This is a genomic window from Saccharothrix sp. ALI-22-I, assembly GCF_001984175.1.
In the GTDB taxonomy this organism is placed as follows: domain Bacteria; phylum Actinomycetota; class Actinomycetes; order Mycobacteriales; family Pseudonocardiaceae; genus Actinosynnema.
Map to the genome: position 1 here is coordinate 113,994 of NZ_MTQP01000059.1, position 56,174 is coordinate 170,167.

At 71.1% G+C, this 56,174-nt stretch carries 60 protein-coding genes (1 of these 60 only partly in view); 40 read left to right on the top strand and 20 right to left on the bottom strand.

Annotated features, from left to right (window positions below; genetic code table 11):
* From truB to ALI22I_RS18925, 11 genes are all read left to right on the top strand, one after another.
* A protein-coding gene (gene truB, locus ALI22I_RS18875) for a tRNA pseudouridine(55) synthase TruB (protein ID WP_077006832.1) crosses the window boundary here: on the top strand, positions 1 to 34 show its final stretch. It extends 881 nt beyond the left edge of the window; only the last 34 of its 915 coding nucleotides appear in the window; its start codon lies off the left edge, out of view; it ends in the stop codon at positions 32 to 34.
* A 17-nt stretch (positions 35 to 51) separates the two neighbouring features.
* Positions 52 to 474, top strand: a complete 423-nt coding sequence (locus ALI22I_RS18880) for a hypothetical protein (protein ID WP_077006833.1) — start codon at positions 52 to 54, stop codon at positions 472 to 474.
* A gap of 10 nt (positions 475 to 484) precedes the next feature.
* Entirely contained in the window at positions 485 to 1,426 is a 942-nt protein-coding gene (locus tag ALI22I_RS18885; RefSeq protein ID WP_077006834.1) for a bifunctional riboflavin kinase/FAD synthetase, read from the top strand.
* Positions 1,427 to 1,517: 91 nt separating this feature from the next.
* Complete coding sequence (locus tag ALI22I_RS18890; RefSeq protein ID WP_077006975.1) at positions 1,518 to 2,003, top strand: helix-turn-helix domain-containing protein; 486 nt, start codon at positions 1,518 to 1,520, stop codon at positions 2,001 to 2,003.
* A 10-nt stretch (positions 2,004 to 2,013) separates the two neighbouring features.
* Positions 2,014 to 2,466 (top strand): 2'-5' RNA ligase family protein, encoded by a 453-nt coding sequence (locus tag ALI22I_RS18895; protein WP_077006835.1) that lies wholly within the window; start codon positions 2,014 to 2,016, stop codon positions 2,464 to 2,466.
* A gap of 122 nt (positions 2,467 to 2,588) precedes the next feature.
* Positions 2,589 to 2,858 (top strand): 30S ribosomal protein S15, encoded by a 270-nt coding sequence (gene rpsO / locus ALI22I_RS18900; RefSeq protein WP_053719941.1) that lies wholly within the window; start codon positions 2,589 to 2,591, stop codon positions 2,856 to 2,858.
* Between the two features lie 227 nt (positions 2,859 to 3,085).
* The gene (locus ALI22I_RS18905; RefSeq protein ID WP_077006836.1) at positions 3,086 to 5,341 is read left to right on the top strand and encodes a polyribonucleotide nucleotidyltransferase; all 2,256 of its coding nucleotides are present in this window, start codon (positions 3,086 to 3,088) and stop codon (positions 5,339 to 5,341) included.
* Between the two features lie 65 nt (positions 5,342 to 5,406).
* Entirely contained in the window at positions 5,407 to 6,744 is a 1,338-nt protein-coding gene (locus ALI22I_RS18910; protein ID WP_443216948.1) for a M16 family metallopeptidase, read from the top strand.
* Complete coding sequence (dapB, locus tag ALI22I_RS18915; protein WP_077006838.1) at positions 6,741 to 7,496, top strand: 4-hydroxy-tetrahydrodipicolinate reductase; 756 nt, start codon at positions 6,741 to 6,743, stop codon at positions 7,494 to 7,496. The genes ALI22I_RS18910 and dapB overlap by 4 nt, the downstream gene beginning before the upstream one ends.
* Before the next feature lie 4 nt (positions 7,497 to 7,500).
* On the top strand, positions 7,501 to 7,938 hold the full coding sequence (locus ALI22I_RS18920) for a tetratricopeptide repeat protein (protein WP_077006839.1): 438 nt from the start codon (positions 7,501 to 7,503) through the stop codon (positions 7,936 to 7,938).
* Positions 7,939 to 8,027: 89 nt separating this feature from the next.
* On the top strand, positions 8,028 to 8,411 hold the full coding sequence (locus tag ALI22I_RS18925) for a PRC-barrel domain-containing protein (RefSeq protein WP_077006840.1): 384 nt from the start codon (positions 8,028 to 8,030) through the stop codon (positions 8,409 to 8,411).
* Here the strand turns inward: ALI22I_RS18925 and ALI22I_RS18930 are convergent.
* Together ALI22I_RS18930 and ALI22I_RS18935 are read right to left on the bottom strand one after the other, a co-directional pair.
* The gene (locus ALI22I_RS18930) at positions 8,359 to 8,859 is read right to left on the bottom strand and encodes a hypothetical protein (RefSeq protein ID WP_077006841.1); all 501 of its coding nucleotides are present in this window, start codon (positions 8,857 to 8,859) and stop codon (positions 8,359 to 8,361) included. The two genes, ALI22I_RS18925 and ALI22I_RS18930, sit on opposite strands and share 53 nt — an antisense overlap.
* A 21-nt stretch (positions 8,860 to 8,880) precedes the next feature.
* Positions 8,881 to 9,432 carry a GNAT family N-acetyltransferase gene (locus ALI22I_RS18935; protein WP_077006842.1) on the bottom strand — a complete coding sequence of 184 codons (552 nt, stop codon included), beginning with the start codon at positions 9,430 to 9,432 and terminating at the stop codon, positions 8,881 to 8,883.
* Positions 9,433 to 9,496: 64 nt separating this feature from the next.
* On the opposite strand from ALI22I_RS18935, the gene ALI22I_RS18940 reads away from it, so the two are divergent.
* From ALI22I_RS18940 to ALI22I_RS18955, 4 genes are all read left to right on the top strand, one after another.
* Positions 9,497 to 10,366 (top strand): EamA family transporter, encoded by an 870-nt coding sequence (locus tag ALI22I_RS18940; RefSeq protein ID WP_077006977.1) that lies wholly within the window; start codon positions 9,497 to 9,499, stop codon positions 10,364 to 10,366.
* Between the two features lie 25 nt (positions 10,367 to 10,391).
* Positions 10,392 to 11,603, top strand: a complete 1,212-nt coding sequence (locus ALI22I_RS18945) for a winged helix-turn-helix domain-containing protein (protein ID WP_077006976.1) — start codon at positions 10,392 to 10,394, stop codon at positions 11,601 to 11,603.
* 64 nt (positions 11,604 to 11,667) lie between these two features.
* Complete coding sequence (locus tag ALI22I_RS18950) at positions 11,668 to 12,681, top strand: aldo/keto reductase (protein WP_077006843.1); 1,014 nt, start codon at positions 11,668 to 11,670, stop codon at positions 12,679 to 12,681.
* A 91-nt stretch (positions 12,682 to 12,772) separates the two neighbouring features.
* Positions 12,773 to 13,384, top strand: a complete 612-nt coding sequence (locus tag ALI22I_RS18955) for a TetR family transcriptional regulator (protein ID WP_077006844.1) — start codon at positions 12,773 to 12,775, stop codon at positions 13,382 to 13,384.
* A 52-nt stretch (positions 13,385 to 13,436) separates the two neighbouring features.
* On the opposite strand, the gene ALI22I_RS18960 is transcribed toward ALI22I_RS18955, so the two are convergent.
* Both ALI22I_RS18960 and ALI22I_RS18965 read right to left on the bottom strand, forming a co-directional pair.
* Positions 13,437 to 14,327 carry a DUF4097 family beta strand repeat-containing protein gene (locus ALI22I_RS18960; protein WP_077006845.1) on the bottom strand — a complete coding sequence of 297 codons (891 nt, stop codon included), beginning with the start codon at positions 14,325 to 14,327 and terminating at the stop codon, positions 13,437 to 13,439.
* A gap of 11 nt (positions 14,328 to 14,338) precedes the next feature.
* The gene (locus ALI22I_RS18965) at positions 14,339 to 14,860 is read right to left on the bottom strand and encodes a toxin-antitoxin system HicB family antitoxin (protein WP_077006846.1); all 522 of its coding nucleotides are present in this window, start codon (positions 14,858 to 14,860) and stop codon (positions 14,339 to 14,341) included.
* A 120-nt stretch (positions 14,861 to 14,980) separates the two neighbouring features.
* Between ALI22I_RS18965 and thyX the strand changes: the two genes are divergently transcribed.
* The 8 genes from thyX to ALI22I_RS19005 all read left to right on the top strand — a co-directional run bounded on the left by thyX (position 14,981) and on the right by ALI22I_RS19005 (position 23,247).
* Complete coding sequence (gene thyX / locus ALI22I_RS18970; RefSeq protein WP_077006847.1) at positions 14,981 to 15,733, top strand: FAD-dependent thymidylate synthase; 753 nt, start codon at positions 14,981 to 14,983, stop codon at positions 15,731 to 15,733.
* 6 nt (positions 15,734 to 15,739) lie between these two features.
* On the top strand, positions 15,740 to 16,129 hold the full coding sequence (locus ALI22I_RS18975; RefSeq protein ID WP_077006848.1) for an ACT domain-containing protein: 390 nt from the start codon (positions 15,740 to 15,742) through the stop codon (positions 16,127 to 16,129).
* A gap of 71 nt (positions 16,130 to 16,200) precedes the next feature.
* On the top strand, positions 16,201 to 17,652 hold the full coding sequence (locus ALI22I_RS18980; protein ID WP_077006978.1) for a serine/threonine-protein kinase: 1,452 nt from the start codon (positions 16,201 to 16,203) through the stop codon (positions 17,650 to 17,652).
* Between the two features lie 9 nt (positions 17,653 to 17,661).
* Positions 17,662 to 18,282 carry a TIGR03085 family metal-binding protein gene (locus ALI22I_RS18985; protein WP_077006849.1) on the top strand — a complete coding sequence of 207 codons (621 nt, stop codon included), beginning with the start codon at positions 17,662 to 17,664 and terminating at the stop codon, positions 18,280 to 18,282.
* Between the two features lie 38 nt (positions 18,283 to 18,320).
* The gene (gene dapA, locus ALI22I_RS18990; protein WP_077006850.1) at positions 18,321 to 19,217 is read left to right on the top strand and encodes a 4-hydroxy-tetrahydrodipicolinate synthase; all 897 of its coding nucleotides are present in this window, start codon (positions 18,321 to 18,323) and stop codon (positions 19,215 to 19,217) included.
* Entirely contained in the window at positions 19,214 to 20,896 is a 1,683-nt protein-coding gene (locus ALI22I_RS18995; RefSeq protein WP_274522981.1) for a ribonuclease J, read from the top strand. Before dapA ends, ALI22I_RS18995 begins: the two co-directional genes overlap by 4 nt.
* 85 nt (positions 20,897 to 20,981) lie before the next feature.
* Positions 20,982 to 21,635: an NADPH-dependent F420 reductase gene (locus ALI22I_RS19000; protein WP_077006851.1), complete on the top strand. Its 654-nt coding sequence runs from the start codon at positions 20,982 to 20,984 to the stop codon at positions 21,633 to 21,635.
* 388 nt (positions 21,636 to 22,023) lie between these two features.
* Positions 22,024 to 23,247 (top strand): MFS transporter, encoded by a 1,224-nt coding sequence (locus ALI22I_RS19005; protein WP_077006852.1) that lies wholly within the window; start codon positions 22,024 to 22,026, stop codon positions 23,245 to 23,247.
* A 196-nt stretch (positions 23,248 to 23,443) separates the two neighbouring features.
* On the opposite strand, the gene ALI22I_RS19010 is transcribed toward ALI22I_RS19005, so the two are convergent.
* Positions 23,444 to 24,217, bottom strand: a complete 774-nt coding sequence (locus ALI22I_RS19010; RefSeq protein ID WP_083751831.1) for a lysophospholipid acyltransferase family protein — start codon at positions 24,215 to 24,217, stop codon at positions 23,444 to 23,446.
* A 129-nt stretch (positions 24,218 to 24,346) separates the two neighbouring features.
* Here ALI22I_RS19010 and ALI22I_RS19015 point away from each other — a divergent pair, with 129 nt between their 5' ends.
* On the top strand, positions 24,347 to 26,794 hold the full coding sequence (locus ALI22I_RS19015) for a DNA translocase FtsK (RefSeq protein WP_077006854.1): 2,448 nt from the start codon (positions 24,347 to 24,349) through the stop codon (positions 26,792 to 26,794).
* A gap of 131 nt (positions 26,795 to 26,925) precedes the next feature.
* Here the strand turns inward: ALI22I_RS19015 and ALI22I_RS19020 are convergent, their stop codons facing one another.
* From ALI22I_RS19020 to ALI22I_RS19055, 8 genes are all read right to left on the bottom strand, one after another.
* On the bottom strand, positions 26,926 to 27,363 hold the full coding sequence (locus tag ALI22I_RS19020) for a phospholipase (RefSeq protein ID WP_077006855.1): 438 nt from the start codon (positions 27,361 to 27,363) through the stop codon (positions 26,926 to 26,928).
* 84 nt (positions 27,364 to 27,447) lie between these two features.
* Positions 27,448 to 28,152, bottom strand: coding sequence for a nitroreductase family protein (locus ALI22I_RS19025; protein WP_077006856.1), 705 nt, complete (start codon positions 28,150 to 28,152; stop codon positions 27,448 to 27,450).
* 2 nt (positions 28,153 to 28,154) lie between these two features.
* A complete protein-coding gene (locus ALI22I_RS19030; RefSeq protein WP_179118274.1) occupies positions 28,155 to 29,321 on the bottom strand; it encodes a YcaO-like family protein in 1,167 nt (388 codons plus the stop codon).
* Positions 29,318 to 29,575 carry a hypothetical protein gene (locus ALI22I_RS50955; RefSeq protein WP_077006858.1) on the bottom strand — a complete coding sequence of 86 codons (258 nt, stop codon included), beginning with the start codon at positions 29,573 to 29,575 and terminating at the stop codon, positions 29,318 to 29,320. The genes ALI22I_RS19030 and ALI22I_RS50955 overlap by 4 nt, the downstream gene beginning before the upstream one ends.
* Positions 29,572 to 30,102 (bottom strand): hypothetical protein, encoded by a 531-nt coding sequence (locus ALI22I_RS19040; protein ID WP_143532289.1) that lies wholly within the window; start codon positions 30,100 to 30,102, stop codon positions 29,572 to 29,574. Before ALI22I_RS19040 ends, ALI22I_RS50955 begins: the two co-directional genes overlap by 4 nt.
* A complete protein-coding gene (locus ALI22I_RS19045; protein ID WP_077006860.1) occupies positions 30,077 to 30,865 on the bottom strand; it encodes a hypothetical protein in 789 nt (262 codons plus the stop codon). The genes ALI22I_RS19040 and ALI22I_RS19045 overlap by 26 nt, the downstream gene beginning before the upstream one ends.
* Entirely contained in the window at positions 30,862 to 31,740 is an 879-nt protein-coding gene (locus tag ALI22I_RS19050; RefSeq protein WP_077006861.1) for a MerR family transcriptional regulator, read from the bottom strand. Before ALI22I_RS19050 ends, ALI22I_RS19045 begins: the two co-directional genes overlap by 4 nt.
* A 63-nt stretch (positions 31,741 to 31,803) precedes the next feature.
* Positions 31,804 to 32,304, bottom strand: a complete 501-nt coding sequence (locus tag ALI22I_RS19055) for an amino-acid N-acetyltransferase (RefSeq protein ID WP_143532290.1) — start codon at positions 32,302 to 32,304, stop codon at positions 31,804 to 31,806.
* A gap of 165 nt (positions 32,305 to 32,469) precedes the next feature.
* On the opposite strand from ALI22I_RS19055, the gene rimO reads away from it, so the two are divergent.
* From rimO to ALI22I_RS19090, 7 genes are all read left to right on the top strand, one after another.
* Positions 32,470 to 33,846: a 30S ribosomal protein S12 methylthiotransferase RimO gene (rimO, locus tag ALI22I_RS19060; RefSeq protein ID WP_077006862.1), complete on the top strand. Its 1,377-nt coding sequence runs from the start codon at positions 32,470 to 32,472 to the stop codon at positions 33,844 to 33,846.
* A 47-nt stretch (positions 33,847 to 33,893) separates the two neighbouring features.
* Complete coding sequence (pgsA, locus tag ALI22I_RS19065) at positions 33,894 to 34,427, top strand: CDP-diacylglycerol--glycerol-3-phosphate 3-phosphatidyltransferase (protein ID WP_238598458.1); 534 nt, start codon at positions 33,894 to 33,896, stop codon at positions 34,425 to 34,427.
* Complete coding sequence (locus ALI22I_RS19070) at positions 34,424 to 34,897, top strand: CinA family protein (protein ID WP_077006864.1); 474 nt, start codon at positions 34,424 to 34,426, stop codon at positions 34,895 to 34,897. The genes pgsA and ALI22I_RS19070 overlap by 4 nt, the downstream gene beginning before the upstream one ends.
* A 156-nt stretch (positions 34,898 to 35,053) precedes the next feature.
* Positions 35,054 to 35,476 (top strand): helix-turn-helix domain-containing protein, encoded by a 423-nt coding sequence (locus ALI22I_RS19075; RefSeq protein ID WP_077006865.1) that lies wholly within the window; start codon positions 35,054 to 35,056, stop codon positions 35,474 to 35,476.
* Between the two features lie 311 nt (positions 35,477 to 35,787).
* Positions 35,788 to 36,651, top strand: coding sequence for a PspA/IM30 family protein (locus tag ALI22I_RS19080; RefSeq protein WP_077006866.1), 864 nt, complete (start codon positions 35,788 to 35,790; stop codon positions 36,649 to 36,651).
* A 16-nt stretch (positions 36,652 to 36,667) separates the two neighbouring features.
* Entirely contained in the window at positions 36,668 to 37,447 is a 780-nt protein-coding gene (pspM, locus tag ALI22I_RS19085; RefSeq protein WP_077006867.1) for a phage shock envelope stress response protein PspM, read from the top strand.
* Between the two features lie 247 nt (positions 37,448 to 37,694).
* Positions 37,695 to 38,969 (top strand): uracil-xanthine permease family protein, encoded by a 1,275-nt coding sequence (locus ALI22I_RS19090; protein WP_077006868.1) that lies wholly within the window; start codon positions 37,695 to 37,697, stop codon positions 38,967 to 38,969.
* On the opposite strand, the gene ALI22I_RS19095 is transcribed toward ALI22I_RS19090, so the two are convergent.
* The 3 genes from ALI22I_RS19095 to ALI22I_RS19105 are packed head-to-tail and all read right to left on the bottom strand — an operon-like array spanning position 38,966 to position 41,645.
* Positions 38,966 to 39,988, bottom strand: coding sequence for a quinone-dependent dihydroorotate dehydrogenase (locus ALI22I_RS19095; RefSeq protein WP_077006869.1), 1,023 nt, complete (start codon positions 39,986 to 39,988; stop codon positions 38,966 to 38,968). The two genes, ALI22I_RS19090 and ALI22I_RS19095, sit on opposite strands and share 4 nt — an antisense overlap.
* A 10-nt stretch (positions 39,989 to 39,998) precedes the next feature.
* Positions 39,999 to 40,793, bottom strand: coding sequence for a DNA-formamidopyrimidine glycosylase family protein (locus ALI22I_RS19100; RefSeq protein ID WP_077006870.1), 795 nt, complete (start codon positions 40,791 to 40,793; stop codon positions 39,999 to 40,001).
* Between the two features lie 15 nt (positions 40,794 to 40,808).
* Positions 40,809 to 41,645, bottom strand: a complete 837-nt coding sequence (locus ALI22I_RS19105) for a ParA family protein (RefSeq protein ID WP_077006871.1) — start codon at positions 41,643 to 41,645, stop codon at positions 40,809 to 40,811.
* A 34-nt stretch (positions 41,646 to 41,679) separates the two neighbouring features.
* On the opposite strand from ALI22I_RS19105, the gene ALI22I_RS19110 reads away from it, so the two are divergent.
* The 3 genes from ALI22I_RS19110 to ALI22I_RS19120 all read left to right on the top strand — a co-directional run bounded on the left by ALI22I_RS19110 (position 41,680) and on the right by ALI22I_RS19120 (position 43,891).
* Positions 41,680 to 42,402, top strand: a complete 723-nt coding sequence (locus ALI22I_RS19110) for a class I SAM-dependent methyltransferase (protein ID WP_077006872.1) — start codon at positions 41,680 to 41,682, stop codon at positions 42,400 to 42,402.
* Positions 42,403 to 42,481: 79 nt separating this feature from the next.
* Positions 42,482 to 43,069 (top strand): RNA polymerase sigma factor ShbA, encoded by a 588-nt coding sequence (gene shbA, locus ALI22I_RS19115; RefSeq protein WP_077006873.1) that lies wholly within the window; start codon positions 42,482 to 42,484, stop codon positions 43,067 to 43,069.
* Between the two features lie 210 nt (positions 43,070 to 43,279).
* Positions 43,280 to 43,891: a sigma-70 family RNA polymerase sigma factor gene (locus tag ALI22I_RS19120; RefSeq protein WP_077006874.1), complete on the top strand. Its 612-nt coding sequence runs from the start codon at positions 43,280 to 43,282 to the stop codon at positions 43,889 to 43,891.
* 10 nt (positions 43,892 to 43,901) lie between these two features.
* Here ALI22I_RS19120 and ALI22I_RS19125 read toward each other — a convergent pair whose 3' ends face one another.
* Positions 43,902 to 45,233, bottom strand: coding sequence for a glutamine synthetase family protein (locus ALI22I_RS19125; RefSeq protein WP_077006875.1), 1,332 nt, complete (start codon positions 45,231 to 45,233; stop codon positions 43,902 to 43,904).
* Positions 45,234 to 45,269: 36 nt separating this feature from the next.
* Here ALI22I_RS19125 and ALI22I_RS19130 point away from each other — a divergent pair, with 36 nt between their 5' ends.
* The 6 genes from ALI22I_RS19130 to ALI22I_RS19155 all read left to right on the top strand — a co-directional run bounded on the left by ALI22I_RS19130 (position 45,270) and on the right by ALI22I_RS19155 (position 50,789).
* Positions 45,270 to 46,370: an amidohydrolase family protein gene (locus ALI22I_RS19130; protein ID WP_077006876.1), complete on the top strand. Its 1,101-nt coding sequence runs from the start codon at positions 45,270 to 45,272 to the stop codon at positions 46,368 to 46,370.
* A 53-nt stretch (positions 46,371 to 46,423) separates the two neighbouring features.
* Complete coding sequence (locus tag ALI22I_RS19135; RefSeq protein ID WP_077006981.1) at positions 46,424 to 47,707, top strand: DNA polymerase IV; 1,284 nt, start codon at positions 46,424 to 46,426, stop codon at positions 47,705 to 47,707.
* Positions 47,708 to 47,805: 98 nt separating this feature from the next.
* Positions 47,806 to 48,447: a Crp/Fnr family transcriptional regulator gene (locus ALI22I_RS19140; protein ID WP_083751834.1), complete on the top strand. Its 642-nt coding sequence runs from the start codon at positions 47,806 to 47,808 to the stop codon at positions 48,445 to 48,447.
* An 85-nt stretch (positions 48,448 to 48,532) separates the two neighbouring features.
* A complete protein-coding gene (locus ALI22I_RS19145) occupies positions 48,533 to 48,790 on the top strand; it encodes a hypothetical protein (RefSeq protein ID WP_077006878.1) in 258 nt (85 codons plus the stop codon).
* Between the two features lie 177 nt (positions 48,791 to 48,967).
* Positions 48,968 to 49,924 (top strand): hypothetical protein, encoded by a 957-nt coding sequence (locus ALI22I_RS19150; RefSeq protein ID WP_077006879.1) that lies wholly within the window; start codon positions 48,968 to 48,970, stop codon positions 49,922 to 49,924.
* A 481-nt stretch (positions 49,925 to 50,405) separates the two neighbouring features.
* A complete protein-coding gene (locus tag ALI22I_RS19155) occupies positions 50,406 to 50,789 on the top strand; it encodes a DUF3040 domain-containing protein (RefSeq protein WP_077006880.1) in 384 nt (127 codons plus the stop codon).
* Positions 50,790 to 50,873: 84 nt separating this feature from the next.
* Here ALI22I_RS19155 and ALI22I_RS19160 read toward each other — a convergent pair whose 3' ends face one another.
* From ALI22I_RS19160 to ALI22I_RS19170, 3 genes are read right to left on the bottom strand one after another with little or no spacing between them, the layout of a single operon-like run.
* A complete protein-coding gene (locus ALI22I_RS19160) occupies positions 50,874 to 53,342 on the bottom strand; it encodes a transglutaminase TgpA family protein (protein WP_083751835.1) in 2,469 nt (822 codons plus the stop codon).
* The gene (locus tag ALI22I_RS19165) at positions 53,343 to 54,608 is read right to left on the bottom strand and encodes a DUF58 domain-containing protein (RefSeq protein ID WP_077006881.1); all 1,266 of its coding nucleotides are present in this window, start codon (positions 54,606 to 54,608) and stop codon (positions 53,343 to 53,345) included. It abuts the gene before it with no gap.
* 1 nt (position 54,609) lies between these two features.
* Positions 54,610 to 55,647 (bottom strand): AAA family ATPase, encoded by a 1,038-nt coding sequence (locus ALI22I_RS19170; protein ID WP_443216946.1) that lies wholly within the window; start codon positions 55,645 to 55,647, stop codon positions 54,610 to 54,612.
* Positions 55,648 to 56,174 lie beyond the last annotated feature (527 nt).

A 56,174-nucleotide genomic window follows, 5' to 3' on the forward strand; every position in this document is an offset into this window, starting at 1 on the left:
CAAACCGTTGGTGGTACTCACCCCCGCCGGGTAGGGCCTACCGTGGACGCCATGGGGAAATGGGTGTGGCCGGCCACGGCCGGTGTGGTGACGTCGGGCACCGGGGTGGCGATCAACCTCGCCACGGACGGCAGCGGGAACCCCTGGGCGTGGGTGGCGGTCGTGCTGCTCACCGCGTTGGGAGTGGTCGTCGCCCTGCGCGTGCAGCCCGTGACACCGGAAACCGCGCCGACCCCCGTCGCACCGGCACCGGCCACGACGACGGCACCTGAAGCCACGCCGGAACCCGCGGCGAAGCCGGAGCGGCCGAGGTACGTGTCCAACAAACACTCCGACGCCACCGTGAACGGCATCCTGATCCAGGCCGGCTACATCGACAAGATCAACTCGCCGACCACGATCAACCAGAACGCCGTCGCCCGTGAGGGCGGCACGATCCACCAGGCCGGACGGGACGTCAACCCCAACCCGTAGGCTTGCCCGCGTGCAACGCTGGCGAGGACTGGACCACCTACCGAGCGGCTGGGGCCGCTGCGTCGTGACCATCGGCGTGTTCGACGGGGTGCACCGCGGGCACCAGGCGCTGATCAACCGGGCGGTCGGGCTGGCCGCGGACAAGGGCGTGCCCAGCGTCCTGATCACCTTCGACCCGCACCCGTCCGAAGTGGTCCGACCGGGCAGCCACCCGGCCCAGCTGACCAGCCTGCGCCGACGTGCCGAACTGGTCGAGGACCTGGGCGTGGACGTGTTCTGCGTGATCCCGTTCACCGCCGAGGTGGCCCGCACGCCCGCCGACGAGTTCGCGCACGAGGTGCTGGTCGACCGGCTGCACGTGGCCGCCGTGGTGGTGGGGGAGAACTTCACCTTCGGCAGCAAGGCCGCCGGCAACGTGGAGCTGCTGCGCGCGCTGGGCAAGCGGTTCGGCTTCGTGACCGAGGGAGCGGATCTGGTGACCGACGACGGGGTGACGTACTCGTCGACCTACATCCGCGCGTGCATCGACGCGGGTGACGTGGCCACCGCCGCCCAGGCGCTCGGCCGGCCGCACCGGCTGGAGGGCATCGTGGTGCGCGGCGACGGCCGCGGCAAGGAACTCGGCTTCCCCACGGCGAACCTCTCCACCGCCCGGTTCGCCGCCGTGCCCGCGGACGGCGTGTACGCGTGCTGGTTCGTGCACGGCTCCGGCCGCCGCCTCAAGGCCGCCGTGAGCGTGGGCACCAACCCGACGTTCTCCGGCCGGGAACGGCGGGTGGAGGCGTTCGTGCTCGACGTGGACGAGGACTTCTACGGCCAGCGGGTGGCCCTGGACTTCGTCGACCGGCTGCGGGACATGGAGAAGTTCGACAGCGTCGAGTCGCTGCTGGAGCAGATGCACCGCGACGTGGCCGTGACCCGTGACCTCCTGGTCGTCGCGGACGACGTCTGAGGCGTTGAACCAGGTGGGTGGAACCGCCCGTGTGACACAGGACGACCTGGCAAGATGCCTGTCACGGCCGTCGGTCAGGGGAGAGGCGAAGGTGGAGGACCACAAGATCGTCCAGCGCAATCTCGCGTTGCAGCGGGAGTGGTACGGGGAACCCTTGGGCGACCGGGTGCGCCGGCTTGTGGTCGCGTTCAGCGTCTCGCAGGCGCAGCTCGCGGACGTGCTGGGGATCAGCGCGCCGATGCTGAGCCAGGTGATGAGCGGGCGGCGGGCCAAGATCGGCAACCCGTCCGTGCTGGCCCGGATGATCATGCTGGAGCGCAAGGTCCTCACCCCCGACGTGGCCAGTGGCGCGCCCGAGGCGTTGCAGCGGGCGTTGGAGGACGTGCGCCTGTCGAAGCCCACGGTGAGCCGCGACTCACTGCCCGTGAACGGCGCCGACGACGAGGCCGTGGTGTTCCCGTTCCTGCGCCGGCTGGCCGACCGCCGCGAGTTGTCGCAGGCCGCCGACGTGCTGGGCGAGGACTTCCCGGCGCTGGCCGAGCTGCTGCGCCGCGCGGGCAAGGGCCGCGACGTCTGAGACCGCTGCGGTGAGCCTGTTCTCCGCGATCTTCCCGCCCGACGACGTGGTCGGGGAACTGCACGACGCCCTCCGCCCTCTCCGCGAGGCGCACCCCCGCCTGCGCTGGCAGCACCCGTCCCGTTGGCACGTCACGATCCGGTTCTTCGGTGCGGCCGAGCCCGCCGACCAGCTGGCCGGCCTGGACCGGGTGCCCGCGCCGGTGCTGCGGCTGCACGGCAGCGGCGTGTTCCGGCACGTGCTGTGGATCGGGGTGGACGGCGCGCTGGCCGAACTCGGTGAGGCGGCGGGGGTGCCGCTGGACTGGCGTCCACACCTGACAGTCGCCCGCGGCGCCGCGCTGCCGCTGGTGGAGTTCACCGGTCGCGAGTGGACCGCGACGGAGGTCGTGCTGGTGCGCAGCCACCCGGCGGCCGGCTACACGGTGCTCGACCGAGTGCCCTTGAGCACGCCAAACGCGTAGTCCGCAGGTACTGCTGGTAACCTCGACAGTTGGGTCTGGCTGCGGTCCGTGGCGGCCAGTACCGACTACCCCGCATTCGTGGGGCCGCACGGGACTTAACCAGCACAGGGAGTAATGAGCACGTGGCACTGACCACCGAGCAGAAGAAGACCATCCTCACCGAGTACGGCGTCCACGACACCGACACCGGTTCGGCCGAGGCCCAGGTCGCGCTGCTGAGCAAGCGCATCGCCGACCTGACGGAACACCTCAAGAAGCACAAGCACGACCACCACTCGCGTCGTGGTCTGCTCCTGCTGGTCGGCCGGCGTCGCCGGCTGCTGAACTACCTCCAGAAGGTGGACATCCAGCGCTACCGCGCCCTGATCGGGCGGCTCGGCCTGCGCAGGTGAGACGTGCCGAGGGGGAGTGACCACCAGGGTCACTCCCCCTTGGCGTAACTGAAAACAACAAAGACGAGGGACGCACGCACGCGCGGCGCACGGGACGACAGTTCGCCGGTCCTCGGTAGTGGCCCCCTGGTAGGAAACCCAGGGGACTTCGATCGAAGACCGGCCTCGTCCGAACCGCGATCCCGCGCCCGAGCGCGACGCGACCCGCATGACGAGGAGTATCCGCAATGACGGACGTCGAGGTCCACGAGACTTCAGCCGTGATCGACAACGGTCGATTCGGCACCCGCACCATCCGCTTCGAGACCGGTCGCCTGGCCCGCCAGGCGGCGGGTTCGGTCGTCGCCTACCTGGACGACGAGACGATGCTGCTGTCGGCGACGACGGCGTCGAAGCATCCCAAGGAGCACTTCGACTTCTTCCCCCTCACGGTGGACGTCGAGGAGCGCATGTACGCCGCGGGCCGCATCCCCGGCTCGTTCTTCCGCCGCGAAGGCCGCCCGTCGACCGACGCGATCCTGACCTGTCGCCTCATCGACCGGCCGCTGCGCCCGTCCTTCGTGGACGGTCTGCGCAACGAGATCCAGGTCGTCATCACGGTGATGAGCCTGAACCCGCAGGACCTGTACGACGTGGTGGCGATCAACGCCGCGTCCGCGTCCACGCAGCTCGCGGGTCTGCCGTTCTCGGGCCCCATCGGTGGCGTCCGGGTGGCGCTGATCGAGGGCCAGTGGGTGGCGTTCCCGACCTACGAGCAGCTGGAGAAGGCCGTGTTCGACATGGTCGTCGCCGGCCGTGTCGTCGGTGACGACGTCGCGATCATGATGGTCGAGGCCGAGGCCACCGACAACGTCATCGACCTGATCGGTGAGGGCGCGCAGGCGCCCACCGAAGAGGTCGTGGCCGCCGGTCTGGAGGCGTCCAAGCCGTTCATCAAGGCGCTGTGCGACGCGCAGGCCCAGCTGGCGCAGGTCGCGGCGAAGGCCACCGGCGAGTTCCCGACCTACCCGGCCTACCAGGCCGACGCCTTCGAGGCCGTCGAGCAGGCCGCGGGCGGCGAGCTCGGTCAGGCGATGACCATCGGCGGCAAGCAGGAGCGCGAGTCCCGCATCGACGAGATCAAGGCGTCGGTGCTGGAGAAGCTGGCCGAGCAGTTCGAGGGTCGCGAGAAGGAGGTCGGCGCGGCGTTCCGCTCGCTGACCAAGAAGCTCGTCCGCCAGCGCATCCTGCGCGACAAGGTGCGCATCGACGGCCGCGGCCTCACCGAGATCCGGTCGCTGTCGGCCGAGGTCGAGCTGATCCCGCGGGCGCACGGCTCGGCGCTGTTCGAGCGCGGCGAGACCCAGATCCTGGGTGTCACCACGCTGAACATGCTGCGCATGGAACAGCAGATCGACTCGCTGGCCCCGGAGACGCACAAGCGCTACCTGCACCACTACAACTTCCCGCCGTTCTCCACCGGTGAGACCGGCCGCGTGGGCTCGCCCAAGCGCCGCGAGATCGGCCACGGCGCGCTGGCCGAGCGGGCGCTGATGCCCGTGCTGCCCAAGCGCGAGGAGTTCCCCTACGCGATCCGCCAGGTGTCCGAGGCGCTCAGCTCCAACGGCTCGACGTCGATGGGCTCGGTCTGCGCGTCCACGATGTCGCTGCTCAACGCCGGTGTGCCGCTGAAGGCGCCGGTCTCGGGCATCGCCATGGGCCTGGTGTCCGACGAGGTCGACGGCAAGACGGAGTACGTCGCGCTGACCGACATCCTCGGCGCCGAGGACGCGTTCGGCGACATGGACTTCAAGGTCGCCGGCACCAAGGAGTTCGTCACCGCGCTCCAGCTCGACACCAAGCTGGACGGCATCCCGTCCGAGGTCCTGGGCGCGGCCCTGGGCCAGGCCCGGGACGCGCGCCTGACCATCCTGGAGGTCATGGCCGAGGCCATCGACGCCCCGGACGAGATGAGCCCGTTCGCGCCGCGCGTGACGTCGGTCAAGATCCCGACCGACAAGATCGGCGAGGTCATCGGCCCGAAGGGCAAGATGATCAACTCGATCACCGAGCAGACCGGTGCCGACATCTCCATCGAGGACGACGGCACGATCTACGTCGGCGCGGCGGACGGCCCGTCGGCCGAGGCCGCGATCGGCATGATCAACGCGATCGCGAACCCGCAGCTGCCGAAGGTGGGCGAGCGCTTCCTGGGCACCGTGGTGAAGACCGCGGCGTTCGGCGCGTTCGTGTCCCTGCTCCCGGGCAAGGACGGCCTGATCCACATCTCGAAGCTGGGCAACGGCAAGCGCATCAACAAGGTCGAGGACGTCGTCAAGGTCGGCGACAAGCTCCGCGTCGAGATCGCGGACATCGACCAGCGCGGCAAGATCAGCCTGGTCCTGGTCAACGAGGACGCGGACGCGGCTCCGGCCGCCGACGCTCCGGTCGAGGACACGGCCCCGGCGCAGGACACCGCACCCGCCGAGGCCCCGGCGCAGTGACGACGAGCGTCAACGGGACGGCCGCGAGTGCTTCTGGCACTCGCGGCCGTCCGCTTACGCGCCGGCTGGGCCACCTCCAGAAGCCCGGCAGCACGGTGTCGTTGGAACGCGGCGACGCCGGTGTCGCCGTGCGGCGCAGCGTGCTGCCGTCGGGGCTGCGGGTCATCACCGAGCGGATTCCCGGCGTCCGGTCGGCCTCGGTGGGCCTGTGGGTGCAGGTCGGGTCGCGCGACGAGCGGGTCGAGGTCGCGGGCGCCGCGCACTACCTGGAGCACCTGCTGTTCAAGGGCACCGCGAACCGCACCGCCGCGCAGATCGCCGAGGAGATCGACGCGGTCGGCGGCGAGCTGAACGCGTTCACCGCCAAGGAGCACACCTGCTACTACGCGCACGTCCTCGACGAGGACCTGCCGTTGGCGATGGACCTGGTGTGCGACGTGGTGTTCGACGCGCTGTGCGAGCCGAAGGACTTCGAGACCGAACGCGGTGTGGTGCTCGAAGAGATCGCCATGCGCGACGACGACCCGGAAGACCTGCTGCACGACGCGTTCCTCGACGCCCTGCTGGGCGAGCACGTGCTGGGGCGGCCGGTGCTGGGCACCGAGCAGTCCATCGGGGACATGCGCCGCGACGCGCTGTTCGGGTTCTACAAGCGCCGCTACACGCTGCCGCGGATGGTGCTCGCGGTGGCGGGCAACATCGACCACGCGCAGGTGATGCGGCTGGTGCGCAAGCAGATCGGCGACCGGCTGGACCGCGTCGGCACGCCCGTCGCGCCGCGCGCCGGTCGGGCCCGCATCCCCGGTTCGCGCAGGCTGGTGCTGAACTCCGACGACACCGAGCAGGCGCACCTGATGCTGGGCGTGCGCGGGCTGGACCGGCACGACGAGCGCCGGTTCGCGTTGAACGTGCTCAACGCCGCGCTGGGCGGCGGGATGAGCTCGCGGCTGTTCCAGGAGGTCCGGGAACGGCGCGGCCTGGCGTACCAGGTGTACTCGTCGGTGGGTCTCTACGCGGACGCGGGCACGCTGTCGATCTACGCGGGCTGCCAGCCGGACCGGCTCGGCGACGTGGCCGGTGTGGTGCGCGACGTGCTGTCCACTGTGGCCCGCGAGGGGCTGGGTGAGGCGGAGGTGACCCGGGGCAAGGGCCAGCTGCGCGGCGGGCTCGTGCTGGGCCTGGAGGACACCAGCTCGCGGATGTCGCGCATCGGCAAGGGCGAGCTGAACTACGGCGATTACCTGTCCGTGGAGCAGACGCTGGCGCGCATCGACGAGGTGACGTCGGAGGACGTCGCGGCGTTGGCGCGGGAGTTGCTGCGACGTCCGATCGCCGGCGCCGTCGTCGGCCCTTACGCTCACGCCGACGATCTGCCGTCCCAGGTGCACGAGGTGATCTCTTGAGTTCCGAACCCCTCCGCGTAGGCGTCATCGGCGCACGCGGCCGCATGGGCGCCGAGGTGTGCCGCGCGGTCGAGGACGCGCCGGACATGGAAGTCGTCGCGATGGTCGACGCGGGCGACTGGCTGTTCAACCTGGCCGACTCCGGGGCCGAGGTGGTGGTCGACTTCACCAGCCCCGAGGTGGTGATGGACAACATCCGGTTCTGCGTGGACAACGACATCCACGCCGTCGTGGGCACCTCCGGGTTCGACGCCCAGCGGTTGGGCACGGTCGCGGAGTGGCTGGAGCCGAAGCCGGAGCTGGGTGTGCTGGTCGCGCCGAACTTCGCCATCGGCGCGGTGCTGTCCATGCGGTTCGCCGAGCTGGCCGCCCGGTACTACGAGTCGGTCGAGGTCATTGAGCTGCACCACCCGCGCAAGGTGGACGCGCCCTCCGGCACCGCCGCGCACACCGCCCGGCTGATCTCCCAGGCGCGCGAGGTGGCGGGCCTGGGCCCGATGCCGGACGCGACGACCCAGGAGGCGCCGGGAGCGCGCGGGACGCTCGTGGGCGACGTGCGGGTGCACTCGCTGCGCGTGGCCGGGCTGATCGCGCACCAGGAGGTCGTGTTCGGCACGGAGGGCGAGACGCTGACGCTGCGGCACGACTCGCTGGACCGCAAGTCGTTCATGCCGGGCGTGCTGCTGGCCGTGCGGTCGATCGCCGGGCACCCGGGGCTGTCCGTGGGGCTCGACAAGTACATGGACCTCTGACCTGGTGGGAACACGTACCGTCGCGATCCTGATCACCGCCGCGTTGGCGGTGTACTTCGTGCTGCTCGGCGGCCGGGCCGTGGTGCTGCTGGGCACCGGCGAGCCGGTCGGCATCGGCCTCGGTGTCGGGGTGCTGCTGCTGCCGCTGATCGGCGCGTGGATCGCGTGGACGAACCTGAAGTTCGGTTTCACCGCCGAGCGGATGGCGCGGCAACTGGACGCGGAGGGTGGTCTCCTCGACCTCTCCGGGTTGCCGCGCCGCCCGTCCGGGCGGGTGGACCGGGAGGCCGCCGACGCGTGGTTCGAGGAACGCCGGGCCGACGTGGAGGCGCAGCCGGAGGACTGGCGGACGTGGTTCCTGCTGGCCCAGGCCTACGACCTGGCCGGTGACCGGGGCCGGGCGCGGGAAACCATGCGCAAGGCCATCGACCTGTTCGGCTGAGATTCTTCCGCCGGGACTCTTCCGGTAGGGGTCACACGACCGGGTGGTTCGACGTGCGGTCACCCGAATGGCCGGGTAGCCGATGAGGCATGGACCGTGCAGCGGTGGACCGCCTCTACGACTGTGACGTGCTCGACCGGCACGGCCGGCCCATCGGACCGGTCGCCGAGCTGTGGGTGGCCGACGGCCGTCCGCTCTGGGCCACCGTGCGCAGAGACGGCGGCCCCACCCTCGTCCCGATCCGCGGCGCCCAAGTGCGCGACCGCAGGCTCGTGGTGCCGGTGGAGAAGCGCGAGGTCGAGAACGCGCCGAGGGTGGGCGGACGGGAGCTGTCCGAGGCCGAACAGGCCGAACTGTACGAGCACTACGGGCTGAGGCTGCCCGAGCAGCGCCTGGTGCGCTACGAACGCAGCACCGGTGTCAGTGCACCCACCAGCCGGCCATCGCGGCGGGCGAGGCGGCCAAGACGGTGAACCGGGCGAACCGGCCGACCATGCCGGTGGAGACGAACAGCCAGGACGACATGCCCGCCAGACCCGCCAGCACGGTGGTGAACGCGAACGGCGGTAAGCCGACCACCGAGCTGACCGCGTGCGTGCCGAACATCCAGTGCGGGTGCCGGTGACAGCGCACGCGCACCCACTCCATCCGCGTCTTCCACTTCTGCCGCCACGGCGACAACGCCTTGTCCGGCTTCTCCTTGCGCTTGAGGAACGCCGGCATGTGCAGCGAACCCCGTGCGGCCAGGAAGTAGAACATCTTGCCCAGCACCTGGCCCAGGGCCACCGCCAGCCCGATCCACCAGCACGAAATGCCCGGTTGCTGCGTCACCAGCCCGACCACGAAAATCTCGATGCTGATCAGCGGCACCAGTGAGGAGCCGAATGCGACGCCGAACGTGAGGCACAACCAACCAAGCACTCGGTCGAGGCTACCCGTCGGTCAGGACGTGAGAAGTAGGGACAGCCCCCCGGTTACCCTTATTTCGCGCAATGGCCGCCCACTGGCGTCCAGGGTGCGCACCGTGCCGTCCGGCTCCCAGTCCGCCTTGCCGTAGAAGCCGATCGAGGCCTTGTCCGCCTCCGGCACCCACGCGACACCCCTGGTCGCACCGGCTTCACGCAGGTGGCGGGCCGCGGTGGCGAGCAGCCTGCCGCCGTGCCCACGTCGTCCCCAACGCGGTTCCACCAGCACGCTCACGAGTGCCGTCGTCGAGGCGTCGTCGGGCAGGGAACCGTCCGCGTGGGCCACTTCTTCTTCGGGCGCCATCCCGGCGATGCAGAAACCGACCGTCCAGGTGCCTTCGGTGGCGACGAACACCTGGCCGTGCGCGACCGCCTCGGCCCACGCGGGCGCGGTCCGGTCGACGTCGATCGCTTCCAGCACTTCGGCGGGCACGAGGTCGGAGTAGGCGGTCCGCCAGGTGTCTCGGTGGATGCGGGCGATCTCCGCCACGTCGTCGGGCTGCGCGGTGCGCGCTGTGGCGTCGGCCATGGGGGAACCCTAGCGGCGGAAATCCGCGTGATCCGGGGTGGCCCGGCGTGACAGCGTCGGCCGCATGCGTTGGGCAGCGTTGGGCGTCGTGTACGTGGTCTGGGGTTCCACCTACCTGGCCATCCGGTTCAGCATCGAGTCGATGCCGCCGCTGCTGTCGGGCGGGATGCGGTTCCTCGTCGCCGGGCTGGTGCTGGCGCTGCTCGTGGCGTGGCGGGGCAGTCTGCGGATGACGCGGCGGCAGTTCGGTTCGGCGGTGCTGCTGGGGCTGCTGTTGCCCGCGTGGGGTAATGGGCTCGTGGTGGTGGCCGAGCAGTCGGTGGCGTCCGGGCTGGCGGCGCTGCTGGTGGCGTCCGTGCCGCTGTACGTGGTGCTGATGCGGCGGTTCGCCGGGGAGCGGCCGCACCGGGTGACGTACGCGGGCGTGGCCATCGGGCTGGTGGGGTTGGTCGCGCTGCTGTTGGACGACGTGGGCCAGTCGTCGTGGTGGGGGCCGTGGCTGGTGCTGCTGGCGGCGTTCGGGTGGGCGCTGGGGTCGTTCCTGAGCGGTCGGCTGGACACGCCCGCGAACCCGTTCGCGCTGTCGGCGGTGGAGATGCTGGCCGGCGGGGCGGCGTTGACGGTGGTCGGGCTGGTCGCGGGGGAGCGGGTGTCGTTCGGCGGGATCACCACGTCGTCGTGGGTGGCGTGGGGTTATCTGCTGGTGTTCGGGTCGTTGCTGGCGTTCAGCTCGTACGTGTACGTGCTGGGGCAGCTGCCGGTGTCCACGGTGGCGACCTACGCGTACGTGAACCCGGTGATCGCGGTGGTGCTCGGGGTGTGGCTGGCCGACGAGCGGTTCGGGCTGTTCCAGCTGCTCGGGGGTCTGCTGGTGGTGCTGGCGGTGCTCCTGGTCGTGCGGGCGGAGCGGGCCGAGCGGAAGTGTCGTACCTGAGTGGGAGTATCCAGCCGTGCAGAAGATGAGCGCAGACGTCGCCCGCCGCATCGCACTGGGCGCTCAGGGTTTCGCCGATCCCCGGCCCGCCGGCGCGCCCACCCGGCGGCACCTCCAGAAGGTGCTGTCACGGGTTCAGCTGTTACAGCTGGACTCGGTGAACGTGGCCGTCCGAGCGCACTACATGCCGTTGTTCAGCCGGCTCGGCGCCTACGCGCCGTCGCTGGTGGACGAGGCGGCGTGGTCGCACAACGCGCGTCGGCCGAGGCTGCTGGTGGAGTACTGGGCGCACGAGGCGAGCCTGGTGCCGGTGCAGGACTGGCCGCTGTTCCACTCCGGGGCCAAGCGCCCGGGCTGGTGGAAGGGGTACACCACGATCGCCGAGCGCTCACCGCAGCTGGTGGACGACATCCTGGCGGTGGTGAAGGAGCTGGGGCCGGTCGGCGCCGGCGCGATCGAGAAGGCGCTGGCCGGCGGCGGGCCGCGGGCCAAGGAGCACTGGGGCTGGAACTGGTCCGAGGTCAAGAAGGTGTGCGAGTACCTGTTCGGCGAGGGCGCGTTGACGACCGGGTCGCGGCGCAGCTTCGAGCGGCTGTACGACCTGACCGAACGGGTGCTGCCGCCGGAGGTGCTGGCCCGGCGGATGTCGATCTCCGCCGAGGAGGGTTCGCGCGAGTTGGTGGCGCGGGCGGCGACGGCTCTGGGGGTGGCGACGGAACCGGACCTGCGCGACTACTACCGCCTCCAGCCGGCCCGCAGCCGGCAGGCCGTGGCGGAGCTGGTCGACGCCGGGGTGCTGGAGCCGGTCGAGGTGCGGGGCTGGGGCGCGCCCGCGTACAAGCACGTCGAGGCGCGCGTCCCGCGCAAGATCACCGGGCGGGCGCTGCTGTGCCCGTTCGACCCGCTGATCTGGGAGCGGGCCCGGACGGAGCGGATCTTCGACTTCTTCTACCGGATCGAGATCTACGTGCCCGCGCAGAAGCGGGTGCACGGGTACTACGTGTTCCCGTTCCTGCTGGACGGCGAGCTGGTGGGGCGGGTCGACCTCAAGGCGGACCGTGCCGCCGGCGTGCTGCGCGTGCAGGCGGCGTACTCGGAGCCGACCGCCGACATCGGCCGCGTCGCCGTCGAGCTGGCCGCCGAGCTGCGCCACATGGCCGACTGGCTGGAGCTGGACGACGTCGAGGTGGGGCCGCGCGGCGATCTCGCCCCGACCCTCAAGGCGGTCGCCCGCTGACCCCTCATCGCCACCTGAACTGACAGATGTTGAAATCTGTCATCCCAATTGTCATAGTGGAGTCATGACGAACTCCACGAACCGAGTCACGCAACGCCGTCGGCTGGGCGCGAAGGGGCCGGAGGTCTCCGCGCTCGGCCTCGGCTGCATGGGCATGTCCGACTTCTACGGCCCGGCCGACGAGACGGAGAGCGTGGCCACCATCCACGCCGCCGTCGACGCGGGCGTGAACCTGCTCGACACCGGCGACTTCTACGGCATGGGCCACAACGAGCTGCTGATCCGCCAGGCCCTCCGCGACCGCAACCGCGAGGACCTGGCGATCAGCGTCAAGTTCGGCGCCCTGCGTGACGCCGACCTCGACTGGAACGGCTACGACGGCAGGCCCGAAGCGGTCCGCAACTTCCTCGCCTACACCCTGCGCAGGCTGGGCACGGACCACATCGACATCTACCGCCCGGCCCGCCTCGACCCGGCGGTGCCGATCGAGGAGACCGTCGGCGCGATCAAGGAGGAGATCGACAAGGGCCACGTCCGCCACATCGGCCTGTCCGAGGTGGGTGCCGACACGCTGCGCCGCGCCCACGCCGTCCACCCGATCGCCGACCTCCAGATCGAGTACGCCGTGATCACCAGGGGTATCGAGGACTCGATCCTGCCCACCGCCCGCGAGCTGGGCATCGGGATCACCGCGTACGGCGTCCTGGCCCGAGGCCTGATCTCCGGCCACTGGACCCCGTCCCGCGAAACCAACGACTACCGCGCCATCTCCCCGCGCTTCCAGGGCGACAACCTGCACCACAACCTGACGTTGGTGGAGGCCCTGCGCGCCATCGCGACCGAGAAGGACACGACGGTCGCCCAGTTGGCCATCGCCTGGGTTCTGGCCCAGGGTGACGACATCGTCCCGTTGGTGGGCGCGCGCCGCCGTGACCGGCTGACCGAGGCCCTCGGCGCCCTGGACATCACCCTCACCGAGTCCGACCTGGCCCGGATCGAGTCCGCCGTCCCAGCGGACTCGGCGGCCGGCGAGCGCTACCCGGCGGCCCATATGGCCCACCTCGACAGCGAACGCTGACCGGCGGCGAAGCCCGACCGAACGCCGATCGCGCACAATCAACGCACCGGGTCCCGCCAACGGGGGCCAACGCAGTGCAGGGAGCACGACAGTGGCGGAAGCACTGACCTCGGAGGTCATCCTCGGCACCACCGAGGACGTCCTCCGGCGCTACGGCCCGGCCAAAGCCACGGTCGTGGACGTGGCCCGCGCGCTCGGCGTCAGCCACGGCAGCGTCTACCGCCACTTCCCCACCAAAGCCGCCCTGCGCGAGGCGGTCACCCAGCGCTGGCTCGACCGGGCCCACGCGGGCCTGGCCGAGCTGGCCGCCGGCGACACCCCGCCGCCGCAACGCCTGCGCGACTGGCTGGCGGCTCTCTTCGAGTCCAAGCGCAAGAAGGCGTTGGACGACCCGGAGCTGTTCGCCACGTTCCTGGTGCTGGTGAAGGAGAGCAGTTCCGTGGTCGCCGCGCACATCGCCGAGATGGTCGAGGAACTGACCGGGATCATCGAAGGTGGCGTGGCCTCCGGCGACTTCACCACCCCGGACCCGGCCCGGACCGCCCGGGCCGTCTTCGACGCCACCGCCCGCTTCCACAACCCGGCCCACGCGGGCGAGTGGTCCGACCCGGACATCGACGCGGCGTTCGACGCGGTGGTGTCCCTCCTGGTGGCCGGACTCCGGAAATGGACTCCGGAAATGGACTCTGAAATGACGGGATGACAGCACGCCGAGGCGTGCTGTCATCAGGCCACCGTCAGGCCGTTTCCGGTGTTCAGGACGTGGTGGCGGTCGTCACCAGGGCGGTGCCGCTGCTGGTCCGGCCGGTGATGAACAGGGCCGGTTCGCCGCCCTCCGGCGGGCTGTCGGAGACGTCCAGTTCGCTGCGCGCCGAGCCCGAGCTGGAGGCCAGGTCGATCTGCGCCGCCACACCGGGCCGCACGCCCACCCGGACGTTGCCGGAGCCGGTGCCCATCTGGATCCGGCCGGACGCCGCGTCGGCGACGGTGACGTCACCGCTGCCGGTCCGCACCTGCACGTCGTTCTGCACGGCGCCCAGCCACACGTCACCGGTGCCGGTGTAGAGCACGGTGTTCCCGCCGACCGACGACACCTCGATATCGCCGCTGCCGGTCTTCGCCCGCAGCCCACCGAGCATCGGCCCCAGCCGCAGCTTGCCCGAACCCGAGTTGACCTGCGAAGACGCGTCCGCCCGGTCCGCGGTCACGTCACCCGTGCCGGTCTGGATCTCCAGCCGGCCCGCCGCGCCGGTCACGGTCACGTTCGCCGAGCCCGCCTTGGCGATCACGTGCGACCCGAGCGGCGCCCGCACGGTCACGCCCAGCGGCACCGCCCGCAACGGCAGCGCCTTGGACGACTGCACCTTCAACCGCGAGCCGGACATCTCCACGCGCGCGTCCCGCACCGCCTCCTCCGGGCCGGCCGGCTGACCGGGCACGGTGCCGAACTGCTTGTTCGCCCAGGTCAGCAGCCCGGACAGGCCCGCCGTCCACGAGTCATCCGGCGACGGGTCGTGCTTCACCTCGACGTGCACGCCCGGCTCGTCCACCAGGTGCACCCGCACCCGGCCGGCGAGCAGCGCCACGTCGATCTCCACGACACCTTCGACCTCGAAGCTCTGCTGCCGCACGACATCCGATTCCATGATCCCCCTCCTCAGCCCTGGACCCAGCCGCGGACGCGGGAGGACGACGACCCGCCGCCCTGCTGGTCCTTCGGCGGTCCCCAGTGCTTGTGGTGGCCGCCACCCCGGCGACCGCCGACCGCGCCCTGCACGGCCTGCGCGACGAATGTGTTGAGCGACATCCCCTGGGCCGCGGCCGCCTGTTCGGCCTTGGCCTTCAGCTCGTCCAGCAGCCGCAGCGTGACGCGGGTGGCGTCACCGGCGGCGGGCCGGGGAACTTCCTGCGGCTCGGGTTCGTGTTCCTCCCGAGCGGACGTGCCGGTGACGACCACCTGCACGTCCCGTCCGTCCAACCGCACGTCGACGACGGGGCCGTCGAGGGCCGCGGTGACCTCCGCGGCCAGGTCGGACAGTGCGTTCATGAGAGCCAGCCGTGCGGCGGGCTCCAAGGCTGCGGACAGCAGGGCCGCGGTGCGCCGGGTGTTGTCGTCCCCGGCGGACGCGGCCGTCGCGAGGTCCTCGCGCAGCGCTGCGATGTACGGCGACAGATCCATGACACCACGATGACGTCATAAGTGACATCAGTCAAGGAAAGTAGTGATGTCGTTCATGACATCACGACGGGGACCGGTCACCGACCGGCGCACGCGGCACCTTCGGTTAGGGTTCCGTCCATGGCTGAGATGGTGGCGCCGAAGGTGCAGTTGATCGCGAAGACGGAGTTCTTCCCCCCGGACGGCGTCCCGTGGTCCACCGACGCCGACGGCGGCGAGGCGCTGGCGGAGTTCGCCGGCCGCGCCTGCTACCAGTCCTGGACCAAGCCGAACCCGGCCACCGCCACCAACGCCGGCTACATCAAGCACATCATCGAGGTCGGCCACCTCTCCGTGCTCGAACACGGCTCGGTCAGCTTCTACCTGACCGGCATGTCCCGGTCGCTGACCCACGAGCTGATCAGGCACCGCCACTTCTCGTACTCGCAGCTGTCCCAGCGGTACGTGCCCGAGCGCAACGCCGCCATGGTCGAGCCGGACGTCATCGCCAACGACCCCGAGCTGCACGCGAAGTTCGCCGCCGCCGCCCAGGCCAGCGTGGACGCCTACAACGAGCTGCTCAAGGGCCTGGAGGAGAAGTTCTCCGACGTGCCCAGCGCCACCCTGCGCCGCAAGCAGGCCCGCCAGGCGGCCCGCGCGATCCTGCCCAACGCCACCGAGACCCGCATCGTGGTCACCGGCAACTACCGCGCGTGGCGACACTTCATCGCGATGCGCGCCACCGAGCACGCCGACGTGGAGATCCGCGCCCTGGCCGTGGAGTGCCTGCGCCAGCTCCAGAAGGCGGCGGCCAACGTGTTCGCCGACTTCACCATCTCCACCCTGTCCGACGGGTCCGAGGTCGCCTCCAGCCCGATGGTCACCGAAGGCTGACGGCTTGTGAAGCGGTTGATCGTCGACGTCCAGCCCGGCGAGTACACGGTCGCGCGGCTCGCCCCCGACGCGCCGGTCCCGGCCGGCCTGCTCGACGCGCCGGGCCTGGTCTCGGTGACCAGGACCCCCGACGAGCTGTCCATCGTGTGCCCGGCCGACCACGCTCCGGAGTCGGACACCGCCCAGCCCGGCTGGCGGCTGCTCACCGTGCGTGGTCCCCTGGAGTTCACCCTCACCGGGATCATGGCCGCGCTGTCCGGCGAACTTGCCGCGGCGGGTGTGAGCCTGTTCGCGCTGTCCACTTACGACACCGACCACCTGCTGGTCAAGACGGGTGACCTCGGTCGCGCGGTGCAGGCTTTGCGCGCGTCCGGACACGAAGTCACGAAACCGTGAAACCGGATCGGGCGATACAGGGTCTGAAGTAGCGTTCCGCCCGGTCCGCGGTTGGGTTTCGAGGAGTGACGGTGACTGGTCCCCAAGGTGTGAGCGCCCAACCCCGCGTCATCGCGGGCAGGTACACCCTGCTCGCCGAGTTGGGGCGCGGCGGTATGGGTGTTGTGTGGCGTGCCCAGGACAACGTGATCGGCCGGCACGTGGCGATCAAGGAGCTGCACCTGCCCGACGGCATCGCGCTGGAGGAGCGCCGGGTGCTGGAGGAGCGGGTGCTGCGCGAGGCGCGCACCGCGGGCCGGCTGAACGACCCCGGCGTGGTCACCGTGTTCGACGTGGTCGCCGAGAACGGCATGACCTACATCGTGATGGAGCTGGTCGAGGCCGCCACGCTGTCCACGCTGATCAACGCGCACGGACCGATGCCGCAGGACCGGGTCATCTCGATGGCGGTCCAGGCGCTGTCCGCGTTGGACTCCGCGCACCAGGCCGGCATCGTGCACCGCGACGTCAAGCCCGGCAACCTCATGATCACGCCCAACGGGCGGGTGAAGCTCACCGACTTCGGCATCGCCCAGGCCGTGGACGACCCGCGCCTGACGACCAGCGGCAGCCTCATCGGCTCGCCCGCCTACATGTCGCCGGAACGCATCCACGGCCACGAGGCGTCGCCCGCCTCCGACCTGTGGGCGCTGGGCGCCACGCTCTGCTACGCCGTGGAGGGCGCGAACCCGTACGAGCGCACGTCCACCGCGTCCACCCTGAACGCGATCATGACCGAGATGCCCCGGCTGACCAGGGCGCACGGCGTGCTCGGCGCGGTGATCACCGGCCTGCTGATGCCCGACCCGAACGCCCGGCTCACCGGCCCGCAGGCCCGCGCCATGCTGGAACGCGCCGTCGCCAGCCCCACCCCGCCCACCGGCTTCGGCGCGCCGCAGAACGCGACCATGCGCCACATCGCGCCGACCGCCGTGCGGAAGCCGTGGCTCAAGGGCGTGCTGATCACCGGCACGGCGGTGGCGGCGGTCGCGCTGCTGGTCGGCGGCGTGTTCATCGGTCGGTGGCTGTTCACCGACCAGCCGCCCGCCGCGATGGCCGAGACGATCACCTACGGCCCCGGCGGCACGATGAGCGTGAGCCAGTTCGAGCTCAGCGAGGGCCAGTGCGGCGACAACTACCTCGAACCCAACACCACGATCAACTACACCGACTGCGAGAAGGCGCACCGCGTCGAGTACTTCGCCAAGGGCAGCCCGTTCGGGTCGGCCAAGCTGCCCTACCCCGGCGCCGACGTGCTGCGCGACTACGCGGAGGACTTCTGCACGCTGCACTTCATGTCCGACATCGTCCCGGTGGACGACAAGGAGGAGAAGTTCCAGTACGTCGCCATCGTGCCGACCGCCGGCCAGTGGCTGGAGAACGAGTCCGACTCGTCGAGCAAGAAGACCCGCTCGGTGTCGTGCGTGCTGTGGAACAAGGACAAGACCGAGCTGTCGGACCAGGTTTACGCGGAGAGTAGGTAGCGTGGGGCCATGGGCGTCGCGCAGGACGAACGCAGGCTGCTGACCGAACTGTTCGCCGAGGTGGGGCCCGACGCGCCCACGCTGTGTGATCCGTGGCGCACGCGTGACCTCGCCGCGCACCTCGTGCTGCGGGAACGCCGGCCGGACGCGGCGGCGGGCATCCTGATCAAGTCGCTGGCCGGGCACAACCAGCGCGTCCAGGACTCCTACGCCGCCAAGCCGTGGGACGAGCTGGTCGAGCTGGTCCGCACCGGCCCGCCCCGCTTCTCCCCGTACGCGCTGGTGGACGAGATGGTCAACTCCGTGGAGTACTTCGTGCACCACGAGGACGTGCGCCGGGCGCGGGACGACTGGGAGCCGCGTTCACCTGATCCGGTAAGGGACGCGGTGCTGTGGCAGCGGCTCGCCCCGGCGGCCCGGCTGATGTACCGCAAGAGCCCGGTCGGCGTCGTGCTGCGCCGCCCGGACGGCGAGTCGGTCGTGGCCAGGCGCGGCGCGAACCCCGTCGTGCTGACCGGACAAGTCTCGGAATTGCTGGTGCACGTGTTCGGCCGGGCCGCCGCCCGCGTCGAGTACGACGGCGACGACAAGGCCGTGCGGCTGGTAAAAGGCCTCGACCGGAGTATGTAGTCGCAGCTTGCGGAGGGTGACGCGGTAGATTTCCGGCTATGACCGGAAGTCCTACCGCCTCGCCCGGCCGCCCCTTCGGCCGCGTGCTCACCGCCATGGTCACCCCGTTCGACGCCGAGGGGGCAGTGGACCTGGCCAAGGCGCAGCAGCTCGCCGAGCACCTGGTCGGGCTGGGCAACGACGGACTCGTGGTCAACGGCACCACCGGCGAGAGCCCCACCACCACCGACGCGGAGAAGGCCGACCTGATCCGGGCCGTGGTGGAGGCGGTCGGCGACCGCGTCACCGTGGTCAGCGGCGCGGGCACGTACGACACCGCGCACAGCGTGCACCTGGCCAAGCAGGCCGAGGCGGCGGGCGCGCACGGGCTGCTGCTGGTCACCCCGTACTACTCGCGGCCCACCCAGGAGGGTGTGTACGCGCACTTCACCACCGTGGCCGACCAGGTCGGCGTGCCCGTGATGCTCTACGACATCCCACCACGCACCGTGATCCCCATCGACGTGGAAACCCTGCTGCGGCTCGCCGGGCACCCACGTATCGTGGCGGTGAAGGACGCCAAGGGCGACCTGCTCGCGGGCAGCAAGGTCATCGCGGCCACCGACCTGGCCTACTACTCCGGTGACGACCCGCTGAACCTGCCGTGGCTGTCGGTCGGCGCGGTCGGCTTCGTCAGCGTCATCTCGCACATCGCCGCGGACCGGCTGCGCGACATGCTCGACGCGTTCGAGTCCGGCGACGTCGCCGGCGCGACCGCGATCCACCAGTCGCTGCTGCCGCTGCTGCGGCCCTTCAGCCGGATGCCCGGCGTCACCTACGCCAAGACCGCGCTGCGTTTGCGCGGCGTCGACGTGGGGGACCCGAGGCTGCCGCTGGTACCCGCTTCAACCGAGGACATCAAGGCCGTCGAGGCCGAATTGGGAGTCAACGCGTGATCAACCCGAACTCACCCCCGCCCGCACTGCCCGACGGCGGTCTCCGCGTCGTCGCACTGGGCGGAATTGGCGAGATCGGCCGCAACATGACGGTGTTCGAGCACGCCGGCCGGCTGCTCGTCGTGGACTGCGGCGTGCTGTTCCCCGAGGACGACCAGCCGGGCGTTGACCTGATCCTGCCGGACTTCCGGGCCATCGAGGACCGGCTGGACGATATCGAAGCGGTGGTGCTGACCCACGGGCACGAGGACCACATCGGCGCGGTCCCGTTCCTGCTCAAGCTGCGCCCGGACGTGCCGGTGGTCGGTTCCCGGCTCACCCTCGCGCTGCTCGCGGCCAAGTGCAAGGAGCACCGCCAGACCCCGCGCCTGGTGGAGATCAGCGACGGTGAACGCCGCTCGTTCGGGCCGTACGACCTGGAGTTCTTCCCGGTCAACCACTCGATCCCGGACGCCGTCGCGGTCGCCATCCGCACCTCCGCCGGCCTGGTGCTGCACACCGGCGACATCAAGCTCGACCAGCTGCCGCTGGACGGCCGGCTGACCGACCTGGCCGGGTTCTCCCGGCTCGGCGACGAGGGCGTGGACCTGTTCCTGGTCGACTCGACCAACGCCGAGGTGCCCGGGTTCGTCGTGCCGGAGCGCGAGATCGGGCCGGTGCTGGAGAACGTCATCCGCAAGGCCAACCAGCGGGTGATCGTGGCCTGCTTCGCCTCCCACGTGCACCGCGTGCAGCAGGTGCTGGACGTGGCCGTGCAGTACAAGCGCCGGGTCGCGCTGGTCGGCCGGTCGATGGTGCGCAACATGGGCATCGCGTCCGAACTCGGCTACCTGCGGGTGCCGGACGGGCTGTTCGTCGACCTCCACGAGGCCATGGACATGCCCGAGAACGAGGTGCTGTTCGTGTCCACGGGCTCGCAGGGCGAGCCGCTGTCGGCGCTGTCCCGGATGGCGCGCGGCGAGCACCGGCAGATCTCCATCCGGGCCGGTGACACCATCGTGCTGGCGTCGTCACTGATCCCGGGCAACGAGAACGCGGTGTTCGGCGTGGTCAACGGCCTGTCCCGGCTCGGTGCGACGGTCATCCACCAGGGCAACGCCAAGGTGCACGTGTCCGGTCACTCGCCCGCCGGTGAGCTGCTGTTCCTCTACAACGCGGTGCGGCCGTCGAACGTGATGCCGGTGCACGGCGAGTGGCGGCACCTGCGGGCGAACGCGGCGCTGGCCGTGGCGACGGGGGTGAACGAGGAGCGGGTCGTCATCGCCGAGGACGGCGTGGTCGTCGACTTGATCGACGGCAAGGCGTCCGTCAGCGGGAAGGTCGTGGTCGGCCACGTCTACGTGGACGGGTTGTCCGTCGGCGACGTCGGCGAGTCGACCCTGTCCGACCGGCTCGTGCTCGGCGAGGGCGGGTTCATCGCCATCACCGTGGCCGTCGACTCCAGCACCGGCCGCGCGGTCGCGCCCCCGACCGTCTCCGGGCGCGGGTTCTCCGACGACCCGAAGGCGCTGGACCAGGCTATCTCGCTGGTGGAGATGGAGTTGTCCCGCACCGAGGCCGAGGGCATCACCGACTCGCACCGCATCGCCCAGGCGGTGCGCCGCGTGGTGGGCCGCTGGGTCGCCGACGTCTACCGCCGCCGGCCGATGATCGTGCCGACCATCATCCCGGTGAACTGACCCGGTGAACTGACTTCACACGTTCGTGAATCGGGCCCGCCGGCGTTGACGCGCTGGTGGGCCCGACCCGTCGTACCGTGGCGTGATGAGAATCGGCGTACTCGGCACCGGCACGGTCGGCCGGGCGTTGTCGGGCCGGCTGGCGGAACTCGGCCACGACGTCCGGATGGGCACCCGTGACGTGGTCAGATCCGTGGGCAAGTCGGACGAGGACTTCGCGGCCTGGCGCGCCGCACACCCGACGATCTTGCTGGAGAGGTTCGCCGTGGCGGCGGCCCATGCCGAGGTCGTCGTCAACGCGGGTAACGGGGCGGCGGCCCTGGACATCCTCGCCGCCGCGGGCCCGTTGGACGGCAAGATCGTGCTGGACGTCTCCAACCCGCTCGACCCGTCCGCGGGCTTCCCGCCCACGATGTTGGTCAAGGACACGGACTCGCTGGGGGAGCAGATCCAGCGGACGCATCGCGGAGCGCGCGTGGTGAAGACGTTGAACACCCTCACCGCCGAGCTGATGGTGCACCCGGACCGGTTGGCGGCGGACCACACGGTGTTCGTCTCCGGGAACGACGCCGACGCCAAGGCGGTGGTGACCGATCTGCTCCGCCAGTTCGGCCACACGGATGTCATCGATCTGGGCGACATCACCACGGCTCGCGGCGCCGAGATGTACCTGCCGCTGTGGCTGCGGTTGATAGGGGCGTTGGGCACCGGGATCTTCAACATCAAAGTTGTGCGCTGAAAGTTGCGCGCTGCCGCAACGCTTGACCGCTGGTACACGACTGATCCGGAGTGGAATCGCCTTGACCAGCTGGAAACCCCTGGTCGCAGGGTTCTAGCGTGCCCGCATGGAGTCACGCATGTCGAACGCGCTCAGCCGCGAACTAGGGGATGCCCTCCGCAGGGCACGCCACCAGTCGCAGGTGAAACCGCAACCCTGCTGGAGGAATTGGGCTGGTCGGCGGGAAAGCTCTCGAAGCTGGAGGGCGGGACACGCATGAAGCGGCAGAAGGTGTTCGACCGGGCGTCCGCACCCGAGAGCCGCTTGGCGCTCGTTCATCACCAAGGTGTGACTGGCAGGTAGCGGACAGCCGGCCGGTCCTGCGCCGGGCTGCCGACACGATTGGCGGGTGAACCGCCGCGACTCGTCCGTGATCACGGTGTTCCGCGTGCGGGAGTTCCGGTTCCTGTGGTCGGCGGAGGTGCTGTCGATCTTCGGTGACCAACTCGCCCGGGTTGCGTTGGCGGTGCTGGTCTACGGGCGCACGCAGTCGGCGGTCTGGGCGACGGTCGTCTACGCGTTGACGTTCCTGCCGGCGCTGCTGGGCGGGGTGTTGTTGTCGTGGCTCGCCGATCGGTACCGGCGTCGTGCGGTCATGGTCGGTGTCGATGTGGCGCGGGCCGGGCTGGTCGCGGCGATGGCCGTTCCGGGGGTGCCGCTGTGGGCGTTGTGCGGGCTGCTGGTGGTCGTGGTGCTGCTCGGATCGCCGTTCACGGCCGCGCAGGGCGCGTTGCTGCCCGAGGTCCTGCCCGGTGAGCTGTACGACCGCGGTCTGGCTGTTCGGCAGATGACCAGCCAGGCCGCGCAGTTGGTCGGGTTCGCGGGCGGGGGTGTGTTGGTCGCCGCGATCAGTCCGGGGTTCGCGCTGGTGGCCGACGCGGTGACGTTCCTGCTGTCCGCCGCCCTGATCCGGCTGGGTGTGGCGAACCGGCCCAGGCCTACGGTGACGCGGGACGCCGGGGGTTCGGTGCGCGGGGTGATCACGTCGATCGCCGCCGACCCGCGCCGCCGCGTCCTGGTCCTGCTCGCCTGGCTGGTCGGCTGGTACGTCGTACCCGAGGCGCTCGCCGCCCCCTACGCCGACCAACTCGGCGCGGGACCGGTGGTCGTCGGCGTTCTCATGGCGGCCGACCCGCTGGGCAGCGTCCTCGGGGCCTGGCTGTTCGTCCGGTACGTGCCCGCGCACCGCCGTGCCCGCCTGGTCGGGGTACTCGCGGTCTGCGCGGGGATTCCCTTGGTGCTGTGTGCTTTCCGCCCCGGTCTCGTGCTCACCTTCGTCCTGTGGAGCCTGTCCGGCGCGGCGTCCACGTCGTACCTGCTGCAAACCCAGTCGGGTTTCGTCCGGGCGACGCCTGACGCCGATCGGGGCCGGGCCATCGGGGTCGCGGCCTCGGGCATCGTCGCCGCGCAAGGCATCACGGTGTTCATCGGCGGGCTGATGGCCGACCTGTGGGACCCGGCGATCGCGACGGCCGTGGCCGGTGCGACCGGTGCCCTGTGTTCACTCGCCTGCGCGGTGGCTTGGCGGCGCGCGGACCAGCCACCCGCCGGCGTCGCGCCGACGGGTGGCTGATCAGCACCTCACCAGTTGTGGTTACGCACGGCTCAGCGCCAGCTCTTGTTGCGCCAGCTCTTGTTGCGCGCGGTCCAACCACGGTTGCGCATCGCTTACCTCCTGTTCCGGTGGGCCGGTCGCCCACCGGAATCGAGCCTGCTCCGCCACCGAGCACCGTGGCCGGACGTGGCCTGTTCCGGTCAGCTCCGCGTGCTCACTCCGGACGCCAGGGGCTCTTGCCCGTCGTCGGCCGCGTGGGGTCGTGGAACTTCGGCAGGTCCGGCTCGTCGATCCGCAACGGCACCAGGCCCGCCGTGATCGCGCGCATGATCCGTTCGTGCGCCCGCCGCGCGTCACCCGGCTTGCCGTCCTCCAGCCCCGACAGGTCCACCGGCTTGCCGAAGTGCACCTTGAACGTCGGCCGCCGCCGCAGACCGCGCGCGTACGACGTCGCGTACGGCTTCAGGTCGCGCCACCCGCCGACCTGGGTGTTGCCCCAGTACACGGCCTCGTGCGCGCCCCACTGGCTGACCGGGACCACCGGGATGCCGCCGCTCAACGCCAGCCGCGCCGCACCCGTCTTGCCCCGCTCCGGCCACAGTCCCGGATCGAGGCTGATCTTGCCCTCCGGGTACATGGCGATCGGGTCGCCGCCGCGCCGCAACGCCTCGACGGTGCGGTGGTAGGCGTCGCCGACGTCCGCAGCCGCACGGTCCACCCGCAGGTGGCCGGACGCTGTCAACAGGGGCCCCAGGACCGGCGCGTCGAGCAACCCGCCTGCGAGCAGGAAGCGCGGCGCGACACCGAGCTTCCGGCACGCCGCGATGAGCACGAACGGGTCGAGGTTGCCGATGTGGTTGGACGCGAGCAGCAGGGGACGTCCCCTGAGGTCCGCCGGGATGTCACCGGTGACTTCGAGTCGTCCGCTGAGGCCGACGACCCCTTGGTCGACGGCGGTCAGCACGCGCCACAGCAGTGGTGTGGACACGACGGGCAGGTTACGGCGTGTCGACGTGTCGCCGCAGCGGGTTCCGGGCAACCATGGACGTCGAGCAGCGCACGTCACGTCCACCGTGACCGTTGGGGCTGGTGGGGCCCGAGGGACTACCGTAGACACATGGCCGGCCGAACTGGGACTTCGCGCAAGGGCACGACCCGCAGCACCAGATCCGGGTCGAAGCCCCGTGCTAGCGCGTCCAAGCCCGCTGCCAAGCCGGCCGCCAAACGAGCACCCGCCAAGCGCGCCCCGGCGAAGAAGTCCTCCGGCTCTGTAGGCAAGGCCTGGGGATTGCTCGGTCGCGGCGTCGGATCGATCGTCCGAGCGGTAGGCCGGGGCAAGGAACTCGATCCGGCGCACCGCCGTGACGGCTTGGCGTTGGTGCTCATCGCGCTGGCCGTGATCACCGCCGCCGGTGTGTGGTGGCAGGCAGGTGGACCGGTCGGCCAGTGGGTCGACGTGGCCGTCCGCAGCTCCATCGGCGGACCCGGGGTGATCCTGCCCCTGGTGCTGCTGACGATCGGCGTGACGCTCATGCGCACCGACCCGAACACCGAGGCACGGCCGCGCCTGGTCATCGGCTCGGCCCTGGTCGCCGTCGGCTTCCTCGGCATGTTCCACCTCGTCGGCGGACTGCCGATGGACCCGGTGGCCCGCCGCGACGCCGGTGGCGCCCTCGGCTACCTCGCCGGCGGGTTCCTCGCCCAGGGCCTCACCCCGTGGGTCGCCGGACCGCTGCTGGTGCTGATCTTCGGCTACGGCGTGCTGCTGCTGGTGCACCTGCCGATCCGCGAGGTGCCCGCGAAACTCGGCAGCCTCCTGCACCGCAAGACCGACCAGCTCGACGGCTTCGACGGTTTCGACGACGCCGACGCGGAGCCGGAGGCCGAGGAGAAGCCGACCAAGCCGCGCCGCCCGTCCCGCACCCGACGCCAGGCCGTCGCCGCCGACGAGCAGCCCGAACTGCCACTGGACGAAGAACCGCCGCCGCCGGCCCCGAAACCCGCGCCGAAGTCCAAGGCGCCCCCGGAGAACGCGAAGACCGCTGAGATCGCCGTGCGCGCCGTCGAAGGCGACTACCGGCTGCCGCCACCGACCATCCTCAAGGACGGCGACGCGCCCAAGGCCCGCAGCAAGGCCAACGACCTCATGATCGAGGCCATCAGCGGCGTGCTCGACCAGTTCTCCATCGACGCGCAGGTCACCGGCTTCACCCGCGGCCCGACGGTCACCCGGTACGAGGTGGAGCTCGGTCCGGGCGTGAAGGTCGAGAAGATCACCGCGCTGACCAAGAACATCGCCTACGCGGTGGCCACGGACAACGTCCGGCTGCTCGCCCCGATCCCCGGCAAGTCCGCGGTCGGTATCGAGGTGCCCAACAGCGACCGCGAGATGGTGCGGCTGGGTGACGTGCTGCGCTCGCCGTCCACGGTCAAGGACAACCACCCGATGGTGATCGGGCTGGGCAAGGACATCGAGGGCCATTTCGTCACCGCGAACCTGACCAAGATGCCGCACCTGCTGGTCGCGGGTTCGACGGGTTCGGGCAAGTCGAGCTTCGTGAACTCGATGCTGGTGTCGCTGCTGGCGCGGGCCACCCCGGACGAGGTCCGGATGATCCTGATCGACCCGAAGATGGTCGAGCTGACGCCGTACGAGGGCATCCCGCACCTGATCACGCCCATCATCACCCAGCCGAAGAAGGCCGCCGCCGCGCTGGCCTGGCTGGTCGAGGAGATGGAGCAGCGCTACCAGGACATGCAGGTCAACCGGGTGCGGCACATCGACGACTTCAACCGCAAGGTGAAGTCCGGCGAGATCACCGCGCCGCCGGGCAGCGAACGCGTCTACCGGCCGTACCCCTACATCATGGCGATCGTGGACGAGCTGGCCGACCTGATGATGACCGCGCCGCGCGACGTCGAGGACGCGATCGTCCGGATCACCCAGAAGGCGCGTGCGGCGGGCATCCACCTGGTGCTGGCGACGCAGCGGCCGTCGGTGGACGTGGTGACCGGCCTGATCAAGACGAACGTGCCGTCGCGGCTGGCGTTCGCCACGTCGTCGTTGACCGACTCGCGGGTCATCCTGGACCAGCCGGGCGCGGAGAAGCTGATCGGCATGGGCGACGGCCTGTACCTGCCGATGGGAGCCTCGAAGCCGGTGCGCGTGCAGGGCGCGTACGTCGGCGACGACGAGATCTCCGAGATCGTCAACTTCGCCAAGGACCAGGCGCAGCCCGACTACAACGACGGCGTCACGGCGGCGAAGGCGAGCGAGAAGAAGGAGGTCGACGCCGATATCGGCGACGACCTGGAACTGCTGCTCCAGGCGGCCGAGCTGATCGTCACGTCGCAGTTCGGCTCGACGTCGATGCTGCAACGCAAGCTGCGAGTGGGTTTCGCCAAGGCCGGGCGCTTGATGGACCTGCTGGAGACGCGCGGCGTCGTCGGCCCGTCGGAGGGCTCCAAGGCCCGCGAGGTGCTGATCAAGCCGGACGAACTGGACTCCGTCGTCTACCTGATCCGAGGCGGTTCCGGCCCCTCCGAGGACGCCGACGAGGACTGAGCTGGAACTCGCCGCCGGCATCGCCGCCCGGAATTGTCAGACCCTTGTGGCAGAGTAAAAGCAGGGGTCCCCCTGGTCGAGGACCCCTGCGAAGCGTTTCCCGCGAAGCAGCTCTTCGGACGTGTGGGGCGTCAGCTGGCGCCGAACTCCCGAACGGCCTGGTAGTACAGGTCGGCGGTCCGGTTGCAGGTCCAGTTGCCCGCGCACTGGTTGTACAGGTCGGACTTGAACTTGTTGTCGATCTTCAGCCGGGTCGTCTCGTTGAACCGGGCCTGCCGCTTGTAGTTGCGGTAGCCGAAGTCGTGCCGGTGGCAGGCCGGCAGGAACTTGAACCCGAACGGGTTGTCCGGCGACCACGAGCAGCCGTCCGAGGACCAGTCGAGCTGGTCGCTGTACGGCGTCTGCGACCGGAGCGAGACGAACTGCGACAGGGTCTTGGTGAAGAGGTAGTCGTCGGTCACGGCAGGCGCGTTGATCGCCGCCTGACCGACACCGGCACCGGCTCCGACCAGCAGGGTGAGCGAGGTGATCACTATGGCGAACGCGTTGCGCAGGGATTTCGCGAGCACTGTTCTTCCCCCTCGTTTTCGGCCTTGAGGGGTTCATACCGGCCGCCGATCAACGCACACCAGCCTCGATCGGCTCATACCGCGTCAACGACGGGTGAACGTCCGACCACAAGCGATGACGGCCGCCAACCGGACCGGCTGGTCCCGCATTCCCAGCAGCGCCAACACATCACCGTCCGCCGCACCGCCGAGCAGGTACCCGCCGAGCCGCTGCTGGGCCATTCGGAGGCAGACCGACTGGGCCGCCGCGCCCGCCTCGATCAGCCCGAACCGCCCACCGCGCTGTCCGTACTTGGCCAACACCGGTTCGTCCGCCAGCAGCAGCACGAGCACCAGCGCGGGTTCGGCGTCGGCGGCGAGGACTTCGCGCAGCCGTGGCCAGTCCGGCGACGGCCCGATGTCCTGCACGGCGTGCCGCCGGGCGTCGTACCGCACCACCCGTCCGTTCAACTCGTGCGTGACGTTGCGCAGGAACGCGTAGCAGCGCAGCGGCTGGAACCCGCCCGCCGACGGGTAGGCGCGGCCGTCCTCGTCGGCCAACGCGGCCAGCACCGCGCCGAACTGCCGTGCCGACATCGGCTCCGAGCTGAACTCGCGCGTGCTGCGGCGGGCCCGGAACAGCCGTTGCAGCCGGTCGCCGGGCTTGCCCAGAGCCAGCGGGGCGCTGGGTAGCTCGAACGGGTCGGTGGTCGCCTGATCGGGTCGGAATTCGCGTAGGCGTTCACCCAGCCGTCGTTGGTGCAGGGCGGAGTAGGCGCTCGCGGTCCAGAAGTCGTCGAACGGCGTCATGCTCACCCCAGCGGATGCGGTGCGGGATTGGGAAACCGGCCCGAGCGGCCGGGGTAGCGCCACGCCACGTCCGCCGCGCGTCCGCCCAGGTGGGGCCACCGGTGGTCGGCGTGCAGCGGGGTGAGGTCGGGGGACAGGACGCGTACGCACCGCAGGCCGACGGCCGCCGCCTCGGGCGTGGTCAGCTCCCGATACGCCAGGCGCACGCCCAGCCCGTGCACGAGTTCTTCCAGCTGCGCGGCGTCACCGTGCGCCGTCGAACTGCGCGGCGGCGGCCCCGGCACACCATCCCACCAGGGCAACTCGTACCACTCGTCCAGGTGACCCGCGTAGTACAGCGCGTGCCGGTCGAAGTCCGTCACCTCGTCCGGCCGGTAAACCTGCGGGGCGGACTGCGCGGCGATGAACACCGTGCCCTGCGTCCACTCCAGCCACGCCTTGCGGATCGCCTCGGCCAACGTCGCCCGGCAGGCCAGCCCGAGCGTCGGCCGCGCCCGTCCCGCGATCGGCAACGTGCCGGCGACCGCGACGACCGGATGCGGGCTGTAGGCGGGAGTCAGGTCGAACGCCCGCACGTCACCGGTCCGCAGGTCGTCCGGTAGCGAGAGCCGGGGCGGGGCCAGGCTGTGCAACCACGTCGTGGTGAACGCGTCCCGTTCCACCAACTCCTGGGTGGCGCGCAGCAGCGCGTTCACCACCGACGGCCCGGCTGCCAGGCCGGACGACGTCGCGGGCAAGCCGAACTCCTCGCGCAACCCGACCAACCCGGCGGGCACCCACACGGGTTCGTTGTCCGGCAACGTCCACGCCCTGGTGTAGTCGGGATCGGCGTACCGGTAGCGGAAACCGGGCCGTGCCCGCTGGTCCGGCGTGTGCAGGCTGAACTCGTCCAGCCGCCAGCACGCGCCGTCCGGTTCGGCGACCGTCTCCAGTGGACTGCGCGCGGCGGCGTGCCGCTCCAGCGCCTCGGCGATGGCGGCCAGTTTCGCCTGCTCCGGCTCGAAGGCCGCGCCACCGGACGTGCCGCCGGTCGCGAACGGCTCGGGCACGGCGGCGAAGCCGGGAATGTCCACATCGGACAGCGTGCGCGGCACCGGTTGCAGCCGGGAGACCACACCCTGCCGCCAGCCGACGGCCCGTTCCAGCAGCACGGACGCCGGCGTGATCACGCCGCGCGCCTGCGGTAGTAGTCCGTCACCCACGGCCCGATCACGCCCGCCGCCAGCACGTACCCGAACACCACCAGCATCACCAGTGGGCCGATGAGGGTGAACGCGGCCACCAACACCAGGCAGTCGACGACGAAGAACAGCACCCAGAACACGAACCGCTTCACCCCGGACCGCATCGGGTGCCTGCCGATCGAGCGGTCGTACCGGTACCCCGCGAGCAGACCGACCAGTCCGCCGATCAGCGCGATCACGCCCGCCTCCGCACGTAGAAGCGGCGGACCTGCCAACCGACCATGCCGACCAGCGCGGCGTAGGCGATGCCCAGGACCCACGGACCGGCCGCCGACAGCGGACCCAACACCGGCAACACCAGGAACGGTTCGACGACGAACATCAACATCCAGAACAGCAGCCGTGCCACCCCGAGTTGCGGCTTCGCGGCACCGGTGAACTTCGCGGCCAGGAACGTCCACAGCAGCGCGCAGGCGACACTCCCGCCGAGCCAGAGCGGCCAGTATTCGTCGAAGTCGAATTCGAGGAGGAACGGCGAGGCGAGCAGGGCGGGCAGGAACAGCGTGGCCGGCAGTACCCAGGCCGCCCTGCGGCGCGGCTGCCCGGCCTTGGCGAGGTCGTTGCCGAGACCGGACGGGAGCGCGATCGCCGCGCCGGTCGAGGACACCGCGCAGCAGCAACAGCAGCAGCAACAGGTCGGTGTCGCGGCATTGGCGGCGGTGGTGTCGGGCGTGAACGGATCAGGTAGGCGTAAGGCGGTTGTCATCGGGCTTCCCCCACGGCAGTTCGACCCGGCCCACTTCGAACCGGGGGCACACGTCGCAGTCCGCCGCGGGCAGGACGTCCTCGGCGGTGGTGGTGAACTCGTCCAAGTGCAGCGTCACGACCCGGTCCAGCAGCGCCAACGAGCCCGCGGCGAGGCGGTCGATCGCGTGCTTCGCCCACAGGAACGGGAAGTCGGCGGTCGTCGCGGCCGGACGTGCGGGCGGCTCCGGGTCTCCCCAGCGGTGCCGGGCGCGCACGGCCAGGCAGCCGAGGCAAGCGCTTGCGCCCGGCACCACGAACGGGCCCAGCGACGCCGTGTGGTGGTAGGCGAGGTCGAGCAGCAGGTGCGGCTTCGGTTCCCTCAGCTCGGCCAGATCGCGCAGCGTGCCGGTGGTGCGGACGATCAGCACCACGTCCGGCTGTGCGCTGTTCCGGTCGAAGTGGCGGCCGAGCCCGGCGGGCTCCGCGCCGACGACACGCACGCCGACGTTCAGCGGCTTGTCCGGCGCGGGGAGGCCCGCCGGGCGCAGTGCGCCCAGTGACCGGAGCTGCGGCAGGTGCGCGCGGACCGGCGCGGTGAGCTGTTCCGGGTCGAGTGGGCGAGCCGAACCCCTCAGCACCGGCTCGAACAACTCGACCAGCACCCGCGCTTCGGCGCTGGGCACATCGGGCAGGAGGTACGCGAGGTCCGCCCCGGCGTGCACGACCAGGCCTTCGTCCTGGATCTGGGCGCGCCAGGCCGGGTCCGGCACGAGCGCGGTCACCGGAGCGGCTCGTCTTGGTCGTCACCCCGGTCGAGGAACCGCTGGATGGTCGGTTCGTCGGGGATCTCGTCGTCCTCGTCGGTCTGGATGAGACGTTCGGCGATGGGCACCGGCTCCTCCACCCAGGCGGGTCGGAAGTCGTCGTTGGGCAGCAGTTGGTGGCGGCGGGCGAACTGTTCGGCGGCTTCCCGGACGGACTCGCGCAGCGTGCCGATGACGACCGTCTCGGCGGTGTAGGTCAGCTCCACGAGCAGTGCCCGCATCCGGTCGAGCTGGTCGTCCTGGCCGGGGGTGTCGGTGTCGGCCAGTTGCGCGTTGTCGGCGAGCTGCGGCCACAGGCGGCGTTCGAACACCTCCACGAAGTCGGCGGCGATGGCGTCGGTCGCCGTGCGCAGGTTGGCGAACTTGTCCAGCACGTCGTCACTGGGGACGTTCAACGCGGTGAGCCGGTTGCCCGCGTCCAGCGCCCAACGGCGGACGTGCGGCCAGCCGCGTCGCCAGCGGACCAGGCCCAGTTGGATGGCGCGGCGCAGGACGCTCGGGCGGACGTCGCCGATCGGCACCAGGCGGCTGATGTCGCGGACCTTGATCCGGACCCAGTCGTCCGGGCCTTCCGCCTCGCCGACACCCAGCACCGCGGCGACGCTCGCGCCCTGCTCGCGCGCCTTCACCAGTTCGGCGATGGCGGGCAGCGAGAAGCCGCGGGACTGGAGGCGTTGGACGAGGGTGAGGCGTTCCAGGTGGGAGCCGTCGTAGTAGGCGACGCGGCCCTGCCGGCGCGGGGGGTGCAGGACACCCTTGGTCTGGTACATGCGGATGGTGCTGCCGGGCAGGCCCACGCGGACCGCCAGCTCGTCGACCGTCAACTGCTCCACGACGTCGATCGTGGCGGGTCGGCGTTCACTGAGTCAAGACTCTTCGAGTGGTTACTCGAAGAGTTACAGGTGGAGGAGCATGCGCGAGTTGCCGAGGGTGTTCGGCTTCACGTAGGAGAGATCGAGGAACTCGGCCACGCCCTCGTCAGCCGATCGCATGATCTCCGCGTAGACCTCCGGCGACACCGGCGTCCCGTCGATCTCCACGAACCCGTGCTTGCCGAAGAAATCGGTCTCGAAGGTCAACACGAACAACCGCTCCAACTGCAGCTCACGCGCGGTCTCGATCAACCGGTGCACGAGCCGGTGCCCGATCCCCCGCCCCAACGCCGTCGGCGACACGGCCACCGTGCGGATCTCCGCCAGGTCCTTCCACAACACGTGCAGGGCCCCGCACCCGAGGATCTCGCCGTCCTCCTCGGCGACCCAGAACTCCTGGATGGTCTCGAAAAGCGTCACCAGCGGCTTGGCCAGCAACACCTTGCCGGCGTACACGTCGATGAGGGCTTTCATCGCCTGCACGTCGCCGGTCCGGGCGCGACGCACGTTGATCGGGTCGTTCACGGTGCAAACGTATGCCCAGCGCCCTTCGGTCGAACGCTCAGGTGAGCCGAGTGATGCGCCCGCGGACCGCTCACCGCAGTGACGGTGCCCGGCCGGCCGGCGGGGGCTGGTGCGCCGGTTACGCTGAGCACCGTGTCTTCCCCCACCACGTCCAAGCGCGTTGCCATGTTGACCCTCGGGTGCGCCCGTAACGAAGTCGACTCCGAAGAGCTCGCCGGCCGCCTCACCGCCGGTGGTTGGGAGTTGGTCGACGACGAGGCCGACGTGGTCGTGGTCAACACGTGTGGCTTTGTGGAGTCCGCGAAGAAGGACTCCGTGGACACGCTCCTCGCCGCCGCCGACAGTGGCGCGAAGGTGGTCGCGGTCGGGTGCATGGCGGAGCGTTACGGGACCGAGTTGGCAGACAGCCTGCCCGAGGCCAACGCCGTGCTCGGGTTCGACCACTACGCGAGTCTCGCTGAGCGGCTGGACGACGTTCTCGCTGGTCAGGCCATCGAGTCGCACAAGCCGGTGGATCGGCGCACGCTGCTCCCGCTCACCCCGGTGCAGCGGCCCAAGGCGGCCGAGGACGTCCAGGTGCCCGGCCACGGCTGGGGGCCGCGAGTGCTGCGCACCCGCCTGGCGGACACGCCCGTCGCGCCGCTGAAGATCGCCTCCGGCTGTGACCGCCGCTGTTCGTTCTGCGCGATCCCGTCGTTCCGCGGCGCGTTCGTGTCCCGCCACCCCGACGAGGTGGTGGCCGAGGCGATGTGGCTGGCCGAGCAGGGCGTCCGCGAGGTGTTCCTGGTCTCGGAGAACTCCACCTCCTACGCCAAGGACCTGCCGCGCGAGTTGGGCGGCCTGGAAAGCCTGCTGACCAGGCTCGCCGAAGTGCCCGGCATCGACCGGGTCCGGGTCTCCTACCTCCAGCCGGCCGAGACGAAGCCCACGTTGGTCAAGGCCATCGCCGGCACCGAGGGCGTCGCCGACTACTTCGACATGTCCTTCCAGCACTCCAGCGAGCCGGTGCTGCGCCGGATGCGGCGGTTCGGGTCCACCGAGTCGTTCCTCGGCCTGGTCGAGCAGATCCGGGGCCTCGCGCCGAACGCCGGCATCCGCAGCAACGTCATCGTCGGCTTCCCCGGTGAGACCGAGGAGGACGTCGCCGAGCTGGAGCGCTTCCTCACCGCCGCCCGGCTGGACGCGGTCGGCGTGTTCGGCTACTCCGACGAGGACGGCACCGAGGCCGAGGGCCTGTCGGACAAGCTGGACGCCGACACCATCGCCGAGCGCGTCGCCCGGATCTCGAACCTGGTCGAGGAGCTGACCTCGCAGCGCGCGGAGGACCGCGTTGGCGACGAGGTCGTCGTCCTGGTCGAGACCGAGGAGGACGACGACAACGACTGCGTCGGCCGCGCCGCCCACCAGGCGCCCGAGGTCGACGGCGAGTGCGTCATCACCAACGCCGACGGGCTCAAGGTCGGCGACCTGGTGCGGTGCCGGGTCGACGCGTCCGAGGGCGTCGACCTGGTCGTCTCCGCGATCGAGGTGCTCCCGAGGTGACAGAACCCGCGCGCGTGCCGGTGCTGAACATCGCCAACGTGCTGACGATGTCCCGGCTGGCGCTCGTGCCGGTGTTCCTCTACCTCCTGTTCGCCCACGACGGCCACGACTTCTGGTGGCGGCTGTGGGCGTTCGGCGTGTTCGCCATCGCGTCGGTCACCGACCACGTGGACGGCAACCTCGCCCGCAAACACGGCCTGATCACCGATTTCGGCAAGATCGCCGACCCGATCGCGGACAAGGCGCTGACCGGCGCCGCGCTGGTGGGCCTGAGCCTGCTGGGCGAGCTGCCGTGGTGGGTGACGATCGTGATCGCGGTGCGCGAACTGGGCGTGACGCTGCTGCGCTTCTGGGTCATCCGGCACGGCGTGATCCCGGCCAGCCGCGGCGGCAAGGCCAAGACGCTCGTGCAGATCCTCGCCATCGGCCTGTACCTGCTGCCGCTGCCCACCTGGCTGGACCCCCTCGCGGTGGCCACCATGGGCGCGGCCGTGGTGCTGACCGTCGTCACCGGCATCGACTACGTGATCCGCGCCTTCCGGCTGCGGGCCCGCGGGAAGCGGGCGGTGGCCGGGACGTGAGCGCCGACGACATCGTCCGGTCGCTCAAGGAGCGCGGTGAGACGGTCGCCACCGCCGAATCGCTGACCGCCGGCCTGGTGACCGCCGCGCTGACGGACGTGCCCGGCTCCAGCGCCGTCGTGCGCGGCGGGCTCGTGGTCTACGCGACGGACCTCAAGCACACCCTCGCGGGCGTGGACGAGGCGCTGCTGGCCGAACACGGCGCGGTGCACCCCGAGGTGGCCCGGCAGCTCGCCGAGGGCGCACGCGCGCGCTGTGGCGCGACGTGGGGTCTCGGCCTCACCGGGGTGGCCGGTCCGGACCCGCAGGACGGGGTCGCGCCCGGTACGGTTCACGTCGGTTTGTCCGGTCCGTCCGGTTCGTCGGTCGTCACGCTCACTCTCGGTGGTGATCGTCACGAAGTCCGTCGGAGATCGACATCGGCCGCCCTGGACCTCCTCCGTACCCACCTGAAGATCTCCGTGGAGTGACGTGAGCAGCGAGTTCCCGGTCACATCCGAGCACGTACGCGGGAACTTACCCGCGAGTTCACTCGTTCGCCCTTGGCGGACGTGTCACGAAGTCACTGCCCGTCGACGGGACGGGTCGGTAACGTGGTGGCACGGCCGGCCGGAAGGAGGCGCGCGATGACCGTGCTGCTACGCGAGGCGATCGGTGATCGGCTCCGCCATGCCCGCACCACCCAACGCCGCACGCTGCGCGAGGTCTCCAGGACCGCCCGCGTCAGTTTGGGGTACCTCTCCGAGGTGGAGCGTGGCCGCAAGGAGGCGTCCAGCGAGCTGTTGGCCGCGATCTGCGAAGCGTTGGACCTGCCCCTGTACGAGCTACTGCACCTGGTCGCCTCGGACATCGGCGCGGTCCAGCAGCCTGTCCCCACCCCAGCCGAGCTGTCCGAGCGCCCCGCGCCCGCGTCGGCGAGCCTGGAGGGCGGCACCATGGTGCCCGCGGTGATCGGCAACGACCTGTCCGACCTGCGGTTGCAGCCCGTGCTCACGCACCGGCTGTCCACCTCGATCAGCAAGCCGCGCAACGCGGTGGTGGCGGCGTAACCGAAGTCCACCCGTGGAAAGCCGAGCCAGTCCGACTGGCTCGGCTTTCGGTGCTTGCCGCTCCCGGCCCCCTGTAGGACGCGTGCAACGACTTGGCAACCCCCCACGGGGTCGGCGCGTCCCCCGGAGGTCGGGCGGGCAGGATGACCATGCCGACGAAAGTCAGGGGGTGACTCAGGGTGAACCCGGATATCTCCCCAGGTCGGTGGAAGCAGCGCGGGACAACTGACACGATGGAACCAACACCGGCACCGGGTCGTTGCCAATCACGAGCGCGAGCCAGGGAAGTGCGGAGAAGGCAGGCGTAGGAGATGGCCAACCCTTTCGTGAAGGCATGGAAGTACTTCATGGCGGCTTTTTCGTCCAAGATCGACGAGCACGCCGACCCGAAGGTGCAGATCCAGCAGGCCATCGAGGAGGCGCAGCGGCAGCACCAGGCGCTGTCCCAGCAGGCGGCCGCGGTGATCGGCAACCAGCGCCAGCTCGAGATGAAGCTCAACCGCCAGCTGGGTGAGGTGGAAAAGCTCCAGGCCTCCGCACGCCAGGCACTCGTGCTCGCCGACGAGGCCCGGGCCAAGGGCGACGAGCCGCGGGCGGCGCAGTTCGAGTCCGCCGCGCAGGGCTTCGCCACCCAGCTGGTGACCGCCGAGCAGAGCATCGAGGACCTCAAGACGCTGCACGACCAGGCGTTGCAGGCCGCGACCCAGGCGAAGGGGGCCGTCGAGCGCAACGCGATGGTCCTGCAGGGCAAGCTCGCCGAGCGCACCAAGCTGCTCAGCCAGCTGGAGCAGGCGAAGATGCAGGAGCAGGTCTCCCACTCGTTGCGCCAGATGACCGAGCTGGCCGCGCCCGGCAACACGCCGTCGCTGGAGGAGGTCCGCGACAAGATCGAGAAGCGGTACACCACCGCGCTCGGTTCGGCGGAGCTGGCGCAGAACTCGGTGCAGGGCCGGATGCTGGAGGTCCAGCAGTCGACCACGGAGATGGCGGGCCACTCCCGGCTGGAGCAGATCCGCGCCTCGATGTCGGGCGGCAAGGTCGCCGGCGAGGTGACCAGCGGTCAGCCGGCCAGTGCGAGCGCGAATATCCAGCAGGAGATCCAGCAGCGGGTGCAGCAGACGCAGGCGCAGCCGACCCAGCAGATGCAGCAGAACCCGCCGGCGAGCCAGGGCTGAGAGGGTGGTGTCCGCGATGGATCCCCGGCGGAAGGTGGCCGGCGAGCTCGTCCAGGCCATCGGCGGCCAGCTTCAGGGACAACTCGCGGACCAGGTGAAACGGCGGTACGCCGCCTGGAACGACCCGCGCGCGAAGCTCGACCGGCGGTACCGCCGGTCGAGCCGCGTGCTGACCTTCTGGCTGATCGTGCTGGCCCTGCTCGCGGTGGTCGGCACGCTCACCATCGTCGGCGCGCTGCCCGCGGCGGTCGGGGTCGGCGCGGCCCTCGGGTTCGCCGGGAGTTCGGTGCTGGCCGTGCGCACGAACATGAAGATGCGGGGCATCGACACCGCCCGGAAGCAGTTGCAGGCCGCGCCGGTGCACGTGCCGCTGCCCGCCCGCTCCTCGGCGGCACGTCAGCCGATGGAACGGCTGGAGGAGGCCGAGGACACGTTGCGGGAGCTGCTGCGGCAGCTCGACTCGGCCGCGTTGACCTCCGTGCCCACCGACTCGGTCGAGCAGGCCCGCGCCACCGGCACGGAGGCCGCGGCCGCGATCCGGGCCGTCTCGCACCAGCTGCAGGCCGTGGAACGGGCCCGTGACACCGCCCCGCCGCTGGACCGCGCCCCGCTGGTCGAGGGCGTGCGAAGACTGCGCGCCCAGCTGGACGAGGGTGTGGACGGCTACTGCGGCCTGGTGGCCGCGGCCGGTCGGGTGCTCGCCGAGAGCACCGCGTCCAACCCGCGGCAGGTGCTGGGTGACGCGACGGACCACCTGGCGGGCCTGGCGTCCGCGTTGCGCGAGTTGTCGCGCTGAACGGCCGCGCGGCCGCCGGGGGGCCGTCCACCGCGGAGATCCGCACGGTCCTCGGCACGGCCAATTGCACGAACCCCGACTGCGTCACGTTGGGTAGCGAAGTTGGACTGATTCGATTGCCGTGGTGACGTATGTTACTGCAATCGTGTGATTATCAGACCGTTATATAGCCGCAGCCACTACGTGGCGTGGCAGTATCCCTTGGTCGGACAGCGTGGTCCGTCCTGGTCGCCGGGGAGGTCATTGAGTGGCGTTGTGGACCGTGCACGGTGATGGCCGCCCCATCGACGGTGACGCCATCGCGCCGCACGAGCGGCTGAGCTGGCCCCGCACCATCGGTTTCGGCGCCCAACACCTGGTCGCCATGGCGGGCGCGACGATCCTGGTCCCCGCCACGACCGGTCTCCCGGTCAGCACCACGCTGCTGTTCTCCGGTATCGGCACCCTGCTGTTCCTGGTGATCACCCGCAACCGGGTGCCCAGCTACCTCGGCGCGTCGTTCGCGTTCATCGCGCCGCTGTCCGCCGCCCGCGACGAAGGCATCGCCGCGCAACTCGGCGGCGTACTCGCGGCCGGGCTCCTGGTGATCATCATCGGGGTCGCGGTGAAGGCGCTGGGCGTGCGGCTGCTGGAGGCCGTGATGCCGCCGGTGGTGACCGGCGCCGTGGTCGTGCTGATCGGGCTCAACCTGTCGCACCGGGCCACCGACTCGTTCGCCGAGCAGCCGCTGCCCGCCGTGGTGACGATGGGCATCATCCTGCTGTGCGGCGTGCTCGGCCGCGGCTCGTTCTTCCGGTTCTCCGTGCTCATCGGCGTGGTCGCCGGGTGGGCGCTCGGCTTCTCCCTCGACCTGGTCGACACGGCCGCGGTCGGTCGGGCGGCGTGGTTCGGCCTGCCCGAGTTCCACGCGCCGGAGCTGCGGCCGTCGGTCACCCTGCTGGTGCTGCCGGTGGTGATCGTGCTGGTCGCGGAGAACGTCGGTCACGTCAAGGCGATCGCCGCGCTGACCGGCCGCAACCTCGACGGCAACGTCGGCGACACGATCATCGCCAACGGGGTGTCCACCGCGCTGGCGGGCTTCGGCGGCGGGCCGGGCACCACGACGTACTCCGAGAACATCGGCGTGATGGGCGTGACCAAGGTCTTCTCCACCGCCGCGTACGCGGTGACCGGCGTGGCCGCGGTGCTGATGTCGTTCTCACCGAAGGTGACGGCGGCGTTGGCCACCATCCCGGCGGGGGTGGTCGGCGGCGCGACCCTGGTGCTGTTCGGCCTGATCAGCCTGGTCGGCGTGCGGGTGTGGATGGAGAACCGGGTCGACCTGGCCAACCCCGGCAACGCCCTGGTCGGCGGCGCCGCCCTGGTGGCCGGGGTGGGTGATTTGACCCTGGAACTGGGCGACATGAAGCTGGGCGGCCTGGTCTGGGGTTCCCTGCTCGTCGTGATCCTGCACCCGATCCTGCGCTGGTTGGGCGCGGCCCGGAAGGTCGACCGCCGGGAAGACCTGACCGGCAAGCCCTAGACGAGCGAGCGATTGATTCGGTGCACCAGGCCCGGGCCCTCGTAGATGAAGCCGGTGTAGATCTGGATCAGGCTCGCGCCGGCGTCCAGCATGCGCTTGGCGTCGTCCGGGCTCGCGATGCCGCCGACGCCGATGATCGGCAGCCGGCCGTCGGTCTCCCGGCTGACGAACCGCACCACCTCGCGGGCGCGTTCGGTCAGCGGTCGGCCGCTCAGGCCACCGGCCTCGTGCGCCAGCGGCTGGTCGGCCGGAGCCAGGCCGTCGCGGGACAGCGTGGTGTTGGTCGCGATCAGGCCGCTGACCTCGTGCGCGGCGCACACCTCCAGCAGTTCGGCGATCGCCTCGTCGGTCAGGTCGGGCGCGATCTTGACCAGGATCGGCTTGCGCGGCTTCGACCCGGCCAGTTGGTGCGCGGTGGCGTTGAGCGCGGACAGCAGTTCGGTCAGCGCGCCCCGGTCCTGGAGGCTGCGCAGGCCTGGGGTGTTGGGCGAGCTGATGTTGATCGCGAAGTAGTCGCCGTGCCGGTAGAGGGCGCGCAGGGACGTCCGGTAGTCCTCCACCGCGTCCTCGACCGGCGTGATCTTGGACTTGCCCAGGCTGATGCCCAGCGGCACGGACAGCGGGCCGAGTCGGTCCAGCCGGTTGGCCAGCTCCTGCGCGCCGTCGTTGTTGAAGCCCATCCGGTTGATGATCGCCTCGCTGGCGCGCAGCCGGAACAGGCGCGGCCTCGGGTTGCCCGGCTGCGGGTGCCGGGTGACCGTGCCGACCTCGACGAACCCGAACCCGAGCGCGCCCCACGCGGGCAGCGCCCGGCCGTTCTTGTCCAGCCCCGCGGCCAGGCCGACCGGGTTGGGGAACCGCACGCCGAAGACCGTGCGCTCCAACGTCGGCTTGCGCCGCACGAGCTTCGCCGCCGGGCTCAGCTTCTCCAGGAGGCCGAGGGTGGTCTCGTGGACCCGCTCCGCGTCTCCGCCGTGCATCCGGAACAACGCCTTGCGCACCACGCTCTTGTAGACCACGGCGGTAACCCTAAGCGATCGGCCCTGGCTGGCAGCGCGGGCACCAGTACGCGGGACGCTCCAGCACGCCCGCGCCCTGCCCGCCGACCCGCACCTTCGCGCCGCAGCGCAGGCACGGTCTGCCGCCCCGTTCGAACACCCAGTGCTGCCGTCCACGTCCCATCAGACCGGTGGTGTTCTGCTCCGGGTGCCAGGCGTTGGCGAGCAGCAGCTTGCGGGCCAGCCGGACCGCCTCCGCCCGGTCCACGGCCGACACCGGGCTCCACGGCGAAACGCCCAGCAGAAAGCACACCTCGGCCTTGTAGAGGTTCCCCACGCCCGCCATGACCCGCTGGTCGAGCAGGGCCAGGCCCAGCTCACGGTCCGGGTCCGCCGAGAGCCTGGAGACGGCCTCGGCCGCACGCTCGTCGTCCCAGTCACCCAGCAGGTCCGGCCCCAGGTGCCCGACGAGCCGCGCCTCCTGGTCGGTCGGCAGCAGTTCCAGGTCGTGCAGCGCGAACCCCACCGCGACCCGGTCCGGCACCTCCAACAGCGCCCGCACCTGGTGACCCGGCCGCCGCCAGCGCTCACCCGGCCGGTAGAGGTGCCACGCGCCGTCCATCCGGAAGTGGCTGTGCAGGCTCAGGTCACCGGAGAACCGGGTGAACAGGTGCTTGCCGACCGAACGCACCTCCAGCACGTCCCGCCCGCTCAGATCGGCGGTGGCCCACTTCGGGTGGCGAAGCTCACCGCGCAGCAGCCGGCGGCCGGCCAGCGCCTCGTTCAGGCGATGCCCGGCCAGGAAGACCGTGTCACCCTCGGGCACCGCTGTCGGCGGCGCTCACGCGTCCACCGCTTCCTCGATCTCCTCGTCGTTGAAGTCGTGGTGCACGGCACGGCGGCGGCTGCGGCTGATCCGCAGGATGCGCGCCAACAGCAGGTTGAACGCCAGCGCCACCTCACGGGCGCCCGGCGTGCCCCACTCGTGGATCGGCATGCACGCGCCCTGCGCCTGCTGCACGGCCAGCCGGTCCGGCAACGCCACCGGCATCACCAGCGGCCCGAAGATGTCGCGCAGCTCCTCGATGCGGAACTGGTGCTCGTGCGACCTCGGTCGGACCCGGTTCACCACCACGCCCAGCGGCTGCAACTCCTCGTTGTGCTCGCGCTCGGCCTGCACCGCCTCGAACGCCCGCTGCACGCCCGCCACCGCGAACATCGTGGGCTCGGTCACCAGCAGCGCCCGGTCCGCCGCGACCAGCGCCGACCGGGTCAGCTGACCCAGCGACGGCGGGCAGTCCAGCAGCACCAGCTGGTAGGGCTCCTCGTCGTCCCGGAGCAGCCGCAGCGCCTCGCGCAGCCGGCCGAGCCTGGTCTCGCCGGGGTCGGGGTGGTTGAGCGACTCCGCGTCCTCCGAGCCGGCGAGCACGTCCACGCCGTCGCCCCACGCGCTGGGGGCGATCGCCTTGCGCAGCGTGTCCTCGCTGGGGTCCTGGAGGACGTCGTAGATGCTGGCCTCGGTGTCGTCGGGTTCGAGCGTCGAGGTGGCGTTGCACTGTGGGTCCAGGTCGATGACCAGCGTCCGCACCCCGCGCCGAAGCGCGGCCGACGCCAGGCCGAGCGCGACCGTCGTCTTACCCACTCCACCCTTGAGGCTGAGGACCGCGACCGTATGCACGTAGTGCAGCCTACGGTCTCTACGCTCTACGTCCATGCGACCGGACGCCGTACACAGGGTGCTCGACGCCGAGCTGGCCGCCGCGCGGGACCGCAGGGGCGGTGAACCGCCGCGGGTTCTCGACGTCGGCGGCGGCACCGGCGTGTGGGCGGTGCCACTGGCCGTGGCCGGCTGTGCGGTGACCGTGGTGGATCCCAGCCCGGACGCGCTGGCGACGTTGCACCGCCGTGCGGCCGACGAGGGCGTGCTGGACCGCGTCACGGCCGTCCAGGGCGACACGGACGCGTTGGACCAGGAAGGTTCGGCGGACCTGGTGCTCGGGCACGGGCTGCTGGAGGTCGTGGACGACGCCGCGGTCGCGCTGGCCGCACTGGCCGCCGCGGCGGCTCCGGGCGGCGCGGTGTCCGTGCTGGTGGCGAACCGGTACGCGGCCGTGCTGCACCGCGCGATCGCCGGACGCCTGGTCGACGCCCGGCGGCTGCTGGACGACGAGGCCGGTCAGCTCGTCGGCGGCCGCGACCCGCTGCTGCGCCGGTTCGACGTGGCCGGGCTGGAGGCGCTGATGGCGGACGCGGGCCTGAAGGTGGAGCTGGTGCAGGGCCACGGCGTGGTGTCCGACCTGGTCCCGGGCTCGGTGCTGGAGGCCAACCCGGGCGCGGCGGAGGCGTTGGCCGAGCTGGAGCTGGCCGCGGCGACACGCCCGCCGCTGCGCGATGTCGCCGCCAGATTGCACGTGATCGGGCGCAAGCCGGCCTGAGTGCGGTAGAACGGAGGTTCCGCCGCCTACCGCAGAGGACCGCCGCCATGGGAGACCCGCACTTAGCCGGAGCCGGGTGATGGCCGACCCGGCGCCGGAGGAGTTGGACGACCGCGTGCGCGCGGCCGTCGCAGGTGACCGCCGGGCGACCGCCGCGGTGCTGACCGCCGTACGCCCCCTCGTGGTGCGCTACTGCCGGGCCCGCGTGGGCAGGCAGGAGCGGTCGTTCACGTCGGCGGACGACGTGGCGCAGGAAGTGTGCCTCGCGGTGCTGACCGCGTTACCCACCTACAAGGACCACGGTCGGCCGTTCCTGGCGTTCGTGTACGGCATCGCGGCGCACAAGGTCGCCGACGCGCACCGGGCGGCGTTGCGCAACCGCGCCGAGCCCGTGCCCGAGGTGCCCGACGGCCCGGACGAGCAGGTGGGACCGGAGCAGCACGCGTTGCGGGTGGAGCTGTCGCACATGGTCGCCGAGTTGCTGCGGGTCTTACCGGAGAAGCAGCGGGAGGTGCTGGTGCTGCGGGTCGTGGTCGGGCTGACGGCCGAGCAGACCGCCGAGGCCGTCGACTCGTCGCCCGGTGCGGTCAGGGTCGCGCAGCACCGGGCGCTGTCCCGATTGAGACGCGAAATCGACCGAGCTTTGGTTACACACCGCATCCGATAGCGGTAGTTCGTACCCCTGATTGCACCCTAAACGCGTCCATTCGGATTAACTTCGTATGAGTTGCGTCATCCCACTGTGGAACCGGCGTCGCGTTCGCATGTGCCCCCAAGGGTCGTCCGGTGCGCGGACGCCGAGGAGCTCGCGATGGAAGCAGTGGCGGTCGGGTTCGGAGTTATGCCGGGACTTCGCGTTCGCGCGGCGAGGCCGGTGATGTCGGTGCGATTCGAGGACGTCCAGACCTCTCCACCGGCACGGGTGGAAGGGGGACCGGAGTCGTTCGTCGAGGCGGCGGTCCAGGGGGACCGGCGGGCGGTCGAGCGGCTGCTGGCCGAGATCCGGCCGGTGATCGTGCGGTACTGCCGGGCCAGGGTCGGTCGCGGCCAGCGGTCCTCGGCGTCGGCGGAGGACGTGGCCCAGGAGGTGTGCCTGGCGGTGCTGAAGGCGTTGCCGAACTACCGGGAGCAGGGTCGGCCGTTCCTGGCGTTCGTGTACGGCATCGCGGCGCACAAGGTCGCCGACGCGCACCGCGCGGCGGCCCGCAACCGGGCCGAGTCCGTGCCCGAGCTGCCCGACGGCGCGGGCAAGGAACCGGGGCCCGAGCAGCAGGCGCTGCACGGCGAGCTGTCCGAGCGGATGGGGCGGCTGCTCAGCGTCCTGCCCGAGCGGCAGCGGGAGATCCTGGTGCTCCGGGTCGTGCTCGGCATGTCCGCCGAGGAGACCGCGGAGGTGGTCGGCTCCACGCCCGGCGCGGTGCGCGTCGCCCAGCACCGGGCGTTGGCGCGGCTGCGCAAGGCGTTGGACGAGGCTCAGGGCGGCGCTTGAGACGGGTGTCTCAGTGCCGCCAGCGGGTCAGCGCGGCGATCTCCTCCGGTGAGCAGTCGGCGAACCGGGCGATCTCGCCGCGTCGCACGTCGGCGATCGTCGCGGCGAACTCCGCGCCGAACGCCTCGGTCAGCACCTCGTCCGCCTCGAACGCCGCCACGGCCTCCTCCAGGCACGTCGGCAGCCGTCGGGCCTCCGGCAGGGCGACCGGGTCCACCCCGACCGGCTCCGGCAGCCGCTCCTGGTCCACGATCCCGGCCAGGCCGGCCGCCATGGTCGCGGCCACCACCAGGTACGGGTTCGCGGACAGGTCGTAGCACCGGACCTCCAGGTCACGGCCCGCGACCAGGCGCAACGCCGTCTCCCGGTTCTCCAGGCCCCACGCGGCGAACGCGCCCGCCCAGTGCTGCGGCACCAGGCGCAGGTAGCTCGCCACCGACGGGCTGCCGATCGCGCACAGCGCCGGCAGCCGCCGCAGCACACCCGCCGCGAACGCGTCGGCGTCGTCGGTCAGCCCGAACCAGCTCTCACCGCCGCCGAACAGGTTGCGGCCCTCGCGCCACAGGCTCAGGTGCAGGTGACCGCCGTTGCCGACACCGTCCACGGTGACCTTGGGCGAGAACGACGAGCGCAGGCCGTGCCGGATGGTGATCGCCCGGATCGTCTCGCGGACCAGCACCGACGTGTCCGCCGCGTGCACCGGGTCCTCCGGGGCCGTGGACAGCTCGAACTGGCCCGGCGCGTACTCGGGGTGGAACTGGAGCACTTCGACGTCCTGCTCGGCCAGCGCGGACAGCAGGTCCGCGCTGTAGTCCGACAGCTCGACCTGCCGGGCGTGGCCGTAGGCGGGGGCGGTGCTGGAGGGCCGGAACAGGTCCGTGCCGCCGTGGCCGACGACCCACTCCACCTCGAACCCGGCCTGCACCTCGTAGCCGTGCACGGCCAGGCGGTCGGCCACCGCCCGCGCCAGCCCCCGCTCGTCCTGCGGGTGCGGCACGCCGTGCTGGTCGAAGCGGTCGGCCGGGACCCACGCCCAGCCCGGCTGGGCCGCCAGCACGGTGAGCCGGTCCAGGTCCGGGAACAGCCGCAGGTCGCCGACCGGGCCGCCGGCGTGCCGCCCGCTGATGATCGTGTCGTCCAGCAGGAACACGTCGAACACCGGTGACGCGCCCACGCCGTCCGCGGCGGCCCGGGGCAGGCCCGCCAGTGGCACGGACTTCACCCTGGTGATGCCGCTGTGGTCGACCCACGTGAGCGCGACCGCCACCACGTCCTGCTCCAGCAGGTCGTCCACCATGTCGGCGGCCAGCGCCCGTCGGTGTTCCCGCTCTGCTGTGTCCATCAAGCGTGGGTACACCAGGTCTCTACTCTTCAACAAGTGGAGCCGCTGCTGCCGTGCGTGGCGTCGTCGCACCTCGTGGACCACCACTGCCACGGGGTGCTTCGGGACGACGTGGACCGGGACGGGTTCGAGTCGATGTTGACCGAGGCGTCGTCGGTGTCGCCGCTGGGCACGTCGCTGTTCGACTCGTCGTTGGGGCTGGCGGTGCGGCGCTGGTGTGCGCCTTTGCTGGACCTGCCGGTGCTCGCGCCGGCCGACGACTACCTGGCGCGGCGGCGGTCGTTGGGCGCGGCCGAGGTGAACCGGGTGTTCGTCCTGGCCTCCGGGATCACCACGTTCCTGGTGGACGGCGGACTGACGCCCGAGCAGCTGGTCGAGCCCTCCGTATTCACCGGTTCGAGTGAACATTCCGTGCTGCGGCTGGAGCGGTTGGCGGAGGAGGTCGTGACGGAAGGGGCCGGTGGCTTCCCGGGACGGGTGCGTGCGGCCCTGGAATCGTCGCCCGCCGTGGCGGCGAAGTCGGTCGCGGCCTACCGGGTCGGGCTGGCGCTCGACCCGGAGCGGCCCTCGGACGCCTCGGTGGTGGCGGCGGTCGACCGGTGGCTGTCGTCCGGGTCGTCGCGGTGCGCGGACGAGGTGGTGAGCCGGTTCCTGGTGTGGGAGGCGTTGGAACGCGGGCTGCCGGTGCAGTTCCACGTCGGGTACGGGGACGCGGACCTGTCGCTGCGCGACTGCGACCCGTTGCTCCTGACCGACCTGCTGCGGGCGACCGCTCCGCTGGGCGTGCCGGTGATGTTGCTGCACAACTACCCGTTCCACCGCAACGCCGGGTACCTGGCGCAGGTGTTCCCGCACGTGTTCGCCGACGTCGGACTGGCCATGCACGCGGTGGCGCACCAGTCGAGCCGGGTGCTGGCGGAGGCGTTGGAGATCGTGCCGTTCGGGAAGTTCCTGTTCTCCACCGACGCATACGGGTTGGCCGAGCTGTACTACCTGGGCGCGTTGTTCTTCCGCCGCGCGCTGTCGGACTTCCTGTCGGCCGGGTTGCGGCGGCATGCTTTCGGCATGGCCGACGCCGAGCGCATCGCCCACCTGATCGGGTGGCAGAACGCGCACCGGGTCTACCGGCTGGACTAGAGTGTCGAACAAGTGTTCGGCGTGGCGGGTTCGTGGGCGAACGGGGGGTGGGCGTGGGCCGTAGCGCCAACCTGCCGCGCGGTCTGGTCGATCGCTTCCGCGCGCGTGACGGCGTCTGGCCGGACGACACCGGCTGCTCGATGCTGCACGTCGACATGGACGCCTTCTACGCGTCGGTCGAGATCCGCGACCGGCCGGAGCTGGCGGGCAAACCGGTGATCGTGGGCGGCTCGACGAACCGGGGCGTGGTCGCGGCGGCCAACTACCTGGCCCGCGAGTTCGGCGTGCGTTCGGCCATGCCGATCGCGCACGCCCGCAGGCTCGCGCCGCACGCGGTGTTCGTATCGCCGAACTTCGCCCGGTACCAGGAGGTCTCGCGCGGGGTGATGGCGATCTTCCGGGACATCACGCCGCTGGTGGAGCCGTTGAGCCTGGACGAGGCGTTCCTCGACGTGAGCGGCGCGTTGAAGCGGATGAGGTCGAGTCCGGCGCAGATCGCGCAGCTGATCCGGGCGCAGGTGGAACAGGCGCACGGCATCACCTGCTCGGTGGGGGTGGCGCCGACGAAGTTCCTGGCCAAGCTCGCGTCCGGGATGTGCAAACCGGACGGCCTCATGGTCGTGCCGCGGACCGAGGTGCTGTCGTTCCTGCACCCGTTGCCGGTGTCGGCGCTGTGGGGCGTGGGGCAGCGGACGGCCGAGCAGCTGGACCGGGTGGGGCTGGAGACGGTCGCCGACGTGGCCGCGACGCCGTTGCCGCGCCTGCGCAGGCTGATCGGGGTGGCGTTGGCCGAGCACCTGCACGCGTTGGCGCAGGGGCACGACGACCGGCCGGTGGTGCCGTCCACGCGGGAGAAGTCGATCGGCGCGGAGGAGACCTTCGAGATCGACCACTTCGACCGGGAGCTGCTGCGCCGGGAGCTGCTGCGGCTGGCCGAGCGTTCGACGGCGACGTTGCGCTCGCGGGGGTTGCGGGGGCGGACGGTGTCGATCAAGGTGCGGTTCGCCGACTTCACCACGATCACCCGGTCGAAGACGCTGCGGGTGGCGACCGACGTGACGCAGGAGGTCTACAAGACCGCCTCGACCCTGCTGGACGAGCAGGTGCCGCCGGGTGCGGTGCGGCTGATCGGGGTGCGGATCGAGCAGCTGGTCGAGGGCGACGACGGCGAGCAGTTGATGTTCGACGCGCCGGAGCGCGGGTGGCGTGAGGCGGAGCAGGCGGCCGACCAGGCGCGGTCGAGGTTCGGCAAGGCGGCGATCCGCCCGGCCTCCCTGCTGACCCAGGGGCCGAGCAGGTCCGGTCACGACGAACCGAAACCCGATCGCGAGTCCTGACCAGGTTGTTCGGGGTTCCGACGCGCCGGACCGCGCCGTTCGGGTGGTCGGCGGCCTGATCCACACCGCACGGGTCGATCACCCGGCACAGTGGGACCGTGGATCGGTTCTGGGGTCTGCTCACCCCCTCCGAGCACCAGGTGCTCGGGGAGACGGGTGTCGAGCGCGACTACCCGCCGGGCTCGGTGATCTGCCAGGAGGGCGAGGTCACCCGGCACGTGCTGGTCGTCCGCCGAGGCCTGCTCCGGGTGACCGCGACCACGGCCAACGGCAGCGAGAAGGTGCTCGCCGTGCGCGGGGCGGGGGACATCGTCGGTGAGCGTGCGGCGATCGACGGCCGGCCGCGTTCGGCGACCGTGCGGGCTCTCGGGGCGGTGCGGGCGTTGGTACTGTCGGCCGGTTCGTTCGCCGCGCTGTGCCAGCGCTATCCGCGCATCTCGTGGTCCTTGCTGATCGTCGTCATCGCCCGGCAACGCGACACCGACCGCCAGCGCGTGCAGATCAGCGGCACGGCCACCCAACGCGTCGCCGCCGTCCTCATCGACATGGCGCTGCAACGGGGGATCGCCGACCAGGGCGTGATCGCGATGAGCCAGGAAGACCTCGCCGGTATCGCGGGCACGTCCCGGGAATCCCTCGTGCGGGTGCTGCGCACGCTGCGCGAGGAGGGCATCATCAGCACAGGACGGCGGAAGATCGACATCCACCGGGTGGGCCGGCTCTACGACTTCACCAACTGATTTCCCCCTGTGCGTCATCTGACGCGGAACTCGGGCCTGACCCCTCGTACAAATAGGGGCATCAGTCGAGTTCAGAGGGGGAGTCATGAAGCACAACGAGGAGCCGGCCAGGTCCCGCCGCCGGTTCACCGAACGCCTCGCCTGCACCCTGCTGTTCACCGCGGTCCAGCTGTGGGCGGCAGTCGTGGTCATCGTCAAGTCCGATCTGGACGGCGTCGTCGCGCTCGCCGTCGCCTTCGTGCTCGCGGGGGGCTTGATCGCGATGTACGACGCCTGGCGCGAGGTCCGTTCCGTCCGCCAGGAGCTGGACGTGGAGATCCGCGAGGACTTGGTGCGCCTGTAGACCACGCGGCGGCTGACGAGGGGCGGCCGCCGTTCCCAGGGGCCTTCCGCAGACGGTCGGGTCTGCGGAAGGCCCCATTCCCATGCCCGAGTCACGAGTTGTCCACAGGCCGCGGAGTTGTCCACAGTTCGTGATCTTGGTGTCGACCAGGCTCCGCGGACCGCCCATCGTGGACGCATGCGCACCTCGAACCGCACCACCATCGACCTGGACGCCCTGGGCGGCCTCTTCCCGCACCGCGTCGCCACCGCGTCGGAACTGCTGAGCCTCGGCCTGCCGACCGAGGAGCTGGCTGTCCGCTGCCGCCCGCACGGCCCGTGGCAGCACGTCCTACCAGGCATCCTGCTCCTGGCCCGAACACCGCCGACCCGTTCGCAACTGGTGCGGGCGGCGCTGCGGTACGGCGGCCCGCAGACGCTGCTCACCGGCTTGGACGCTCTCCAGCTGCACGGTATGCGGGCGTTGCCCGCCACCGGCCCGGTGCAGATCCTCGTCAACCGGCCGATCGAGTCGAACCCCAAAGTCCGGATCACCCGCGCCCGCCAGTTACCGGACCCGGTGCTCCGCAAGGGCTTCCTGACCGCCCCACTGGCCAGGGCCGCGGTGGACGCGGCCAGGGCCCTCCGCCTGCGTGACGACATCCGGGCGGTGCTGACCGAGGTGGTCCGCCACGGCGGCGTCCCGCTGTCCGACCTCGGACCGGGCCTGTCACGCGGTTCGGAGCCGGCCAGGCAGGTGCTGGCGGAACTGGCCGACGGAGTCCGATCGGTCCCGCAAGCCTGGGCCAGGGCAGTGCTGGACGATCTGCCCCTGCCGGCCCCGAGCTGGGGAGTCCCCCTGCACACCGCCGAGGGCCGCCCACTGGGAACAGCGGACGCCTGGTGGGACGACCTCGGCCTGGCATGGCAGTTCAACACGCCGAGATCGCGTACCGAACGCTTGACAGCCGCAGGCGTGGTCGTCCTGCACACCACCCCCACCCGCCTACGCCAATCGCCGACAGCCGTAGCCCAGGACCTGCTGCGTGCCGCCGCCCAAGCCGCCGACCGCCCGAAACCGACCATCAAGACCGGCCGCCACCGCGTCGGCACCAGAGTCAGCACCAGGAAGGAGCCGACCGTGCCCCGCCCCTGACCGCACCGACCGCCTCACATCACCGCCTGCCCGCACGGCCGCATGGCCGGGTTGGTGGCGGGGTCGGCTTCGTGCTCCCGTACTCGATCGCCTCCGGCGCCGCGCCGGGGCGTGCTCAGGGCAACGATCGAGGGTGACTGCCCTGTGATCTCGATCTCGTGTCCGGATGCGTACCGGACCGCGATCCGGCGGTCCGGTACGCATCCGTCACCCGCGCAATGGGGTGAACATGGGGCAGCCGGGGCATTGACAGTTGACCTAGGGGCCTACCTTGGGGCCAGTTGCGAGACCTTACGGTGGCCTGACCGTTGACCCGTGAGGATGATGGTGACAGAACGAACCGCTTAGGGGCACGGACTGGGTAGTCGGGGAGCCTCCCGAATCGTATCCTGGTTGTGACGCCCCCAGGGCGGGGCGTCCGCCGGGACCGGCGGCAACCGTGACACCCGGCGCCCGCGACCGCTGTGCCGGAGGAGGAGCCATGCCACTCTCCGAGCACGAGCAGCGACTGCTCGACCAGATCGAGCGCGCGCTCTACGCCGAGGACCCGAAGTTCGCATCCACTGTGCGCGGTGCCAAGCTGCGCAAGCCGTCCCGACGGCGTCGCATCCAAGGCATCGCGTTGTTCGCCGTGGGTGTGGCACTGCTGGTAACGGGTGTGATGTTGCCGAAGCTCGCTGGTATCCCGGTGGTGAGCGTGGTCGGCTTCCTGTTGATGTTCTTCGGCGTACTGCTCACCGTGACGACGCTGCGTCGTGGTGACCAGGGTGCCGAGGAGCCCAGCGAAGAGGGAAGCGGACCCAGCCGCAGCTCGTTCTCACAGAAGATGGAAGAACGTTTCCGTCGCCGTTTCGAGGACGAGTAGTCCGCGCGACAGCCCGAGTGAACTGCTGAACAACGCAGACGGCCCGCCTCGGTACCGGGGCGGGCCGTCTGCGTAGTTCCCCACTCACTCCTCGGAGTCGGACTCCGCCGGCGTCTTCGGCTGGAGCACCGACCGGGGCAGGACCTTCGCCTTCAGCGCCAGCGGCGCGTTGCGGTGCAGGCTCTGACGCACGCTGTCCACCGCACCCGGCAGGGACGGGTCCGCCGCCGACCGCGTGCTGTACCAGGACCGCTCCACCGCGCCGACGACCGCACGCAGCCCGTCCCGGCCCTGCTCGTCCAGGTTGTGCGCGCGCACCAACCGCCGCGCGGCCACCCGCACGGTCTCCGTGGACGGCACCCGCGTGCCCCGGTCCACCGACTCCGCGACCAACTCCTGCCAAGCCGCACCGGCCGCGTCCGGCCCCAGTCCGGCCACCGCGCGCAGCCGCTCCCGCCGCCGCCAAGCCCGCATCGCCGCAGGCGCGGACGCCACCACCAGCAGCAGGAACACCCCCGCCAACGGCCACCACAGCAGCCCCAGCACCAGCGTCAACACGACTACCCAAGCCACCACGGCCGCCGCCAGCGCCGCCGACCGCAGCCACGCCGGCCGCTTCTCGCCGAACAACCGCACCAGCCACGCCCCGGCGAACCCCGCCAGCAAAGCCACCACCAGCAACGTCCCCAGCAGCGCGAACAGCCCCGCCACCACGAGCGTCACCAGGTGCCACGTCGGCATCGGCGCCTCGGTCGTGGTCGTCCCGTCCGGGGCCTGGGCATCCGGCGCGGCGGACGCGGAGTTGCTCGTGCCCGGCGCCGCCGCCGTGGTCGTGGTCGTCGTCGCACCCGCGCTGGCGCTGTCCTCGCCGTCGGCGTCCAGACCGGAGATGTACGGCGGCGCCACGCCGCGCCCGTCGGACAGCGGCGTCGGGTCGAAGGTCATCCAGCCGTAGCCGGGGAAGTAGATCTCCACCCACGCGTGCGCGTCCTGCGAGGTGATCGACTGGAAGTCGCCGGTCGGGTACCCGGCGGTGAAGCCGAGCGCCACCCGCGAGGCCATGCCGAGGGAACGGGCCATGATCGCCATGGCCGAGGCGTACTGCTCGCAGTATCCCCTCTTGCCGTTGAACAGGAAGTCTTCCAACGCGTCGACGGAATTGCTGCCGGCGGTCTCGGTCGTGTAGTCGAAGCCCTGCGTGCCGTCGGTGAAGTACCGGTACAGCGCGGTCGCCTGGTCGAACTGGTTGTTCTGCCCGGCCACGATGCTCTGCGCCAGGTCGGCCACCCGGCCTCCGACGCCGGGCGCGTCCAGGTACGCCGAGTCGACGTCCACCTGGCCGCTCACCCGCCGCAGCGTGTCCGCCGCCGGCGTGTCCAGCACCGTCTGCAGCGTGTACTCACCGGACTTGCGGGTGCGGACGCTGTAGACCATCCCGCGCTCGGGGTCGTACCGCCAGTTGTCGTCGACTTCCTGGACGCCGCGCGGCCGGCCGTAGACGGGCAGCCAGTTGTCCACCCAGTTCATCGGCTCGATCCGGACGTCGGTGACCTCACCGCCGCCGGGGTCGCCGGGCTGCTCGGGCAGCGCGCCGTTCGCGGGCACGCCCTCGGGCATGTTCCCGCCCAGCACCCAGCCCTTGTCCGGCACGTACTGGCGCAGTGTCATCGCCCGCAGGTAAGCCGACGTCGGCAGGTTGCGCACCCGGAACAGCTCCTGCGGCGCGCCCTGGTTGAGCATGCCGCGCAGCTCGGTCATCGGGTCGATGCCCAGCCCGCCGGCCCCGCCGCCGATCTCCTCGCCGGTGCCCGGCAGCCGCCCGACCGTGCCGACGAACGCCAGGCTCCCGCCCGCGACCAGCGCGATCACCACGGCCAGCCCCGCCACCGCGGTCGCCGCCGGCCCCGACCCGCTCTGCCCGCCGGAGGGCAGCTTGCCGCGCCACGCCTCGTGCCGGTGTTGCCCGTCCACGGCCAGCAGCAGCGCGAACGCCGCCGCGCCGAACACGAACGTCCACAGCGGCAGCATCTCGTCGGCCAGCGACGCGGGCACCGCGAACACGCACAGCAGCACCAGCCCGGACGCGGCGGGCGCGGCCAGACCGACCGCCAGGGTGTCCACCAGGATCGCGACCAGCCCGATCGCCACCATCACCAGGCACCGCATGGCCGGGCTGTCCGGCACCGGCGGCACACCGGTCTGCACCTCGGTCATCGCGTCGGCGAGGACCGACAGCAGGTCCTCCAACGACTGCGGCCCCGGCAGCACCACCAGCACACCGCTGCGCGTGAAGATCGTCACGAGCAGGCACAACAGCGCCAACACCTGCCCGAGGACGACGAGCGGCGGCGCGGCCAACCGGGTCGCGCGCAGCAGCACGCCCACCCCGCCGACCACCGCGATCGCCACGGCCAGGTACACCAGCCACAGCACGCCGTCGATCACGCTGGACAGCGCGGTCGCGGCGCACAGCGTCGCCAGACCGGCGACCGCGGGCGTCGCGCTCATCACCCAGTTGCCGTTCCGCTGCGGAACGGCCGTTCTGCCGGTCACCTAGCCCACCTCCGTGCGGACCACCGGGCCGCGGTTGCCCGCGCTGTGGCACAACTCCTGCCAGACCTGGCCCATCGGCGTCGAGGGCCGCGCCACGACCACGCCCCACCCCGCGCCGCTCAGCAACCGCTGGGCGTCGTCCGGGTCCGGGGCCGGGTCCTCCGACGCGGAGGCCCAGGCCCGGACGTCCATCACGATCGCGAGGCTGCGCATCCCGCGCGGCCGGTTGCGCACCAGCGAATCCACCACGGCGGGCGTGCTGCCGCCGAGGATCGCGATGACCTCCTGGCCCGCGCCGGGGTCCAGACCCACGGCGGGCTCACGGCGGTGCGATGGCGGCAACGCGGCCAGCGCGTCCAGCACCACCGCGTCGCTGTACCCGCTGTTGCCCGGTCCGCCCGCCAGCACCCGGCCGTCGTCGCCGACCAGACGCACCTGGTGGCCGTACCGGTGCAGGTGCAGGCAGATCGAGGCGGCCATCGAGACGGCCCACTCCAGGCTCGCGCCGGGACCGCTGCCCCGGTGCGCGACCAGCCGGTGGTCCAGCAGCACGGTCGTGCCGCCGCGCCACGGCCGTTCCTCCACCCGCACCATCAGCTCATCGCGCCGCGCGGTCGAACGCCAGTGCACTTTCCGCAGGTCGTCGCCGTGCCGGTAGGGGCGCACCACCGCGTCGTCCTCGCCCTGACCGGCACGCAGCCGAATCGAGCCGTCGTCGCCGGAGCCCATGCCCGAACCGCTCGGCAGGCCGGCGAGCGGCACCACCCGCGGCACCACGACCAGTCGGCTGCGGCCCGCCATCTCGCGGTCGAACTCGGCCAGGCCGAACGGGTCGGTGATCCGCGCCATCAGCGGACCCACCTGCTGGACGCCGCGCATCACCGGCTTGAGCGGGTACCGCAGGACGGTCACGATGTTGCGCGGCAGCCTTTCCACCACGAACCGCGGGCGCGCACCCAGCGCGTACGGCACCGCGTCCTCCAGCAGCAGCCCACCGGTCGGCAACCGACCGGCGCTGCGCAGTTCCACGCGCACGTCCGTGGCCGTGCCCACCTGGACCCGGCTCGGGTGCAGCAGCCTGTTGGCGTGCAGGCCGACCCTGGCCCGCTGCGCCAACCACGCCGCCAACAGCGGCAGGGCGACCACGAACGCGGCGACGCGCAGCAGGTCGCGCTCGTTGAGCACGACCGCGCACAGACCGGCCGCGAACCCCGCGGCCAGCAGGCACCGGCCCCGGGTGGTCAGCCCGGACAGGGCTCCGCGCATGTCAGCGGTGGTTGTTCGGGTTGATGTTGTGCAGGAACTGCCCGGTCGGGTCGAGCGCCGCCTGCGGCACCGGCACCCGCTGCAGCAGGTTGCGCACCAGGTCGGCGGACGACCGGCGGGCCGCCTGCGCCTCCGCGGTCAGCACCAGGCGGTGCGCCAGCACCGGCACGGCCACCGCGTGGATGTCGTCGGGCACCACGAAGTCGCGGCCCGCCAACGCGGCCTGCGCCCGGGCCGACCGCACCAGCTGCAACGTCGAACGCGGCGACGCGCCCAGCCGCAGCTCGGCCAGCCGACGGGTGGCGCCGACGAGCTCGACCGCGTACCGGCGGATCTCCGGCGACAGGTGCACCCGCCGCACCACCTGCACGAGCCTGAGCACCTGCTCGGCGTCGGACACCGGGCGCAGGTCCGCCATCGGGTCGTGGCCCGCGTGCTCGTCCACCATCGCCAGCTCGGCCGCCGGGTCCGGGTACCCGATGGAGACCCGCGCGGTGAAGCGGTCGCGCTGGGCCTCGGGCAGGGCGTAGGTGCCCTCCATCTCGATCGGGTTCTGCGTGGCGATCACCATGAACGGCGCGCCGAGCGGGTAGGTCTGCCCGTCGACGGTGACCTGGTGCTCTTCCATGCACTCCAGCAACGCCGACTGGGTCTTCGGCGAGGCGCGGTTGATCTCGTCGCCGACCACGATGTTGGCGAACACCGGGCCGGGGCGGAACTCGAAGTCGTTGTCCTGCCGGTTGTAGATCGACACGCCGGTGATGTCGCTGGGCAGCAGGTCGGGCGTGAACTGGATGCGGCTGACCGTGCAGTCGATCGACCGGGCCAGCGCCTTGGCCAGCGACGTCTTGCCGACGCCCGGCACGTCCTCGACCAGCAGGTGGCCCTCGGCCAGCAGGGTGACCAGGGCGACGCGGACCACGTCGGGCTTGCCGACGATGACCTTCTCGACGTTGGCGGCGATCCGGCCGACCGTGGCGTGCAGTTCCGCGAGTCCGTCCTCGGGCCGGCCCGGCGCGAGGTTCACGTTGTTGTTCACCTGCGCAGGGTTGTTGACCACAGGCGCGCCGTTGCCTCCGTAGGAGTGTTCTGGCAGCGCGGCTGGTTGGGTACTCGGAGTCACTCGACCTCCTGGAGCAGGGCGCGGCCCTACCGCGACCGGTTCGCGGTGGCGGTGAGCGTTGCACGCAGTGTGTCAAACCAGGGCGAAGCGCCCTACACCGATTGAACAGTTTCGTACTCGTGGGTGCCACGGCCCGTAGGCCCGACCGGTTCAACCCCCGCCCCACCACCATTCCCCACCAGGGCCGTGGTCGAACCGTTTTTGACCGATTTCACTGGGCCATCCGGGTGGAGTTCGGGCCGGATCAGCTCACCCGCGGAGGTGGTCACGGCCGGCGTCCCCCACCACGCTCCACCCCGGACATCTTCGCTCTACCTGCATAAACGCTCCGGCACAGGGCTTGCAACCACCCGTTTCAGCGTTGACTGTGGTGAAAAGTGGGGTACTGTGGCGGCCGGTGGGGCAGACGGGGGCTCCACTGCCGGTCGGAAGTCCGTTCCGGC

Coding starts and splice junctions, on each gene's coding strand:
- pgsA (WP_238598458.1), top strand. CDS start 33,894: ATGTCCCGGCTGGCGCTCGTGCCGGTGTTCCTCTACCTCCTGTTCGCC.
- ALI22I_RS18880 (WP_077006833.1), top strand. CDS start 52: ATGGGGAAATGGGTGTGGCCGGCCACGGCCGGTGTGGTGACGTCGGGC.
- ALI22I_RS19110 (WP_077006872.1), top strand. CDS start 41,680: ATGCGACCGGACGCCGTACACAGGGTGCTCGACGCCGAGCTGGCCGCC.
- dapA (WP_077006850.1), top strand. CDS start 18,321: ATGACCGGAAGTCCTACCGCCTCGCCCGGCCGCCCCTTCGGCCGCGTG.
- ALI22I_RS19165 (WP_077006881.1), bottom strand. CDS start 54,608: ATGCGCGGAGCCCTGTCCGGGCTGACCACCCGGGGCCGGTGCCTGCTG.
- ALI22I_RS19040 (WP_143532289.1), bottom strand. CDS start 30,102: ATGACAACCGCCTTACGCCTACCTGATCCGTTCACGCCCGACACCACC.
- ALI22I_RS18905 (WP_077006836.1), top strand. CDS start 3,086: ATGACGGACGTCGAGGTCCACGAGACTTCAGCCGTGATCGACAACGGT.
- ALI22I_RS19075 (WP_077006865.1), top strand. CDS start 35,054: ATGACCGTGCTGCTACGCGAGGCGATCGGTGATCGGCTCCGCCATGCC.
- ALI22I_RS19125 (WP_077006875.1), bottom strand. CDS start 45,233: ATGGACACAGCAGAGCGGGAACACCGACGGGCGCTGGCCGCCGACATG.
- ALI22I_RS19080 (WP_077006866.1), top strand. CDS start 35,788: ATGGCCAACCCTTTCGTGAAGGCATGGAAGTACTTCATGGCGGCTTTT.
- ALI22I_RS19145 (WP_077006878.1), top strand. CDS start 48,533: ATGAAGCACAACGAGGAGCCGGCCAGGTCCCGCCGCCGGTTCACCGAA.
- thyX (WP_077006847.1), top strand. CDS start 14,981: ATGGCTGAGATGGTGGCGCCGAAGGTGCAGTTGATCGCGAAGACGGAG.
- rimO (WP_077006862.1), top strand. CDS start 32,470: ATGTTGACCCTCGGGTGCGCCCGTAACGAAGTCGACTCCGAAGAGCTC.
- pspM (WP_077006867.1), top strand. CDS start 36,668: ATGGATCCCCGGCGGAAGGTGGCCGGCGAGCTCGTCCAGGCCATCGGC.
- ALI22I_RS18960 (WP_077006845.1), bottom strand. CDS start 14,327: ATGGAATCGGATGTCGTGCGGCAGCAGAGCTTCGAGGTCGAAGGTGTC.
- ALI22I_RS18925 (WP_077006840.1), top strand. CDS start 8,028: ATGGACCGTGCAGCGGTGGACCGCCTCTACGACTGTGACGTGCTCGAC.
- ALI22I_RS19025 (WP_077006856.1), bottom strand. CDS start 28,152: ATGACGCCGTTCGACGACTTCTGGACCGCGAGCGCCTACTCCGCCCTG.
- ALI22I_RS19150 (WP_077006879.1), top strand. CDS start 48,968: ATGCGCACCTCGAACCGCACCACCATCGACCTGGACGCCCTGGGCGGC.
- ALI22I_RS18965 (WP_077006846.1), bottom strand. CDS start 14,860: ATGGATCTGTCGCCGTACATCGCAGCGCTGCGCGAGGACCTCGCGACG.
- shbA (WP_077006873.1), top strand. CDS start 42,482: ATGGCCGACCCGGCGCCGGAGGAGTTGGACGACCGCGTGCGCGCGGCC.
- ALI22I_RS19120 (WP_077006874.1), top strand. CDS start 43,280: ATGTCGGTGCGATTCGAGGACGTCCAGACCTCTCCACCGGCACGGGTG.
- ALI22I_RS18950 (WP_077006843.1), top strand. CDS start 11,668: ATGACGAACTCCACGAACCGAGTCACGCAACGCCGTCGGCTGGGCGCG.
- ALI22I_RS19015 (WP_077006854.1), top strand. CDS start 24,347: ATGGCCGGCCGAACTGGGACTTCGCGCAAGGGCACGACCCGCAGCACC.
- ALI22I_RS19000 (WP_077006851.1), top strand. CDS start 20,982: ATGAGAATCGGCGTACTCGGCACCGGCACGGTCGGCCGGGCGTTGTCG.
- ALI22I_RS19155 (WP_077006880.1), top strand. CDS start 50,406: ATGCCACTCTCCGAGCACGAGCAGCGACTGCTCGACCAGATCGAGCGC.
- ALI22I_RS18985 (WP_077006849.1), top strand. CDS start 17,662: ATGGGCGTCGCGCAGGACGAACGCAGGCTGCTGACCGAACTGTTCGCC.
- ALI22I_RS18935 (WP_077006842.1), bottom strand. CDS start 9,432: ATGGCCGACGCCACAGCGCGCACCGCGCAGCCCGACGACGTGGCGGAG.
- ALI22I_RS18940 (WP_077006977.1), top strand. CDS start 9,497: ATGCGTTGGGCAGCGTTGGGCGTCGTGTACGTGGTCTGGGGTTCCACC.
- ALI22I_RS18945 (WP_077006976.1), top strand. CDS start 10,392: ATGAGCGCAGACGTCGCCCGCCGCATCGCACTGGGCGCTCAGGGTTTC.